43 protein-coding genes, 2 pseudogenes and 1 riboswitch (1 of these 46 running past the window's edge) are annotated in these 46,216 nt (G+C 66.5%); of the genes and pseudogenes, 25 read left to right on the top strand and 20 right to left on the bottom strand.

Annotated elements, in window-relative coordinates; translation table 11 throughout:
• Positions 1 to 100: 100 nt before the first annotated feature.
• The gene (locus ACNQQL_RS21890; protein ID WP_347065624.1) at positions 101 to 850 is read right to left on the bottom strand and encodes a hypothetical protein; all 750 of its coding nucleotides are present in this window, start codon (positions 848 to 850) and stop codon (positions 101 to 103) included.
• A 750-nt stretch (positions 851 to 1,600) separates the two neighbouring features.
• Between ACNQQL_RS21890 and ACNQQL_RS21885 the strand changes: the two genes are divergently transcribed.
• Both ACNQQL_RS21885 and ACNQQL_RS21880 read left to right on the top strand, forming a co-directional pair.
• Positions 1,601 to 1,897, top strand: coding sequence for a hypothetical protein (locus tag ACNQQL_RS21885; protein WP_034182176.1), 297 nt, complete (start codon positions 1,601 to 1,603; stop codon positions 1,895 to 1,897).
• Positions 1,898 to 2,235: 338 nt separating this feature from the next.
• Positions 2,236 to 2,646, top strand: coding sequence for a TIGR02594 family protein (locus ACNQQL_RS21880; protein ID WP_347065633.1), 411 nt, complete (start codon positions 2,236 to 2,238; stop codon positions 2,644 to 2,646).
• Between the two features lie 25 nt (positions 2,647 to 2,671).
• On the opposite strand, the gene ACNQQL_RS21875 is transcribed toward ACNQQL_RS21880, so the two are convergent.
• The 5 genes from ACNQQL_RS21875 to ACNQQL_RS21855 all read right to left on the bottom strand — a co-directional run bounded on the left by ACNQQL_RS21875 (position 2,672) and on the right by ACNQQL_RS21855 (position 8,328).
• The gene (locus tag ACNQQL_RS21875) at positions 2,672 to 4,102 is read right to left on the bottom strand and encodes an efflux transporter outer membrane subunit (RefSeq protein ID WP_347065621.1); all 1,431 of its coding nucleotides are present in this window, start codon (positions 4,100 to 4,102) and stop codon (positions 2,672 to 2,674) included.
• Positions 4,103 to 4,118: 16 nt separating this feature from the next.
• Positions 4,119 to 5,693, bottom strand: a complete 1,575-nt coding sequence (locus tag ACNQQL_RS21870; RefSeq protein ID WP_347065619.1) for a DHA2 family efflux MFS transporter permease subunit — start codon at positions 5,691 to 5,693, stop codon at positions 4,119 to 4,121.
• A 13-nt stretch (positions 5,694 to 5,706) separates the two neighbouring features.
• Positions 5,707 to 6,801 (bottom strand): HlyD family secretion protein, encoded by a 1,095-nt coding sequence (locus tag ACNQQL_RS21865; RefSeq protein ID WP_347065617.1) that lies wholly within the window; start codon positions 6,799 to 6,801, stop codon positions 5,707 to 5,709.
• A 67-nt stretch (positions 6,802 to 6,868) separates the two neighbouring features.
• Positions 6,869 to 7,300, bottom strand: a complete 432-nt coding sequence (locus ACNQQL_RS21860; RefSeq protein WP_347065615.1) for a MarR family winged helix-turn-helix transcriptional regulator — start codon at positions 7,298 to 7,300, stop codon at positions 6,869 to 6,871.
• A 107-nt stretch (positions 7,301 to 7,407) separates the two neighbouring features.
• Positions 7,408 to 8,328 carry a LysR family transcriptional regulator gene (locus tag ACNQQL_RS21855; RefSeq protein ID WP_072439220.1) on the bottom strand — a complete coding sequence of 307 codons (921 nt, stop codon included), beginning with the start codon at positions 8,326 to 8,328 and terminating at the stop codon, positions 7,408 to 7,410.
• Positions 8,329 to 8,433: 105 nt separating this feature from the next.
• On the opposite strand from ACNQQL_RS21855, the gene ACNQQL_RS21850 reads away from it, so the two are divergent.
• From ACNQQL_RS21850 to ACNQQL_RS21840, 3 genes are all read left to right on the top strand, one after another.
• Positions 8,434 to 8,862 (top strand): MarR family winged helix-turn-helix transcriptional regulator, encoded by a 429-nt coding sequence (locus ACNQQL_RS21850; protein ID WP_347065613.1) that lies wholly within the window; start codon positions 8,434 to 8,436, stop codon positions 8,860 to 8,862.
• A gap of 224 nt (positions 8,863 to 9,086) precedes the next feature.
• Entirely contained in the window at positions 9,087 to 10,334 is a 1,248-nt protein-coding gene (locus ACNQQL_RS21845) for an aconitase X (RefSeq protein WP_347065611.1), read from the top strand.
• Positions 10,327 to 10,806, top strand: coding sequence for an aconitase X swivel domain-containing protein (locus ACNQQL_RS21840; RefSeq protein ID WP_347065608.1), 480 nt, complete (start codon positions 10,327 to 10,329; stop codon positions 10,804 to 10,806). The genes ACNQQL_RS21845 and ACNQQL_RS21840 overlap by 8 nt, the downstream gene beginning before the upstream one ends.
• A gap of 102 nt (positions 10,807 to 10,908) precedes the next feature.
• Here the strand turns inward: ACNQQL_RS21840 and ACNQQL_RS21835 are convergent, their stop codons facing one another.
• The 3 genes from ACNQQL_RS21835 to ACNQQL_RS21825 form a co-directional block, all read right to left on the bottom strand.
• Positions 10,909 to 11,511, bottom strand: coding sequence for a hypothetical protein (locus tag ACNQQL_RS21835; RefSeq protein ID WP_347065606.1), 603 nt, complete (start codon positions 11,509 to 11,511; stop codon positions 10,909 to 10,911).
• Entirely contained in the window at positions 11,508 to 12,053 is a 546-nt protein-coding gene (locus ACNQQL_RS21830) for a hypothetical protein (RefSeq protein WP_347065604.1), read from the bottom strand. The genes ACNQQL_RS21835 and ACNQQL_RS21830 overlap by 4 nt, the downstream gene beginning before the upstream one ends.
• 162 nt (positions 12,054 to 12,215) lie before the next feature.
• Positions 12,216 to 13,325 (bottom strand): AraC family transcriptional regulator, encoded by a 1,110-nt coding sequence (locus tag ACNQQL_RS21825; RefSeq protein ID WP_347065602.1) that lies wholly within the window; start codon positions 13,323 to 13,325, stop codon positions 12,216 to 12,218.
• A gap of 75 nt (positions 13,326 to 13,400) precedes the next feature.
• On the opposite strand from ACNQQL_RS21825, the gene ACNQQL_RS21820 reads away from it, so the two are divergent.
• Positions 13,401 to 15,434 carry an NADPH-dependent 2,4-dienoyl-CoA reductase gene (locus tag ACNQQL_RS21820; RefSeq protein ID WP_347065600.1) on the top strand — a complete coding sequence of 678 codons (2,034 nt, stop codon included), beginning with the start codon at positions 13,401 to 13,403 and terminating at the stop codon, positions 15,432 to 15,434.
• 63 nt (positions 15,435 to 15,497) lie between these two features.
• Here ACNQQL_RS21820 and ACNQQL_RS21815 read toward each other — a convergent pair whose 3' ends face one another.
• Positions 15,498 to 15,908, bottom strand: coding sequence for a DUF2471 family protein (locus ACNQQL_RS21815; RefSeq protein ID WP_072439232.1), 411 nt, complete (start codon positions 15,906 to 15,908; stop codon positions 15,498 to 15,500).
• Positions 15,909 to 16,124: 216 nt separating this feature from the next.
• Positions 16,125 to 17,018, bottom strand: a complete 894-nt coding sequence (locus tag ACNQQL_RS21810; RefSeq protein ID WP_347065598.1) for a LysR family transcriptional regulator — start codon at positions 17,016 to 17,018, stop codon at positions 16,125 to 16,127.
• Between the two features lie 86 nt (positions 17,019 to 17,104).
• On the opposite strand from ACNQQL_RS21810, the gene ACNQQL_RS21805 reads away from it, so the two are divergent.
• Positions 17,105 to 17,890, top strand: coding sequence for an NAD(P)H-dependent oxidoreductase (locus ACNQQL_RS21805; RefSeq protein WP_347065596.1), 786 nt, complete (start codon positions 17,105 to 17,107; stop codon positions 17,888 to 17,890).
• 10 nt (positions 17,891 to 17,900) lie between these two features.
• Here ACNQQL_RS21805 and ACNQQL_RS21800 read toward each other — a convergent pair.
• Positions 17,901 to 18,164 (bottom strand): annotated as a pseudogene (locus ACNQQL_RS21800) (GPW/gp25 family protein); the annotation flags it as partial.
• Between ACNQQL_RS21800 and tssJ the strand changes: the two are divergent.
• A pseudogene (gene tssJ, locus ACNQQL_RS21795) lies at positions 18,163 to 18,489 on the top strand (type VI secretion system lipoprotein TssJ); the annotation flags it as partial. The pseudogenes ACNQQL_RS21800 and tssJ overlap by 2 nt on opposite strands.
• A gap of 96 nt (positions 18,490 to 18,585) precedes the next feature.
• Here the strand turns inward: tssJ and catC are convergent.
• From catC to ACNQQL_RS21780, 3 genes are read right to left on the bottom strand one after another with little or no spacing between them, the layout of a single operon-like run.
• Entirely contained in the window at positions 18,586 to 18,876 is a 291-nt protein-coding gene (gene catC / locus ACNQQL_RS21790) for a muconolactone Delta-isomerase (protein WP_347065594.1), read from the bottom strand.
• A gap of 43 nt (positions 18,877 to 18,919) precedes the next feature.
• Positions 18,920 to 19,822, bottom strand: coding sequence for a catechol 1,2-dioxygenase (catA, locus tag ACNQQL_RS21785; RefSeq protein ID WP_347065592.1), 903 nt, complete (start codon positions 19,820 to 19,822; stop codon positions 18,920 to 18,922).
• A 32-nt stretch (positions 19,823 to 19,854) separates the two neighbouring features.
• Entirely contained in the window at positions 19,855 to 20,988 is a 1,134-nt protein-coding gene (locus ACNQQL_RS21780) for a muconate/chloromuconate family cycloisomerase (RefSeq protein ID WP_347065590.1), read from the bottom strand.
• A gap of 91 nt (positions 20,989 to 21,079) precedes the next feature.
• Here ACNQQL_RS21780 and ACNQQL_RS21775 point away from each other — a divergent pair, with 91 nt between their 5' ends.
• Positions 21,080 to 21,970, top strand: a complete 891-nt coding sequence (locus ACNQQL_RS21775; RefSeq protein WP_175958600.1) for a LysR family transcriptional regulator — start codon at positions 21,080 to 21,082, stop codon at positions 21,968 to 21,970.
• Between the two features lie 144 nt (positions 21,971 to 22,114).
• Here the strand turns inward: ACNQQL_RS21775 and andR are convergent, their stop codons facing one another.
• Complete coding sequence (gene andR / locus ACNQQL_RS21770) at positions 22,115 to 23,074, bottom strand: anthranilate 1,2-dioxygenase regulatory protein AndR (protein WP_347065588.1); 960 nt, start codon at positions 23,072 to 23,074, stop codon at positions 22,115 to 22,117.
• 211 nt (positions 23,075 to 23,285) lie between these two features.
• Here andR and andAc point away from each other — a divergent pair, with 211 nt between their 5' ends.
• From andAc to ACNQQL_RS21745, 5 genes are all read left to right on the top strand, one after another.
• Positions 23,286 to 24,557, top strand: a complete 1,272-nt coding sequence (andAc, locus tag ACNQQL_RS21765) for an anthranilate 1,2-dioxygenase large subunit AndAc (RefSeq protein ID WP_204422508.1) — start codon at positions 23,286 to 23,288, stop codon at positions 24,555 to 24,557.
• A gap of 14 nt (positions 24,558 to 24,571) precedes the next feature.
• Entirely contained in the window at positions 24,572 to 25,048 is a 477-nt protein-coding gene (gene andAd / locus ACNQQL_RS21760) for an anthranilate 1,2-dioxygenase small subunit AndAd (protein ID WP_175958604.1), read from the top strand.
• Positions 25,049 to 25,065: 17 nt separating this feature from the next.
• Positions 25,066 to 25,392, top strand: a complete 327-nt coding sequence (gene andAb, locus ACNQQL_RS21755; protein WP_006479527.1) for an anthranilate 1,2-dioxygenase ferredoxin subunit AndAb — start codon at positions 25,066 to 25,068, stop codon at positions 25,390 to 25,392.
• On the top strand, positions 25,382 to 26,602 hold the full coding sequence (gene andAa, locus ACNQQL_RS21750; protein WP_347065584.1) for an anthranilate 1,2-dioxygenase system ferredoxin--NAD(+) reductase: 1,221 nt from the start codon (positions 25,382 to 25,384) through the stop codon (positions 26,600 to 26,602). Before andAb ends, andAa begins: the two co-directional genes overlap by 11 nt.
• Positions 26,603 to 26,693: 91 nt before the next feature.
• A complete protein-coding gene (locus ACNQQL_RS21745) occupies positions 26,694 to 27,980 on the top strand; it encodes a DUF445 domain-containing protein (RefSeq protein ID WP_347065582.1) in 1,287 nt (428 codons plus the stop codon).
• 48 nt (positions 27,981 to 28,028) lie between these two features.
• Here ACNQQL_RS21745 and ACNQQL_RS21740 read toward each other — a convergent pair whose 3' ends face one another.
• Together ACNQQL_RS21740 and ACNQQL_RS21735 are read right to left on the bottom strand one after the other, a co-directional pair.
• Positions 28,029 to 28,328 (bottom strand): addiction module antidote protein, encoded by a 300-nt coding sequence (locus ACNQQL_RS21740; protein ID WP_072439284.1) that lies wholly within the window; start codon positions 28,326 to 28,328, stop codon positions 28,029 to 28,031.
• A 3-nt stretch (positions 28,329 to 28,331) separates the two neighbouring features.
• Positions 28,332 to 28,649 (bottom strand): type II toxin-antitoxin system RelE/ParE family toxin, encoded by a 318-nt coding sequence (locus ACNQQL_RS21735; RefSeq protein ID WP_096474909.1) that lies wholly within the window; start codon positions 28,647 to 28,649, stop codon positions 28,332 to 28,334.
• A 349-nt stretch (positions 28,650 to 28,998) separates the two neighbouring features.
• On the opposite strand from ACNQQL_RS21735, the gene ACNQQL_RS21730 reads away from it, so the two are divergent.
• The 11 genes from ACNQQL_RS21730 to ACNQQL_RS21680 all read left to right on the top strand — a co-directional run bounded on the left by ACNQQL_RS21730 (position 28,999) and on the right by ACNQQL_RS21680 (position 44,772).
• Complete coding sequence (locus ACNQQL_RS21730) at positions 28,999 to 30,639, top strand: acetolactate synthase large subunit (RefSeq protein ID WP_204422511.1); 1,641 nt, start codon at positions 28,999 to 29,001, stop codon at positions 30,637 to 30,639.
• Between the two features lie 29 nt (positions 30,640 to 30,668).
• Positions 30,669 to 32,102 carry an aldehyde dehydrogenase family protein gene (locus tag ACNQQL_RS21725; protein ID WP_347065579.1) on the top strand — a complete coding sequence of 478 codons (1,434 nt, stop codon included), beginning with the start codon at positions 30,669 to 30,671 and terminating at the stop codon, positions 32,100 to 32,102.
• A gap of 229 nt (positions 32,103 to 32,331) precedes the next feature.
• A complete protein-coding gene (locus ACNQQL_RS21720; RefSeq protein ID WP_347065577.1) occupies positions 32,332 to 33,915 on the top strand; it encodes a Na+/H+ antiporter in 1,584 nt (527 codons plus the stop codon).
• A 477-nt stretch (positions 33,916 to 34,392) separates the two neighbouring features.
• On the top strand, positions 34,393 to 35,526 hold the full coding sequence (locus ACNQQL_RS21715; protein WP_347065575.1) for a hybrid sensor histidine kinase/response regulator: 1,134 nt from the start codon (positions 34,393 to 34,395) through the stop codon (positions 35,524 to 35,526).
• A gap of 126 nt (positions 35,527 to 35,652) precedes the next feature.
• Positions 35,653 to 37,329, top strand: a complete 1,677-nt coding sequence (locus ACNQQL_RS21710; RefSeq protein WP_347065573.1) for a methyl-accepting chemotaxis protein — start codon at positions 35,653 to 35,655, stop codon at positions 37,327 to 37,329.
• On the top strand, positions 37,326 to 37,838 hold the full coding sequence (locus tag ACNQQL_RS21705; protein WP_347065569.1) for a chemotaxis protein CheW: 513 nt from the start codon (positions 37,326 to 37,328) through the stop codon (positions 37,836 to 37,838). The genes ACNQQL_RS21710 and ACNQQL_RS21705 overlap by 4 nt, the downstream gene beginning before the upstream one ends.
• Positions 37,835 to 39,205 carry a CheR family methyltransferase gene (locus ACNQQL_RS21700; protein ID WP_347065567.1) on the top strand — a complete coding sequence of 457 codons (1,371 nt, stop codon included), beginning with the start codon at positions 37,835 to 37,837 and terminating at the stop codon, positions 39,203 to 39,205. The genes ACNQQL_RS21705 and ACNQQL_RS21700 overlap by 4 nt, the downstream gene beginning before the upstream one ends.
• Before the next feature lie 46 nt (positions 39,206 to 39,251).
• Positions 39,252 to 39,959: a chemotaxis protein CheW gene (locus ACNQQL_RS21695; RefSeq protein ID WP_347065565.1), complete on the top strand. Its 708-nt coding sequence runs from the start codon at positions 39,252 to 39,254 to the stop codon at positions 39,957 to 39,959.
• Positions 39,956 to 42,250, top strand: a complete 2,295-nt coding sequence (locus ACNQQL_RS21690) for a hybrid sensor histidine kinase/response regulator (RefSeq protein WP_347065563.1) — start codon at positions 39,956 to 39,958, stop codon at positions 42,248 to 42,250. The genes ACNQQL_RS21695 and ACNQQL_RS21690 overlap by 4 nt, the downstream gene beginning before the upstream one ends.
• Complete coding sequence (locus ACNQQL_RS21685) at positions 42,247 to 43,266, top strand: chemotaxis response regulator protein-glutamate methylesterase (RefSeq protein WP_204422517.1); 1,020 nt, start codon at positions 42,247 to 42,249, stop codon at positions 43,264 to 43,266. The genes ACNQQL_RS21690 and ACNQQL_RS21685 overlap by 4 nt, the downstream gene beginning before the upstream one ends.
• An 82-nt stretch (positions 43,267 to 43,348) precedes the next feature.
• A riboswitch (Fluoride riboswitch) is annotated at positions 43,349 to 43,451 on the top strand.
• A 79-nt stretch (positions 43,452 to 43,530) separates the two neighbouring features.
• Positions 43,531 to 44,772: a voltage-gated chloride channel family protein gene (locus ACNQQL_RS21680; protein ID WP_347065561.1), complete on the top strand. Its 1,242-nt coding sequence runs from the start codon at positions 43,531 to 43,533 to the stop codon at positions 44,770 to 44,772.
• Between the two features lie 81 nt (positions 44,773 to 44,853).
• Here the strand turns inward: ACNQQL_RS21680 and ACNQQL_RS21675 are convergent, their stop codons facing one another.
• Positions 44,854 to 45,567 carry a riboflavin synthase subunit alpha gene (locus ACNQQL_RS21675; protein ID WP_347065559.1) on the bottom strand — a complete coding sequence of 238 codons (714 nt, stop codon included), beginning with the start codon at positions 45,565 to 45,567 and terminating at the stop codon, positions 44,854 to 44,856.
• A 214-nt stretch (positions 45,568 to 45,781) separates the two neighbouring features.
• Positions 45,782 to 46,216, bottom strand: the 3' portion of a protein-coding gene (locus ACNQQL_RS21670) for an ABC transporter ATP-binding protein (protein ID WP_347065557.1). Its footprint extends 1,428 nt past the window's final position; the window shows 435 of its 1,863 coding nt (coding positions 1,429-1,863); the start codon falls outside the window, past its right edge; its stop codon occupies positions 45,782 to 45,784.

Here is a 46,216-nt window from a genome sequence, read left to right as displayed (position 1 = left end):
TGCATCTCGTCCATTCCACGCATCGGCTCATCTGCTCAAGATCATGAACACGATATCTCTAACGCACCGCCCTTCGAGCCCGTTTACACCGTTCCCAATTTCAACAGCCTGCTAGGCGATCAGATATATCGCCAAGCCCGAATTGTATGTCTGCTGAATACAACCCCGTGCGAGTGACGCCAAGGCGCGACAAAACACTCTTCTTTCTTTCGCCGCGGCGCACGTCCGGACCGGGCAGAGATAATTCAATCCGCCGATAAGTCGGCAAATAAACGATCTCGAAGTCTTTTAGAGCCGACGCCAGCTGATCGCGGAGCTGATTAATTCTGAAGTTCTGCTCGGACAATTCTTTGGCCAAACGTTCGCATTGACTCTTTGCAACTGCGTAGTCGTAACCCATCTTTGCGTAAATGGCGGAGAACGTCGGGTCATCGAGAAGTTCCGGGTAACCCAGGGTCCTAATCGAGCCCTCTACTAGCGTTAGGAGCGCCATCGGTTGCACATCCCACGCTTTGGCACGCGCTGCGATCTCGCCTCTGAGAGCAAAGTCAGAAAGCTGTTCTATGTCACTCCGGTAGACTTCGAATTCGAACAACTGGCCTCTTAGTCGGCATGTGATTTTTTCGAAAGTAAGACCGATGAACCGACTGAATTGCCCGCGAAGAAACGCGTCTAAAGCAGCGATCAATGTCGTCTTTCCCGAGCCGTTCCGTGCAATCAAGACAGTCGCAGCGTACTTTGACGACAAGCCAACCGAACGATATCCGTAGAGTCCATCGATAGAAAAATGCTCAACGATTGAAGGTTGCATGGCCGACTGCACCGATCCACCCTGACTGTGGTTTTCCATTTCTATAATTCCTTGTAGGGAATCCCGAGCATACATCACCCCAGAGTTTCGGGAGGCTTCTTCAACGAGTGTCGCTCTCTCCGGCGGTTGCTCTTTGGAGAGTCTTTCGAGGCAATTGCGGTCCGGAGAAGCAACGACGAGTAGCTCTCCCTTCTGCCGATATCGGCAGGGTCGTTGAAAACATGAGAGGGCGATGGGTGAGCACGGATCGACTCGAACGACTCCTTCCCACTAACCTGGTCGTCCCTTGTGGGTCGACTACCGACGTTTGCACTTAAAGCAGCAGCACCCGACCGGCACTCGTGCGTCGTATTTCCGGGTTCGACCGCTATCGCTCGATCTACGTCAGCGCGTAGAACGTTAGCGGTCGTGTGCCGTAGGGCTTGAGAAGGGCGGCGGTCGAGGCTGTTTCCGACGATTGAAATGGCGCCAAGCCGGCCAGCCTTAGCGATTCGAAGGGCACAAAGGATGCCTCCATCCCGCCCATCCCTCTACCTAACGGCCAATCCCCCCCAACTCCCCATTTCTGAGATGCCAGCGCGACTACACTGGTCATGAAGCCTTGCTTCTCGCCCATCGGAGGTTGAACGCAGCACCCTTCGCACCGATGGTCGAAAAATCCGTCTTGCCCAACAAGACGCAGCGAAGGGGGAGAGAGAAGGGAAATTCACGGCAACAAAAAGCGCGGGCCGCATGGGCGGCAACCCATACGACCCGCTGACCACCACCAACTCAACACAGGAGTCGGAAATGGCTGACGCCAATAGTAAGACACGTCGCAGGAAGAACAAACCGGTCGATATGAAAAAGACGTTTGAGCTGGTCCTCCGCAACTACCCGGACCTTCCCAAGCGCGGCTGGCCTTACCTGCCGTGGATGAAGGCAATCGATCTGGATTTCAAGATCTTTGGATTCAAACCGGGCGACCGCGTCTACCTCGACGTCAACTACGTCACCCGGAAAATCACGATCTCGCCGGACTACAGCCAGCTAGCGCTGCGAGAGCAGCCTTACCACGACCCAGAACCGGAAGACACGCCGGCATAACAAGCAGGGGCCGCTTTATGCGGCTCTTGCGGGTGGACTGCTGGTTTTGAACGAACGGGACTGACCGCCGGGGCGATATCGCCCTGGCCATCGCCGCGCATGTCGCGATGTGCGCCCACAGCCAACTTCAACAACTGTCACGACCGAAACGGCCGTGAGTCGTCACTGCGCGTGCCGAAACAATCGGATGGATTCGATTAACTTGTGAGTCCAGTCGCTGAAGGCGCGCTGTTGAATTTCCGCATTCATGCGAAGATTGTCCATCTCAAAAATCCGAGACTGACGTGACCCGATCGACCCCCGAGGGCAATCGAGAATCGACCGCCCACCCGCTTTGGATGCCCCTCGCGCTGGCCGAACTCGGCATCCGCCGCCACCCGCCCGGCAGCATCAACCCGCGCATCGTCGAGTACAACAACCACACGAACCTTGTCGGCTACGACGACAAGATTTCCTGGTGTTCGTCGTTCGTCAACTGGTGCATGACGCACGCCGGCATTCGCGGCACGGGCTCCGCGCTCGCGCGCTCGTGGCTCGAATGGGGCCGCCCGCTGGAGCGACCGGTCTACGGCTGCATCGCAATCCTGACGCGCGACGATCCCGCGAGCTGGAAAGGGCACGTCGGTTTCTACTTGCGTCACGATGACGAATACGTGCATCTGTTCGGCGGCAACCAACTGGAAGAAGTGCGCGAACTCGCGTATCCGCTGAACGAAGTGATCGGATACCGCTGGCCCGACGTCGGATGACCGCACCGCCGCGCAGGCCCCGGGCTCAATTCCTCGCCACAGCCTCCGCCTCACCCGCCGCCTCATTCCTGCTCCACCCACCCCCAAGCGACCGATAAAGCGCGACCGCCGCCAGCGCATGCTCGCGCTTGACCTGATTGAGCGAATCCGAGTCCCTTAGATAAACCTCCTGCGCCGACAGCACGTCCAGAAAATCCGTCGCACCGCCCTTATAAAGCTGATTCGCCAACCCAAGCGCCTTGTCCGACGCAGAAAGCGCGCTATCGAGCCGCCGTGTCGCCTCATCAGAACTGACGAGATTCGCACGCGCATCCTCGACTTCCCTCAACGCCTGCAGCATCGTCTGCCTTAACCCGAGTTCGGACTCGCGCATCCGGCTTTCGCTCTGCGTGATATCGGCAGTAATACGCCCCGCATTGAAGATCGGGCTCGTCGCGCTCAACGCCGCGCTGAACAGGTTGTCGGTCAACGTAGGCAACCCGAGATACGACGCCGCCAGAATCCCGTCCGTCAAATTCAGCGAAAACTTCGGATACCGTTCGGCCTTGGCAACACCCACTTGCGCCGCTCTCCGCTCGACCTGCGCATAAGCAGTCAGCACATCGGGCCGCCGCAACAACGCCTGCGAAGGCAACGTCCCCGGCGCGCCGACCGGCGGCGCGGGAATCTCCCCCGCCTGCGCCAACACGAGCCGATCGACCGATTCCGGCGTCCGCCCCGAATACACGGCAATCAGATTGAGTTGATGCGATATCTGCGCCTGCGTCGGCGGAATCCGCGCTTCGAGCGCATCGAGCTGGTTCTGCGCGCGCGTGACGTCGAGTTCCGTCGACAGCCCGAACGCCTGCCGCTTGCGCGTGAGTTCGAGCGCGTGCTGCCGGATCTTCGCGTTGTCCTGCAGGATCTTCAGTTCCTGCTGCGCCCAGCGCAGGTCGACATACGCGGATGCCGCATCGGCCGCGAGCGCGAGCCGCATCGCATCTTCCGCGTGCTTCTGCCCGACAAGTTCGGCCTGCGCGGCGAGCAGATCGAGCCGTTCGCCGCCGAATACATCGGGCGACCAACTCAGCGCGAGCCCCGCGCCGGCCTGCCGCACATAGCCGAGCGGCGGCGGCGTGTTCTGCCGCGCGTCGGCCGCATGCGCGGTCGCGTCGAGTTCGGGCAGCAGCACCGCGCGCTTCTGTACGGTCAGCGCCTGCGCCTGCTTCACGCGTTCGGCGGCGGCCTGCAGATCGAGGTTGCCGTCGAGCACGGTCGCGATGAGCCGGTCGAGCACGGGATCGTGGAATTGCGCCCACCATGCGGCGGCGTCGATGTCCGCGCGCGGCACGTCGGTATCCCATGCGGTGGGCGCGAGCGTCTGCACGGATTCGGGCAGCGCCGGATGCTGCGCGGGCTGCACCGCGCAGCCTGCGGCGAATGCGCTGACAGCCAGCGCGACGAGTAGCTTTTTCATGATGATGGCCTCAGCCTCAGTGCGCGTCCGGCGGCGGCGCGTTCAACGTAATGGGTTTGGAAAACACGACGGCAAGCAGCGCGACGACGAAACACAGCGACAGCGCGTAGTACGCATCCGCATAGGTGAGCGTCAGCGCTTCGCGATAAATCAGCCGATGCAGGTTCGCGAGCCCTGCCTGCGCGGTATTCAGCGTATTGCCCGCAACAGCCGTCCAGTACGCGGCCTGATGATCGAGCAGCGACGCGATCTGCGGCTCGCCTGCGCTCACGTGCTCGTTCAGGCGCAGGTAGTGGAAGTTCAGCCGGTCGTTGAGCATCGTCGCGCTCACCGCGATGCCGATCGCACCGCCGAGATTGCGCATCAGGTTGAACAGCCCGCTCGCGGATTTCAGCCGCGACTGCGGCAGCGAACCGAGCGCCATCGTCACGATCGGCGGCACGCTGAACTGCTGGCCGATGCCGCGCAGCGCCTGCGGTAGCAGCAGTTCCCGCCAGCCCCAGTCGTGCGTGATCGGCGTGTACAGGTAGCAGCCGAGGCCGAAGCAGATCAGCCCGAACACGAGCAGCGCGCGCATGCTGAAGTAGCGCGCCGCGAACGCATACACGCAAAGCGCGACCAACTGGAACGCGCCGACCGACAGCAGCGCCAGGCCGATCTGCAGCGAGCTGAACGCGCGCACCTGCGCAAGAAACAGCGGCGTCAGGAACACGGTCACGAAGATCCCGATGCCGGTCACGAACGACAGCAGGCTGCCGATCCCGAAGTTGCGCACGGCGAGCGCGCGCAGGTCGACGATCGGATCGTCGGCGGTCAGCGCATGCACGATGAACAGGAAGCCGCAGATGCCGGAGATCCACGCGCAGATGACGATCGCATCGTCGCCGAACCAGTTCTTGCGCGGGCCTTCTTCCAGCACGTATTCGAGGCAACCGAGGAAGCCCGACATCAACACGATGCCGAGATAGTCGCCGCGCTTGACGAGGCTCAGGTCGGGTTCGTCGATATGCACGTAGCGCGGCACGAGTGCGGCCACGGCGATACCCGGCACGAGGTTCAGATAGAACAGCCAGTGCCACGACCATTGGTCGGTGATCCAGCCGCCGATCACGGGGCCGATCGCCGGCGCGAGCGACGCGAGCGCGCCGATGGTCGTCGATGCGATCAGCCGCTGCTTGCCCGGGAACAGCACGAACGCGGTGGTGAACACGGTCGGGATCATCGCGGCGCCGAGCGCGCCCTGCAGCCCGCGAAACAGGATCATCGAGTTGATGTCCCACGCGAGCCCGCACAGCATGCTGGTGATCGTGAAGCCGACCGCCGACGCGACGAACAGCCAGCGCGTCGACATCACCTTCGACAGCCAGCCCGACATCGGGATCACGATGATCTCGGCGATCAGGTAGGCCGTCTGCACCCACGACAGCTCGTCCTGGCTCGCGGACAAGCCGCCGCCGATGTCGCGCAGCGACGACGCGACGATCTGGATGTCGAGCGTCGCCATGAAGAAGCCGACGCACATCAGCGCGAACGCGAATACGCGCTGCTTCGTCGGTTGCGACGCGGGGTCGCCGGAAAACGCGGTGGTCATGGTCGGCTCCCGCTCAGTTCGCGTGGTCGGTATGCACGGTCACGACCGCGGACAGGCCGGGGCGCAGCACGTGCTCGAGGCCCGGCTGCGGATCGAGATGCACGCGTACGGGCACGCGCTGGACGATCTTCGTGAAGTTGCCGGTCGCGTTCTCGGGCGGCAGCACGCTGAAGGTCGCGCCGGTCGCGGGCGCGACGCTGTCGACACGGCCGTGCAGGCGCGTGCTCGACGCATCGAGCGACACGTCGACGCGATCGCCCGCGCGCATCTTGCGAAGCTGGTCTTCCTTGAAGTTCGCGTCGATCCACAGCCCGGAAGCCGGCACGACCGTCAGCAGCGGCACGCCGACGTTCGCGAGCATGCCGACGCGGCCTGTGCGGTTGCCGACGTAACCGTCGACCGGCGAGCGGATCGTCGTGTATTCGACGTTGAGCGCCGCGACGCGCTGCGCGGCGAGCGCGGTGTTCACGCGGGCGCGCGCATCGGCGAGTTGCGCGCCGAGCACGTCGAGCTGCCGCTTCGAGGCGAGCAGCGCGGCGTCGCTGCGGTCGACGGCCGCGCCTGCCTTCGAATAGTCGGCGTCCGCGCGCTCGACGATCTGGTTCGACACGGCGTCGGATTTCACGAGCTCGCGGTAGCGCACGCGGTCGGATGCGGCGCGCGTCAGCTCGGCCGACGACGCGTTCTTGTCTGCCGCGTGCTGGCCGATCACCGCGAATTGCAGTTGCTGCTTTGCTTCGAGTTCGGTCACGGCGGAGCGCGCGCTGTCGACTTCGGCGCTGGCCTGCGCGAGCTTCGCATCGTAGTCGCGCGCATCGAGCTGCACGAGCACGTCGCCGGCCTTCACGCGCTGGTTGTCGGTCACGAGAATCCGGTCGACGAAGCCGTTGACCTTCGGCGCGAGCACCGTTACGTCGCCGCCGACATACGCATCGTCGGTGCTCTCCTGGAAGCGCAGCACGAACAGCCAGTCGAGCACGGCCGCGGCCACGACGACGACGACGGCGCCCACCGCGATGCGCATCCACGGCACGCGGCGTCGCTGCTTCGCGGGCGGGTCGATTGTGGCTGCCTCGCGGGAAGCAGCGGCTTCTTGGGTCGTTTCCATCGATTCACCTATGTATATGCACTTATTGAAACGATCGACGACAAACGCGTCGATCGGGGAAGGGGGGTTAGCGCTCCGGCAGGTTGTGCGTGATCCGGAACAATTCGTCTCTCAGCCGGGCTGCCTGCGCCGGCCCGAATCGCCGTTCGAACGCTTCCTGTGCGGCGAGCCAGTGCACGTGTGCATCGGCGATCTTCGTTTCGCCGTGCGCGGTCAGCGCGAACGTCTGGCGGCGGTGCGGCGGCTCGATCCGGCCCGTCACCAGCGCCGCGCCGACGAGCGGCTTGAGCGCGCGCAGCAGCGCGGTGCGCTCGATCACCAGCACGGCCGACAGCGTTGCCATCGTCAGGCCCGGCCGGTCGCGCAGCAACGCGAGAATGCTGTACTGCGACGGCGTGACGCCCGCCCGCGACAGGTAACGCTCGTAGAACTGCGAGATCCGGCGGGCGGCTTGCCGGACCGCGAAGCAATCGTCATCGATAAGCGTGGTCTTGTGCATGTGCACATGTTAGGGCGCGGGGCGCCACGAAGCGATGGGTGGAGCAGGATCAGATTGGTGTCGTGGCTGTACCAATCGGCGTCACGCCGGCGCGTTCGCGCGCCGGATCAGGCCGCCGCAGGAACAATCCCGCCTACGCGGTCGCAATAGGCGGCCGTGTAGTCGATGAATGCCTTCACCTTCGCGGGCAGCAGCGCGCGGTTCGCGTACGCGAGCTTGATCTCGACGAACGCGTCGACGAGATCGGCGCCCTCCAGCAACTGCACGAGCGCACCCGACGCGAGTTCGGCTTCGACGAGCGTTCTCGGCACGACGCCGATGCCGAAGTCGTGCATCACCATTTCGCGGTTGAAGACGGGGCTGTTCGACGAGATGTCGAAGCGGTACGGCACGGTCAGCGTGTCGCCGTCGACGCGGAACGACAGCGCGGGCCGGCGCAGCGACGGCGATATCGGCACGAACGGATGATCGGCCAGGTCCGCCGGCGTTTCGGGGCGCGAATGCGCGCCCAGATACGCGGGCGTCGCGACGATCACGACCGGAATGCGCTCGACCAGCCGCACGACGGTCGTCTCGCTCGTCAGCATGTAAGGCACGACGATGCCGATGTCGTAGCCTTCGCCGACGAGATCGACGGGGCGCTCGGTCAGCGTGACATCGAGGCGCACCTTCGGATGCGCGCGCTTGAAGCCGGCGATCAGCGGCACGAGCCGGTTCAGCGCGGCCGTCGTGTGCGCGACGAGACGCAGCAGGCCCTCGGGCTCGCGCGTCTGCGTCTGCGCTTCCGCTTCGAGCGCGTCGAGTTCGTCGAGCACGGCCGCGCAGCGCTCGTAGATGCGTTCGGCGGTTTCGGTCAGCGACACCTGGCGCGTGGTCCGGTGCAGCAGCCGGCTGCCGAAGCGCGCTTCCAGATCCGCGACCGCACGCGACACGACCGGCCGCGCGAGACCGTGGATGTCGGCGGCGCGCGTGAAGCTGCGCATCTCGACCACCGACCGGAAGATCCGCAGCTTGTCGATGTAGTCCATGTCCGTCTCCTTGACGCGATGGCGGGGCGCCGGACGCGCCCGGCCGGCCTCGTTACGGCGGAGTGTACATTGACTTTATGCATATGCACATATAAATTGCGGAGCATGAACGACAACCGGATTGCCCAAGCGTGCAACTGCCTCGCGCTGCGTCAGGCGGCGCGCTTCGTCACGCAACTGTACGAACGCCATCTGGCCCCGGTGGGCGTCACGCCCGCGCAGTTTTCGATCATGGCGAATTTGACGCGTCGCCCCGGCCTGCTGATGAGCGAACTGGCCGATGCGCTCGTAATGGATCGCACGACGCTGCTGCGCGCGCTGAAACCGTTGCAGCGCGACGGTTTGGTCGCGACGGCCGCGTCCGAGCACGATGCGCGCGCGCATGCGCTGAGCCTCACGAAGCTCGGCGAGCGCACGTTCGCGCGGGCGTTGGTCGCATGGCAGGCCGCGCAGGACGAATTCGAGACGCAGTTCGGCCAGGGACGCGCGAAGGCACTGCGCGATGAGCTGTTCAGCCTGACCGCGGAACGCTAGGCGGGCGGCAGGTGGCTCGCGCGTTGCGACGAACTGGAGCGGAATTCGAGCCATCGGTCGCTTCAGCGGAGTTCGAAGCGCGGAGTTATGTCATCCATGACCGAAAATTGGTTTTTAAATTGTCCGGATTGGCGATGATCTGGACAGTTTTTATTTCCAGTTGTAGAGTCCTCTGACGGATTTCACGGGCCGGCACCGTCGGCACGAGTCACGAGGAGCAACCGATGCTGCAGTTGAGCGACCGCGACGACGCGATGTTGCGCGGGGATTTCGGCGACGGCGTCGCGCGCGCGATGCGGATCGTCGCACGCACGGCGGAAGTGATGTCCGCGCCGCACCTGATCGACATCACGTCCGCGCATATCGACGGCTGTCTTTATCACGGCCAGACCAGTCTCGATTTCGTCGAGTATTTCGTCGATACGGGCGCGAAGGTCGCGGTGCCGACCACCTTGAACGTCGGGTCGCTCGACCTGATTCATCCCGAGCTGTATCACGGCGACCGCACGATCCAGCGCGATGCGCAGCGCCTGATGGACGCGCATCTGCAGCTCGGCTGCGAATCGAGTTTCACGTGCGCGCCGTATCAGTTGAAGAACCGTCCCGCGAAAGGCGAGCAGATCGCGTGGGCCGAATCGAATGCGATCGTGTTCGCGAACTCGGTGCTCGGCGCGCGCACGAGCCGGTACGGCGATTTTCTCGATCTGGCCGCCGCGATTACCGGGCGCGCGCCGTATGCGGGTTTGCATGTCGAAGCGAACCGCGCCGCGCGGATCGTGTTCAACGCGCCGGACTTCAGCCGCCTGCCATCGCGCGATATCTTTTTCGCCGCGCTCGGCTTGGCTGTCGGCAAAATCGCGGGCGCAATCGTGCCGGCGATCGTCGGGCTGCCGGCGGACACTACCGAAGACGAACTCAAGGCGCTCGGCGCGGCTGCCGCATCGAGCGGGGCCGTCGCGCTGTTCCATGCGGTGGGCGTGACGCCCGAGGCGCCGACGCTCGATGCCGCCTTGCACGGCCGCGCGGCGCAACGCACGGTCGACGTCGCGATGGCCGATCTCGACGAGATTCGCCGCACGCTGAACCACGGCGCGGCCGGCGACGCGCTCGTCGCGGTGGCGCTCGGCACGCCGCATTTCTCGCTGGCCGAATTCCGCACGCTCGATGCGTTGCTCGAAGCGTTCGACGGCAAGCCGGCATGCGATTTCTACGTGAACACGAGCCGCTTCATTTTGTGGGAACTGGGCGAAGCCGGCCTCGCGGACAAGTTCGCCGCGCGCGGCATCCAGATCGTCGTCGATACCTGCACGTACATCACACCGGTGATGAAGCAACTGTCGGGGTTGGTAATGACCAACTCGGGGAAATGGGCGTCGTATGCGCCCGCGAATATCGGCGTGACGGTCGCATACGGCAGCATGCGCGAATGCGTGCGTTCGGCGTACGAAGGAAAGGTGCGATTCGATGATTGAAGCGACGGGCAAAGGTCTGACGGGCGACACGCTCGTGCCGGGCAGCGCATGCGCGAGCGCGTTCGTGCTCGACAAGCCGCTCAGCTTCTGGGGCGGCTACGATTCGGGCGCGGGCAAGATCGTCGATCGCGGGCATCCACAGGCTGGCGCGAGTCTCGCCGGCAAGGTGATGGTGATGCCGCACGCGAAGGGTTCGAGCTCGAGCAGCAGCGTGCTCGCCGAAGCCGTGCGCAACGGCACGGGGCCCGTCGCGATCGTGCTGAAGGAGCGCGACCTGATCATCTCGATCGGCGCGATCGTGGCCGCCGAGCTGTATGCGATCGCGGTGCCGGTGGTGTGCGTGACCGATGACGTGTATGACGCGATCGTCGCCGCAACGGGCGAGGTGCGGATCGACGCGGGCGACGGGGACGGCGGCGCGCGGATTTATCTGGGCGACGATGCGCGTTCGGGCGGATCCGGTTTGACCTGAACGAGCGGCGCTTGCCGCCGGCAAGTCAGGCGGTGACCACGGCGATGCGATCCGTGGCGTGTGCAGCCTCGTTCGCCCGCGCAGTGGCCGCGCGCGGCCCGGTCAGATGAAGCGTACGTGCCGGGTTTCTTCCCGCGTGAGCGAGAGCGCTTGCGTTGCCGCATTCATTTCGCGTTTGCCGCCCGGTTGCGCCAGCCTTCTGATTTCGGGCCACACGATCACGCCGAACAGGATGCGCAGGATCGCACTCAGCACGCACAAACCGATCGTACTCGCGCTGATCAGCGCAAACACGTCGAACATCGATTCCGTGCTGAGCGTCACCGCGGATACGATCCCGCTGACCACGGCGGCGGCGACCACGCAAACGAGCATGACGACGAGGTCGGTCCGGGCGCCGGCGACTTTGGCGGGGCGCAGCAGATAAGCCGAGCCGTCGGTCATGTTGCGGATGCCGTAGACGATCTGGCGATCCTGGCCGTCGGCATAGGCAACATTCAATCGATCGCCGTCGGCGAGGAACAGGCGCGTCGTCCGGTTGGTCCTGAACACGAGAGGGGAAGCGAGCGAATCGAGCTGGAGCGTGATTTCCTCGATGCTTTGCGTGGTCGCGCCCAGATTGTTGCTCCAGACCTTCGTCTCGATCGATTGCTGGCCGATCGCCGTCACGCGGCCGGATGCTGTCTGCATCGCGTGGTTCGTCATGGGCTGCTCCGCTCCACGTCGAAACCGGACGGTTCGCATCGCCAGCTATCCTGGGCTTCGCGTCGCTGCGGCTGGAAGATCAGGTCGGACAAGCCGCCGATGGCGAGCAGGCTGCCCACCAGACTGACGATGGCCACGACGGTGGCCAGTGCCGAGACGAACGCCCAACCCGAATGAAGTGCCGCGGCAGCGATACCCAGGCTCAGCACGAGCAGGCACGACGCCCACGCAAGCAGCGACAGGTTCCGCTGCTTTTGCGCAAGCACGTCGTACGGCGCGATGGCAAGGTTGCCGCTCCTGATCCAGGCGATCCGGCGACGGCCGCGATGCTCGAACGTGCAGGCGCGCACCGACATGCCGGGCTTCAGTTTCCCGATCTGCTTGAACGCTTCCGCGTCGACGTCGCTGGCCGTGACGAAGTAGCAGACGCTCTGCATCGTCAAACGGTATGGCGGGGCCTTCCTGACATCGGACTTGAATCGGATGAGGTTGGTATCGACGCGGTCGATCGTGGCCTCGATCAGGGTGGTGCGATTGGGCATGGGTCGGAGAGGGCGCCGGTTCGCTCGGCATCGTTTTGATGTGGCGCCCATCATACGCCAACGCTTTCGGCCGACCGTCCGGTATTGCCGGGCGACGGGTTGCCCTTTGCGTGACGCTGAAATGCTCGGGCACGCACGAACCGTGCCGCCGATATCCCGGCGTCATTCGCGTACCGGTGCGCCGGTCGCCGCCGGTGGCATCGAACCGGTCGCCGCTTCCCGATACGCGCTCGGCGTTTGCCCGGCCCAGCGCCGGAACGCGCGCGTGAAATTCGCCGGATCGGTGAATTGCAGCCGCTCGGCGATCGTCTTCAGGTCGAGATCCGATGCGGCGAGCAACTGCTTCGCGTCGCGAAACCGCGCTTCGTCGAGCAATTGCCGATAGCTCGAACCGGCTTCCTCCAGGCGGCGCCGCAGCGTGCGCGTCGACACGAGCAGCGCGTCGGCGAGCGATTCCGGGCCGGGATAGACGCCGGTTGCTCTCGCCAACTCCGCGCGCACGCGCTCGACGAGATCGCCTTCCTCCTGCCGCACCTGCGCATACTCGCGCTCGACTTGCACGAGCGCTTGCCGGTGCGCGACTTCGTCGGCGAGCGGCAGCGGCCAGTCGAGCACGTCGTGAGCAATCCACAGCGCGTTTGCCGCACAGCCGAATTCGACCGGCGGCAACTGGTCGCGATAGCGCGCGAAATACGCGGGCTCCGGCCACGCGAATTGCAGCTTGATCGGCGGCGACGCGCGTCCGGCCCATTGCGAGATGTTCTGCGCGAGCCCGGTCAGCACGAATTCGAACATCACGTGATGCTGCAGCACCGGGCTGGCCTGCACGCCGTGCAGTTCGAGCGTCGCGCCGCGTTCGTCTTCCGCATAGGTCAGCCGGTATTGGCGGTTGCGCATCCGGAAGTAGCGTTGCGTGACGGACAGCGCTTCGCGGATGTCCCGCGCGGTCAGCGTCGCATAGCCGAGAAAGCCGTGCACGGTCGGCTTCAGCAGCAGCCCGAACGCGAGCCCGATGCCCGGATCGCCGCCGATCTCGATCGCATTGAGCACGAGCCGCCCCCATTGCGACGGCGCGACGCGCGCGTCCGGTTCGGCCAGCACCGCGTCACGCAGGCCCGTGCCGGCACGCACGGCGGCCAGGTCGACGCCGCGCGCGGCCAGCGCCTGCAGTAGCAGGCGCGTATAGGCGACCGGAATCGTCGGCCGGCGCAGCCCGAGGCGGTCCTTGGCGAGTGGGGAGGTCATGTCATTTTGGCCGGAAATGACAAGCATTATGGCTGTTTGCCCCCTCACGTTCAAGGCGGCGCGCGCCTACGATGGCAGGCATCGCTTACCGGCAGGATCACCATGACGACCACCTTTCCCCATCTGCTCGCGCCGCTCGATCTCGGCTTCACGACGCTGAAGAACCGCGTGCTGATGGGCTCGATGCACACGGGCCTCGAGGACAGCCGCAAGACGCTGCCGCGGCTCGCCGAATATTTCGCCGAACGCGCGCGCGGCGGCGTCGGCCTGATCGTGACGGGCGGCTTCGCGCCGAACGTGGCCGGCTGGACCAAGCCGTTCGGCGGCACGCTGATGACGTCGGCCGCCGCGCGGCGGCATCGCGAGATCACCGGCGCCGTGCATGCGGAGGACGGCAAGATCGCACTGCAGATCCTGCATACGGGCCGCTACGGTTACCACCCGTTCGCGGTCGCGCCGTCGAAGATCAAGTCGCCGATTTCACCGTTCGCGCCGCACGAACTGAGCGCGGGCGGCGTCGAGCGGCAGATTCGCGCATTCGTCCGCTGTGCGAAGCTCGCGCGCGAAGCCGGCTACGACGGCGTCGAGATCATGGGCTCCGAGGGCTACCTGATCAACCAGTTCATCTCGATGCATACGAACAAGCGCACCGACCAGTGGGGCGGGTCGTACGAGAACCGCATCCGCTTGCCGATCGAGATCATCGAGCGCACGCGCGAAGCGGTCGGCCGCGATTTCATCCTGATCTACCGGCTGTCGATGCTCGACCTGATTCCGGACGGCAGCGACTGGAGCGAAACCGTGCAGCTCGCGAAGGCCGTCGAGCGCGCGGGTGCGACGATCATCAACACGGGGATCGGCTGGCACGAGGCGCGTGTGCCGACCATCGCGACGTCGGTGCCGCGCGGCGCGTTCGCGTGGGTGACGAAGAAAATGAAGGGCGAGGTCGGCATTCCGCTCGTGACGACCAACCGGATCAACCGGCCGGAAGTGGCCGAGCAGATCCTGGCAGATGGCTGCGCGGACATGGTGTCGATGGCGCGCCCGCTGCTCGCGGATGCCGAGTTCGTCGTCAAGGCCGCGCAGGGCCGCGCCGACGAGATCAACACCTGCATCGGCTGCAACCAGGCGTGCCTCGACCACGCGTTCAAGAACAAGATCGCGTCGTGCCTGCTGAATCCGCGTGCGTGCCACGAGACGGAGCTGAAATACACGCCCGCGCAGCAGCCGAAGCGCATCGCGGTGGTCGGCGCGGGGCCGGCCGGGCTCGCGTGCTCGACCGTGCTCGCGCAGCGCGGCCATCAGGTCGACCTGTTCGACGGCGCAGCCGAGATCGGCGGCCAGTTCAACATGGCGAAGCAGGTTCCGGGCAAGGAAGAGTTTCATGAAGCGTTGCGCTACTTCGGCCGGCAGGTCGAGCTGACCGGCGTGAACCTGCACCTGAATCGCCGCGTCGACGCGAGCGACCTGATCGCGGGCGGTTACGACGAGATCGTGCTTGCAACGGGCGTCGCGCCGCGCGACCCGAAGATTCCTGGGCAGGATGGGCCGAACGTGCTCAGCTATATCGATGTGCTTGCCGGCAGGCAGCCGGTCGGCCGGCGCGTCGCGGTGGTCGGCGCGGGCGGGATCGGCTTCGATGTCGCCGAGTATCTGGTGCAGGCGGGCGAGTCGCCGGCGCTCGATCTGGAAGAGTGGAAGGCCGAGTGGGGCGTGACCGACCCGGCCGTGACGCGCGGCGGCGTGACGCGTGCGCAGGTTGCGGCGCCCGCGCGTGAAGTGACGCTGCTGCAGCGCAAGGCCGCGCCGCTCGGCAAGGGGCTCGGCAAGACGACCGGCTGGATTCACCGCGCGACGCTGAAGATGAAGCAGGTGAAGATGATCGGCGGCGTGAACTACGAGCTGATCGATGCGCGCGGGCTGCACGTGTCGTACGGCGAGCAGCGCACCGATCACGAAGTAATCGAAGCCGACACGATCGTGCTCTGCACGGGGCAGGAGCCGCAGCGCGCGTTGCTCGCGCCGCTGCAGGCGGCCGGGCGCTCGGTGCACCTGATCGGCGGCGCGGAACTGGCCGCCGAACTCGATGCGAAGCGCGCGATCGATCAGGGCGCGCGGCTCGCGGCGCGGCTCTGATTGCTCGGCGGCGCGTGGCCGCGATGGCGTGCGCTGCCCCGGGATTCGTCGCTTGCGCCGGCGTCAGTCCATCTCGACGCGCTGCGTCTCTGCCTCTTCCGCTTCGAGCATCGCCTTGACGATCAGATAGACGGCGGGTAGATCGTCGTCGTCGCGCTTCCAGTCGACGGCTTCCTCGATGTCCGCCGCGATCATTCGGCTGTCGCGCAGCCGGATGAACGCATCGATGACGGTCGGATCGTTGCGGTTCAGGAAGCCTGCGTTCGAGAACGCAAGCTCCTCGACATTCAACAGCGCCTGCCAGCTCATCGTGCGAACCGCTGCCGGATGGCTGCGCCGCCGCAGGCCGAGCGCCCGCTGCGCGGGGGCGCCGACGACGCGTTGAAGATCGACGACCGCCTGCCGCGCGGCGCGCTCGAAGTGGATCGGGTTGAAACCGGGTTGCTCGGGATCGAATGCGGATGACTGGAACATGGTCGCCTCACAAAAGTCCGTCCGTCTGTGGATGACGGAATTCGGGTCAAATGGTGCAAAAGCACTGTAAATACATACAGTGTTCGAGGCGGTTTCAAGTCCCGGATGAAGAATCTTGCCGGCGCGGGCAGGGGGCGGATGACGGGAAGCCGATAGAGGCCGGTGTGCGAGCGCTGCCCGCTCGTTGTCGCGCCGATTCCGTGGGCCGCATTCGGCTTACACCGATTCCGCGATGGTTTCCCGCAGCCACCGATGCGCGGGATCGCGATGCACGCGCTCGTGCCACAGCATCGACATTTCATAGCCGGGCACCTCGACCGGCGCTTGCACGACGCGCAGCGCGGGCACGTCGCGCACCAGCCGCTCGGGCAGCATCGCGACGAGATCGGTGCTGGCGACGGCCGACATCACGAACAGGAAATGCGGCACGGACAGCACGACGCGCCGCGTGGCACCGAGCTTCGCGAGCGCTTCGTCCGTCACGCCGAAGAAGCCGCCGCCGTCGGGCGACACGATCACGTGTTCGAGCGTGCCGAACTGCGCGAGCGTGGGGCGCCGCTTCAGCTTCGGATGCCCGGCTCGGCCGATGAGCACGTAACGCTCGACGAACAGCGGCAGGCGCCGCATGCCTGGCGGCGACCCCTCGGTCGTATGAAAGGCCAGGTCGATGCCGTTTCGCTCGGCATCCTGCTCGATGCGCGGCGGCACGAGCTCGACGACGGCGAGCCGTGTACCGGGCGCGGCCGCCCGCAGCGTGTTCAGCGCGGGCAGCACGATCGTCGATTCGCCGTAGTCGGTCGCGGCCACGCGCCACGTGCTCGTCGCGGTCGCGGGATCGAATGGCGCGGCCGGAACCACCGCGCGTTCGACGGCTTCGAGCGCATCCCGCAGCGGCTCGCGCAGCGCTTCCGCGCGCGCGGTCGGCCGCATCCCGCGCGGCCCCGGCAGCAGCAGCGGATCGCCGAACAGGTCGCGCAGTTTCTGCAACTGCACGCTCACTGACGGTTGCGACATGTTCAGCCTTTCGGCCGCGCGCGTGACGTTGTGCTCGGCGAGCAGCACGTCCAGCGTGACCAGCAGGTTCAGATCGAGTCGCCTGAGATTATTCATGGCTATACCTGGAATATCAGGAATTCATTTCAAATATACCTTCGGCGGGGGCATCCTGCAGTCATTCAATCAACGGAGTGACGAACATGAATGTGCTGATCGTTTATGCCCATCCCGAACCGCGTTCGCTGAACGGCGCGCTGCGCGACTTTGCCGTCGAGCATCTCGAAGCGGCCGGCCACACCGTGCAGGTGACCGACCTGTATGCGATGAACTGGAAGGCGGCGTTCGATGCGAGCGACGTGACCGATCGCGCGCCCGATGCGCGCTTCGATCCTGCGCTCGACTCGAAGCATGCATTCGAGACGGGCACGCAACGCGACGATATCGCGCGCGAACAGGACAAGCTGAAGTGGGCCGATGCCGTGATCCTGCAGTTTCCGCTGTGGTGGTTCTCGATGCCGGCGATCATGAAGGGCTGGGTCGAGCGCGTGTATGCGTACGGTTTCGCATACGGCGTCGGCGAGCATTCCGACAAGCACTGGGGCGACCGTTACGGCGAGGGCTCACTGGCGGGCAAGCGTGCGATGGTGATCGTGACGACCGGCGGCTGGGAATCGCACTACAGCCCGCGCGGCATCAACGGGCCGATCGACGACGTGCTGTTCCCGATTCATCACGGGATTCTGTATTACCCGGGTTTCGATGTGCTGCCGCCGTTCGTGATCTACCGGACGGGAAAGATGAACGACGCGCGTTTCGAGGAAACGCGCGCGGCGCTCGGCAGGCGTTTCGACGATCTGTGGACTGCGCAGCCGATTCCGTTCCGGCGGCAGAATGCAGGCGATTATGAGATTCCGGCGTTGACGCTGAAGGAGGAGATCGCGCAGGGGAAGGCGGGGTTTGCGGCGCATCTCGCGCACGGGCATTGATTGGGCGTGGTCATGACCGATCGATGCGTCGTTCGACGCGCAGGCGGCCCGGCGGCTCGAAGTAGGTGCCGAAGCGCACGAGCCCGGCGTTCTTCAGGTGGCACGTCATCTCGAAGCTGACCAGGATGCCGGGATCGCGGTTGTCGACGATCCCGACGTCGATCGAGCGAATGCGCGGCTCGTACTTCAGCAGCGTCGCTTCCATCTGCTGCTTGAGCAAGTGCGCGGATGCGGGCAGTGCCTTGTAGATGTTCGTGAGATCGGGCAGCCCGTACCAACTGAAGGACCGCAAGATGTTCGATACAGCATCGTATGACGATCTGTTGAAGCACGACCGGCCGGTGCTCGCCTAGGATTTGCAGGCAGATATGTCGACGGTCGTGAGCTCCGGGGCATCGGCAAGCCTGTCTCAGCCGATGAAGGCCGATACGCGATACGTTGCAGTCGTCGCGTTCTATCGCGCTCCGGGAAACAGGGATGGTTGGAAACGCGTTGTCGAAAAGAAGAAGCTCGACGCCGACAAGCCGCTCAAGCTCGAATTGTCGATGACCGAATTGGCGGGCGGTCGAGATTCCGGGGAGTACGGGACCAGCCGATAGCCGCCGGCGCTCTTCACGACGAGCTGAATCTGCGCGGCAAGCAAGGAGCGGAACGAATTAGTGAAGGATGCCGCCGCCGACATCCTTCACGCTCGTTTACCGATCGTCTTCCCGAACCGAAGACGGATGCCGGCACAGCGCCCGCACTTCCATCTCCATATACGGAAACAGCGGCAACTGGCTGAGAAGATCATGCAGCTGCTGAACGCTCTCGACATCGAAAATGCTGACGTTCGCATAGCGCCCCGCGATCCGCCACAGATGCCGCCAGATCCCTTCGTTCATCAGCCGCTGGCACATCGCCTTTTCTTCCGCCTTCAGCGTCGCCGCCTTGACCGGATCTATGTCCGCCGGCAGACGGACCGTCATTTCCACATGAAACAGCATCCTGCACTCCTTGCGTTATCGATTCGTCGAACGGAACGGCCGCTCAGGCCTGCGCGCGTGCCCGCTCGACTTCGCTCGCCGGCACGTCCTGCTTTTCCTTGAGCAGCGAGAAATCGAAGTCGATCAGCGCGAACTGCCCGTCGACACCGTACGGCTTGCCTTCCGCGCCTTCGGCCTGCTTGATCTTCGGGATCAGCCCTTCGCGGGTCGCGAATGCGAAGTCGTCCCAGATGTGCGGATCGCCTTCGATGTTGATCTGCGTCGTCAGCTTACGATAACCGTCCGCCGAAACGAAGAAGTGAATGTGCGCCGGGCGATGGCCGTGGCGACCGAGCTGGTCAAGCAGCTGCTCGGTCTTGCTGCCCGGCGGCACGCTGTAGCCGACCGGCAGCACGCTGCGGAAGCTGTAGCGGCCTTCGGCATCGGTGCGGATCGAGCGGCGCAGGTTGAATGCGGGCTGCGATTGATCGAAGTACGAATAGTTGCCGAGATGGTTTGCGTGCCATACCTCGACCAGCGCATTCGCGATCGGCGCGCCATCGTTGCCGAGCACCTGGCCGCGCATGATGAGCGTCTGGCCCGGGTCGGTGCCGTCGTCGAGGCGTGCATGGCCGACCGATTCCGGCGCACCGGCGACATACAGCGGCCCTTCGATCGTGCGTGGCGTGCCGCCCTGGATGCCGGCCTTTTCCTCGGCCTCGTCCATCCGCACGTCGAGGAAGCGCTCGAGGCCGAGGCCCGCGGCGATCAGCCCGAATTCGCGGCCCGCTTCGTTCAGGTAGTCGAGGGCCGTCCAGAACTCGCTCGGCTGCACGTCGAAGTCCTCGATCGTGTAGCAGATGTCCTTCACGATCCGGTTGACGATCGCGCGCACGCGCGGGTTGCCGGGCTTCTCGGCGGCGTCGTCGAAGGTCTTCAGCAGGGCGTCGATGGCTTGCTTGTTCATCTGTGTCTCCGGTTGCGGTTGTCGTGTGGGGATCAGCGGGCGTCGCGTCGCATCCGTTCGATGCGGGCCCAGTCGAAGGTGATGCCGAGGCCGGGCGTCGCCGGCAGGTGCAGCTTGAAATCCTGGTAGCGCAGCGGCTCGACGAGGATTTCCTCGGTGAGCAGCAGCGGGCCGAACAGCTCGGTGCCCCATTTCAGCGAGTCGAACGTGCTGAACAATTGCGCGGACGCCATCGTGCCGGCCGCGCCCTCGAGCATCGTGCCGCCGTACAGTTCGATGCCGGCGGCCGCCGCGATCGACGCGACGCTCGCCGCGCCCTGCAGGCCGCCCGATTGCGCGATCTTCACCGCGAACACGTCGGCCGCGCGATCCTGCGCGAGCGCGAACGCATCGACGGGGCCGTGCAGCGCCTCGTCGGCCATGATCGGAACCTGCGCGAGCTGCGTGAGACGTTTCAGCCCTGCGCGGTTGGTCGCGGCGATCGGCTGCTCGACCAGGCTCACGCCGGCTTCCGCGAGCCGCGCGCCGGCCCGGATCGCGTCGGTTTCGCTCCACGCCTGGTTCACGTCGACCCGCACGTCGCCGCGCTCGCCGAGCGCGCGTTTGATCGCGACCACGTGCGCGACGTCGTCATCGACCGCGTTCGAACCGATCTTCAGCTTGAATGCACGATGGCGGCGCGCTTCGAGCATTGCTTCGGCTTCCGCGATGTCGCGCTGTGTGTCGCCGCTCGCGAGCGTCCATGCGACGTCCACCGCATCGGTCCTGCGGCCGCCGAACAGTTCGGACAGCGGCACGCCGAGACGCCGCGCCTGCGCGTCGAACAGCGCGGTTTCGATCGCGCACTTCGCGAAGCGGTTGCCCTGGAACAGCTTGCGCGCCCGTGCCATCGCGGCGCCCGGGCGCGTCGCGTCCATGCCCTGCAGCAGCGGCGCGAAGTAGGTGTCGATGTTGACCTTGATGCTTTCGGGGCTCTCCTCGCCGTACGCGAGGCCGCCGATGGTCGTCGCCTCGCCGACGCCTTCGATACCGTCCGTGCATCGAACTCGGACCAGTACGAGGGTTTGGCAATTCATCGTGGCGACCGATAGTTTGTGGGGCCTGATCGTTGGCACGTCGACGAGCAGCGTCTCGATGCGTTCGATGGTGGCGGCAGTTGCTATCATGCGATTCCTCCTGTTGGTGCACATGGTAGGAATTCCCGCCCCGCGTCGTCCAACACTCTTTCCGACTACTTCCATACCTTTGAGGCATGAAATGGAATTGCGCCAGCTCCGCTACTTCATCGCCGTCGCGGAGGAAATGAACATCACGCGGGCTGCCGAGCGGCTGCACATGACGCAGCCGCCGCTGAGCCGCCAGCTCCAGGCGATCGAGGACGAGATCGGGTTGCCGTTGTTCGAGCGCGGCGCGCGGCCGCTGAAGCTGACGGACGCCGGGCGCGTGTTCTATACGCAGGCGAAGCGCCTCGTCGACCAGGCCGACGAGCTCGGCCCGCTGACGCGGCGGCTCGCGCAGCTGTCGGAGCGGATCGTGATCGGCTTCGTGCCGTCGACGCTGTACGGCGCACTGCCGGACGTGATCCGTGCGTTTCGCGAGGCGCAGCCGGACGTCGAGCTGTCGCTGATCGAAATGTTCACGCTGGAGCAGCTTGGTGCGCTGAAGGGCGGGCGGATCGACGTGGGGTTCGGCCGACTGCGTTTCGACGACGACCAGCTCGTGCGCGAGGCGCTGATCGAGGAAAAGCTGATCGCGGCGCTGCCGGCCGGGCATCCGCTTGCCGACCCCGACCGGCCGCTCGCGCTCGCTGATATCGCGAACGAGACGCTGATCGTCTATCCGAGCACGCCGCGCCCGAGCTTCGCCGATCAGCAGTTGTCCGCATTGCGCGACGGCGGGCTGGTGCCGGCGGCCGTCCATGAGGTGCGCGAATTGCAGACGGCGCTCGGGCTCGTCGCCGCGCAGGTCGGCGTGTCGCTGGTGCCGGAGAGCGTGGAAGGTGTGCGCGTGAGAGGTGTCGTCTACCGGCGGCTGCCGGAGCCGGCGGCGACGTCGCCGATCATCATGAGCCGCCGGCTGCACGGCGAAAGCGCGGCGACGGCCGCGTTCTGCGCGATCGCGCGGGAGATGTTCGCGCCGGCGGGGTAACGGTCGTCGCTGGTTTTATAAACCGCAACTAACGGTCTGTTTCGGCGTACGCAGGCAAATGCGGAGAGGGCATCGCGGTGTCGCGCCGTCCCGTGTGAAGCCGTTGCCGGTTGCAAGCTGCCGGGTGCGGCGGCGGATACGTCGTCACCGTTTCCCGTCGAGCGTCTCCGACGGCGATTCTCCGAACTTCTCCCGGTACGCGATCGCGAACCGCCCGAGGTGGGTAAACCCGCAATCGAGCGCGACATCGGCAATCCGCCGGCCGGACGCCGCACCGCGCAGCAGCTCGCGCGCATGGCCGAGCCGCGTCGCGCGCAGGTATTGCATCGGGCTCATCCCGCGGAACTGCAGGAACGCGTCGCGCAGCGTCCGTTCCGGCACGTTGGCGGCGCGGACGATATCGGCGAGCTGCAGCGGCTGCGCGTAATGCGCGTTCACGAAGTCCTGCGCGCGCCGCACGAAGCCCGGCGCCGGATCGCGGTGCGACGCGTGCAACACGGACGGCGGGTGGCCTTCGATCAGCAGGTCGATCAGCAGGTGCTCGAGCTGCGACGCGACGCGCGGGCTCGCGTTCGCGCGTTCGAGCAGTTCGGGCGAACGCGCGACGAGCATCAGTTGCTGGCGCCACGCGGCGAGCGCGGCGTCGCTGATGTGCAGCACGGGGTCGAGCGTTGCGCGCGGGTCGCCGGTCAGCGAGCCGACGGTCGCCGCGTCGATGCGCAGCACGAACTGCTCGCAATCGGCGGACAGCACCGCGTCGAAGCGCTCGCCGGGCGCGCACAGTACGCCGGTCTGGCCGTCGACGCCAAGCTGCCGCCCCATCGCGCGCACCTCGGCCTGGCCGGACAGGCAGAACATCAGCAGGTAATAGCCGTCGACCGCGTCCACCTGCACGCGCATCGCGTCGCCGAACGCGATCGTGCCGATCCCGAGCCCGCCGAGCTTGACGAAATCCATGTGCGACGCACCGTGCACGCGGCCGTTCGGCAGCAGCGCGTGCGGCTGCATCACGCGCGAGATCCGCTCGCGCGTCTCGTCGAGATCGCGGGATTCGAACAGCCGGTGCGCGCGCAGCGCGAGCGGCTCGAACGACGTTGGGGACATGGGCATCAGCCTGATTGTGGACGGCGCGCTTCGATCCGACGAATGGGTCTCGATCAAGTGCCGCATCGTGTGTGCCGCCATGCTAGCTCAGAAATCCGCCGAAAGTGGATATTGCATCGCCGCAATCGCACTTTCCGGATAGACGGCGAATATTAGCTTTTCAAAAATGGGCTCCATCTTATTAATGAAACGGAACGACCAGGAGTCCGACATGGAGCAGACAGAATCGCCCGTCGTGTTCGCCGCGCGCGACGACGCATCCGACGTGAGCTTTCCGCACGACGACGGCTCGCGCGTGCCGTACAAGGTGTTCAGTTCGCGTGCCGTCTACGACCGCGAGCAGGAACGCATCTTCCGCGGGCCGACGTGGAACTTCGTCGCGCTGGAAGCGGAAATCCCGAACGCCGGCGACTTCAAGAGCACGTTCGTCGGCGACACGCCGGTGGTCGTCACGCGCGCCGAGGACGGCACGCTCGCCGCATGGGTGAACCGTTGCGCGCACCGCGGCGCGCAGGTGTGCCGCAAGTCGCGCGGCAATGCGACCTCGCACACGTGCGTGTATCACCAGTGGAGCTTCGACAACACGGGCAACCTGCTCGGCGTGCCGTTCCGGCGCGGCCAGAAGGGGATGACCGGGATGCCCGCGGATTTCGATCCGAAGCAGCACGGGCTGCGCAAGCTGCGCGTCGACAGCTATCGCGGGCTGGTGTTCGCGACCTTCAGCGATGACGTGATGCCGCTGCCCGACTACCTCGGCGAGCAGATGCGCCCGTGGATCGACCGGATCTTCCACAAGCCGATCGAGTATCTCGGCTGCACGCGCCAGTATTCGAAGTCGAACTGGAAGCTGTACATGGAGAACGTGAAGGACCCGTATCACGCGAGCATGCTGCACCTGTTCCATACGACCTTCAACATCTTCCGCGTCGGGATGAAGGCGCGTTCGATTCCGGACGCGAACCACGGGCTGCACAGCATCATCACGGTGACGAAGACGAACGACGATACGTCGGCCGCGTACAAGCAGCAGAACATCCGTTCGTTCGACGAGGGCTTCCACCTCGAAGACGAATCGATTCTCGATCTCGTATCGGAATTCGACGAGGACTGCACGAACCATATCCAGCCGATCTTCCCGCAGCTCGTGATCCAGCAGATCCACAACACGCTGGTCGCGCGACAGATCCTGCCGAAGGGCCCCGACAACTTCGAGCTGATCTTCCATTTCTTCGGCTATGCGGACGATACGCCCGAGCTGCGCGCGCTGCGCATCAAGCAGGCGAACCTCGTCGGGCCGGCCGGCTATATCTCGATGGAAGACACCGAAGCGACCGAGCTCGTGCAGCGCGGCACGGTGCGCGATGGCGATGCGACGTCGGTGATCGAGATGTCGCGCGGCAATCCGGACCAGCAGGACACGGTGATCACCGAAAGCCTGATCCGCAAGTTCTGGGTCGGCTACCAGAAGCTGATGGGCTATTGAAGCGGGAGCGAGAAATGACGGAAGACATGAAGACGTGGTTCGAGATTTACATGCTCCAGAACCGCTACATCGGGCACCTCGACAACGACCGGCTCGAACACTGGCCGGACATGTTCACCGAGGACTGCACATACGAAATCGTGCCGAAGGAGAACGCGGATCTCGGGCTGCCGGTCGGGATCGTCCACTGCACGAACCAGCGGATGCTGCGCGACCGCGTGGTGTCGCTGCGGCACGCGAACATCTTTGAAGAGCACACGTACCGGCACATGACGTCGGGCCTGACGATCGTCGCCGAACGCGACGGCGAGATCGACACCGAGAGCAACTACGTCGTCGTGCAGACGCGCAGCAATGGCGAGTCGAACGTGTATCAGGCCGGCAAGTACTACGACACGGTCGTGCGCACGCCCGACGGGCTGCGCTACAAGACCAAGCGCGTGATCTACGACACGTCGCGCGTGCAGACGCTGCTCGCAACCCCGATCTGACGAAGCAAGGAACCGACATGACCGAAGCAACGCTCGCCGAGTGGCATCCGCTCGGCGCTTTCGACGAATTCTCCGAAGACGAGCCGGCTGCGCGTGTCGCCGGCCAGAAGCCGATCGCCGTGTTCCGGATCGGCGACGAACTGTTCGCGATGCACGACCTCTGCACGCACGGCCATGCGCGGCTGTCCGAAGGTTATGTGGAGGACGGTTGCGTCGAATGCCCGCTGCACCAGGGGCTGATCGACATCCGCACCGGCGCGCCGAAATGCGCGCCGATCACGGAGCCGGTGCGGACCTATCCGATCCGGATCGTCGACGGGCAGGTGGAAGTCAATGTCGGCTGATCCGTTCGTGATCGTCGGCGCGGGCCACGCGGCCCGGCGCACGGCCGAAGCGCTGCGCGAACGCGATGCCGCCGCGCGCATCGTGATGATCGGCGCGGAGCGTGAGCTGCCGTACGACCGGCCCGCGCTGTCGAAGGATGCGCTGATGAGCGACGGCGGCGAGCAGCGCGCGTTCGTGCGCGATGCTGCGTGGTACGACACGCAGCGTATCGAGCTGCGGCTCGGCACGCGCGTCGATGCGATCGAGCGCGACGCGCAGCGCGTGCGGCTCGACGACGGCACGACGTTGCCGTACGCGCGGCTCGTGCTCGCGACGGGCTCGCGGGTACGCACGTTCGGCGGCGCGATCGACGCAGGCGTCGCGCCGCATTACGTCCGCACCGTTGACGATGCGCGTGCGTTGCGCGCGAAGCTTGCGCCGGGCCGCCGCGTCGCGGTGCTCGGCGGCGGGTTCATCGGCCTCGAGGTCGCGGCCGCGGCGCGCCAGCTCGGGTGCGACGTGACGGTGATCGATCCGGCTCCCCGATTGCTGCAGCGTGCGTTGCCGGAAGTCGTCGGTGCGTATGCGCGTCAGTTGCACGACGCGCGCGGCGTGGTGTTTCAGATGGCGACGCTGCCGCGTGCGATTCGTCGTGCGCCGTCCGGCGGTGCGATCGTCGAGACCGATCGCGGCGACGTGCAGGCCGATATCGTCGTGGTCGGCATCGGTGTCGTACCCAATGTCGAACTTGCACAGGCGGCCGGGCTCGATGTCGACAACGGGATACGCGTCGACGCGGGCTGCCGCACCGCCGATCCCGCGATTTTCGCGACGGGCGAGGTGACGATGCACTTCAATCCGCTGCTCGGGCGTCACGTGCGGATCGAATCGTGGCAGGTCGCCGAAAACCAGCCGGCCGTCGCGGCCGCGAACCTGCTCGGTGCCGACGAGACCTATGCCGAGCTGCCGTGGTTATGGTCCGATCAGTACGACTGCAATCTGCAGATGCTCGGGCTGTTCGGCAGCGAACGCACGACCGTCGTGCGCGGCGATCCGGCGAGCGGGCCGTTCACGGTGTTCGGGCTGGGCGACGACGGCAGAATCGTCGCGGTGGCCGCGGCGAACCTGGGGCGCGACATCGGCGCATCGCGCCGGCTGATCGCGGCGGGGGCGGTGCCCGATCCGGTGAAACTCGCCGATCCGGCGGTGAACCTGAAGACGTTCCTGTAACGGCTGGGCGCGCGGGCCGGCTCGGCCCGCGCGTTTGTCGGTTGACGCGAAATCGGGGATATTAGCGGCATCGCCGATCCGCCCGTCCTCCATGCCGCCAGACAAAGCCCTCGAACTGAAACGAAGCAAGCGCCGCGCGCTGTGGCTGCTGCTGGCCGCGGTTGCGGTGTTCGTCACGACGATCCTGCTGCCGCGCGGCCCGTGGGTGGACGGCGTCAAGGCCGTGGCCGAGGCTGCGATGGTCGGCGCGCTCGCCGACTGGTTTGCGGTCGTCGCGCTGTTCCGCCGCGTGCCGATCCCGTTCGTGTCGCGCCACACCGAGATCATCCCGAAGAACAAGGACAAGATCGCCGACAACCTCGCGGTGTTCGTGCGCGAGAAGTTCCTCGGCCCCGATGCGCTTGCCGCGCAGATCCGCCAGCACGATCCCGCGCAGAAACTCGGCGCGTGGCTCGGCGAGCCCGCGAACACCGACGCGCTCGGCGGTTATGTGACGAAACTGATGAGCTTCGCACTCGACATGACCGACGACGCGCGGATCCAGTCGTTCGTCCACGACGCGTTTCGCGCGGTGATCGACCGGGTCGACCTGTCGCAATCGGCCGGCGTGATCCTCGATACGCTGACGAAGGACGGCCGCCACCAGGCGCTGCTCGACGATGCGATCGAACAGGTGGTCGACGTGCTCGACAAGGAGGAGAACCGCGAGGTGATCGCGGGCTTCATCGTCGAATGGCTGAAGACGCAGTACCCGAAGGTCGAGAAGATCATGCCGACGCAGTGGTTCGGCGAAAACGGCGCGCGGATGCTCGCGAGCGCGGTGAGCCGCGTGCTCGAAGGCGTGGCGGCGGACCCCGAGCACGAGTTGCGGCAGCGCTTCGACCGGACGGTCGCGCGGCTGACCGAGCGGCTGAAGCACGATCCCGCGTTCATCGAAAAGGGCGAGGAGATCAAGCGCTATATCCGCGACGGCGATGCGTTCAACGAGTATGCGCGCGACTTGTGGGACCAGTTGCGCGCATGGCTGAAGGCCGATCTCGCACGCCCCGATTCGACGCTGCACCGGCAGGCCGCGACGCTCGGCGGCTGGCTCGGCGCACGGCTCGCCGAGAGCCCGGCACTGCGCGCGTCGCTGAACGAGCATATCGAGAAGGCCGTGCACGAGATGGCGCCGGATTTCGCCGATTTCCTGATGCGTCACATTCGCGACACGGTGCGCAACTGGGATGCGCGCGAGATGTCTCGGCAGATCGAGCTGAACATCGGCAAGGATCTGCAGTACATTCGCATCAACGGCACGCTGGTCGGCGGGCTGATCGGGCTCGGGTTGTATCTGGTGTCGCTGGTGCCGCGCTGGGCGGCCGGGTGGCTGCACTGACGCGGCGACGGGCATCGCGGAAAGGGCGCGATGGCGCGCGCCCGCGCATCACGCGTGCGCTTTCGAGCCGTGCAGTTGCAGGCCGAGTGCCTTGATGACCTTCAGGATCGTGCCGAAGCTCGGATTGCCGTCGTGCGACAGCGCCTTGTACAGCCCTTCGCGCGACAGGCCCGCATCGCGCGCGACCTGCGACATGCCGCGTGCGCGTGCGATCACGCCGAGCGCGTGCGCGATGAAGGCCGGATCGTCGCCGGCCTCTTGCAGGCAGGCTTCGAAGTAGTCGGCCATGTCGTCTTCGGTTTGCAGATGGTCGGCCGAATCCCACGGGCGGGTGCTGATCTTGTCCATCGATCACTCCATGTCGAGATGCGCGAGCATCGCGTGCGCGGCGCGTATGTCGGCCTGTTGCGTCGATTTATCGCCGCCGCAGAGCAGGATGACCCAGATCGTTCCGCGCCGGACGTAGTAGACGCGATAGCCGGGGCCATGGTCGATACGCATTTCGACGACCGGCGAGCCGGCGGATTTCCAGTCGCCCGGATTGCCCATCGACAGGCGGTCGATGCGTGCCTGGATGCGGCGCTTCGCGACGCGATCCTGCAGGCCGGCAAACCATGCGTCGAAGACGTCGGTGGTCCGGATGCTGAACGTAGGCGCACTGTAGGGCATTGATTGCAGTATGTCAACCATGGTTCACAGGTATATCGGGCTATTCCGTAGTCGCTACATTAGGGCCGCCCGCTCCGTTTGCGCGCCGAATGGCCATTCGGCCGAAGTCGAAATCCGCCGAATCCGTCTACAATCAAAAACGTCTTTTCCGCCCGTGCGCGCCCGCCGCGCGCGGGCGGGTCCGTTCGTCCTCCGGTATCCGGAGGCGCCGCCGCGCATCGCTCGTTGCGCGGCGGGCAGTGCCGTGGCTTGTGTCCAGTAGGTAAAGCGTCCGCGTGCCGTAGGCCGGCGCGCGTCATGTACGCCGCGTGTCCGTAGGCCGGGCAGGCGGCATCAACCGAGAGTCCCCATGAAAGCATCGGATCTGTTCGTGAAGGCGCTGGAAGCCGAAGGCGTCGAGTACGTATTCGGCATTCCCGGCGAGGAAAACCTCGATCTGCTCGAATCGCTGCGGCGGTCGAAAATCAAGCTCGTGCTGACCCGGCACGAACAGGCGGCCGGGTTCATGGCCGCCACCTACGGCCGCCTGACGGGCCGCACCGGCGTGTGTCTCGCGACGCTCGGGCCCGGCGCCACGAACTTCGTGACGGCCGCCGCGTATGCGCAGCTCGGCGGGATGCCGATGCTGATGATCACCGGGCAGAAGCCGATCAAATCCAGCAAGCAGGGCCACTTCCAGATCGTCGACGTGGTCGACATGATGCAGCCGCTCACGAAGCTCACGCGGCAGATCGTGTCGATCGGCCACATCCCGTCGGCCGTGCGCGAGGCGTTCCGGCGCGCGGAGGAAGAGCGGCCCGGCGCGACCCACCTCGAACTGCCGGAGGACATCGCGCACGAGGAAGGGGACGGCAAGCCGATTCCCGCGAGCTACAGCCGGCGGCCCGTGGCCGAGGAGAAAGCGGTCGCGCACGCGGTCGACGCGATCCAGTCCGCGCGCCATCCGCTGCTGATGATCGGCGCGGGCGGCAACCGCAAGACCAGCTGCAAGATGCTGCTCGAATTCGTCGACAAGACGGGCATCCCGTTCTTCACGACGCAGATGGGCAAGGGCGTGATCGACGAGACGCATCCGCTGTGGCTCGGCAACGCGACGCTGTCCGACGGCGACTTCGTGCACCGCGCGATCGAGCATGCGGACTGCATCATCAACGTCGGCCACGACGTGATCGAGAAGCCGCCGTTCTTCATGCACGCGGACGACAAAACAGTCATCCACGTGAACTTCCTCGGCGCGCAGGTCGACCCGGTCTATTTTCCGCAGATCGAGGTGGTGGGCGACATCGCGAACGCGGTATGGCAGATGAAGGAGGCGCTCACGCCGCAGCCGCACTGGGATTTCGTGCGCTTCGCGATGATCAAGGAGCATTTCGACGCGCACCTGCAGAAGGGCCAGCACGACCCGCGCTTCCCGATGTACCCGGTGCGCATCGTCAACGACCTGTACAGCGCGCTGCCGGCCGACGGGATCGTCTGTCTCGACAACGGGATGTACAAGATCTGGTTCGCGCGCTACTGGCGTGCGCACGAACCGAACTCGCTGTTGCTCGACAACGCGCTCGCATCGATGGGCGCGGGCCTGCCGTCGGCGATTGCGACGAAGATCGTGCATCCGCAGCGCAAGGTGATCGCCGTGTGCGGCGACGGCGGCTTCATGATGAATTCGCAGGAGCTCGAAACGGCCGTGCGGCTGAAGCTCGACATCGTCGTGATGATCCTGCGCGATGACGCATTCGGGATGATCCGCTGGAAGCAGGAGAACATGAATTTCCCCGATTTCGCGATGACACTGCAGAACCCCGATTTCGTATCGTATGCGCAAAGCTACGGCGCGCACGGGCATCGCGTCGAATCGGCCGACGATCTCGAACCGCTGCTGCGCGAGTGCTTTTCGTCGCCGGGCGTGCACGTGATCGACGTGCCGATCGACTACTCGGACAACGAGCGCGTGCTGAACCGCGAGATCAAGCGGCTGTCGGCGCAACTCTGAATTCCCCGTTCACAGGAAGGAGTCGTTCCATGTTGAAGGAAACCTATCCGTACTACCTCGCCAACGAGGCTGTCTACGCGAACACCGATCTGGAAGTGACGGACAAGTTCAGCGGCGAGGTCGCGACGCGCGTCGCGCTGGCCGACGCGAAGGCGATCGATGCGGCGATCGGCGCGGCGGTCGACGCCGCGAAGCCGATGCGCGAGCTGCCGGCCTTCAAGCGGCAGGCCGTGCTCGACCATTGCGTCGCGCGCTTTCGCGAGCGCTTCGACGAGCTGGCCGAAGCGCTGTGCATCGAGGCCGGCAAGCCGATCAACGATTCGAAGGGCGAGGTGACGCGGCTGATCGACACGTTCCGCGTCGCGTCCGAGGAATCGGTGCGTATCGACGGCGAGATCATCAACCTCGAGATCTCCGCGCGTGCGCAGGGCTATACGGGCTACACGAAGCGCGTGCCGGTCGGCCCGTGCTCGTTCATCTCGCCGTTCAACTTCCCGCTGAACCTCGCCGCGCACAAGGTCGCGCCCGCGCTCGCAGCCGGTTGTCCGTTCGTGCTGAAGCCCGCGAGCCGCACGCCGATCGGCGCGCTGATCATCGGCGAGGTGCTCGCGGAAACCGACCTGCCGAAGGGCGCGTTCTCGGTGCTGCCCGCGCATCGCGACGGCGCCGATCTGTTCACGACCGACGAGCGCTTCAAGCTGCTGTCGTTCACGGGCTCGCCGGCCGTCGGCTGGGCGCTGAAGGAGAAAGCCGGCAAGAAGAAAGTCGTGCTGGAACTCGGCGGCAACGCGGCCGCGATCGTCGATGCGGACCAGCGCGACCGGCTCGACTACGTGGTCGAGCGTCTCGCGTTCGGCGCGTACTACCAGTCGGGCCAGAGCTGCATCGGCGTGCAGCGGATCCTCGTGCATGCCGATCTTTACGATGCGCTGCGCGAGAAGCTGATCGCGAAGACGCGTTCGCTGAAGATGGGCGATCCGAAGGATCCGTCGACGTTCGTCGGCCCGATGATTTCCGAATCCGAATCGCGCCGGCTGTCGGGCTGGATGGACGCGGCCGTCGCGGCGGGCGCGAATATCGTCGCGGGCGGCAGGGTCGACGGCGCGATGTTCGAGGCGACGCTGCTGGAAAACGTCGGGCACGAGCAGGACCTGTACCGGAAGGAGGCGTTCGGCCCCGTCGCGATCCTCGAGAAATTCGACCGGTTCGACGACGCGCTCGCGCGCGTGAACGACAGCGATTTCGGGCTGCAGGCCGGCGTGTTCACCGATTCGCTCACGCATGCGCAGCGCGCGTGGGACGAGCTGGAGGTCGGCGGTGTCGTGATCAACGACGTGCCGTCGTTCCGTGTCGACAACATGCCGTACGGCGGCGTGAAGGATTCGGGCCTTGGCCGCGAAGGGATCCGCTACGCGATCGAAGACATGACCGAGCCGCGGCTGATGGTCGTGCGGCGCCGGTAACGCGGGGCGGGCAGCGCGGTGCCGCGACGGCACGCGGGCGGGCGATCGTGCCGGCCCGCGTGCCGTTTTTCATCGCGGCACGCGTACCGGGCCGCGTCGGGCCCGTGCCGCGTGGCGGGCCTCCCGAACACGCTCGACTGCGGGCATCGCATCGTGATGTAATCGCGCCAAACTGCCGACCGGGGTACGACGCCGGAAAGCGCGAATTCATTCTTCACGAGGTCGATTCATGTCTCCCGTCTCGGCATTCAAGCTGGTTCTGTTGTCATTCCTGGCGATCGTCGCGCTCGAATGCATCGCCAAGCGGCTGCGGCTGCCGCCCGCGGCCGCGCTGCTGATCGGCGGCATCGGCATCGCGTTCATCCCCGGCCTGCCGCCGATCAACCTCGATCCCGAACTGGTGCTGCTGGTGTTCCTGCCGCCGCTGCTGATGGACGGCGCGTACTTCTCCGTGTGGGAGGAGTTCAAGCGCAACGTCGGCGGTATCCTGCTGCTCGCGATCGGCGCGGTCGTGTTCACGACGTTCTCGGTCGGCTTTGCCGTGCACTGGGTCGCGCCGGCGCTGCCGTGGGCCGCCTGCTTCGCACTCGGCGCGATCGTGTCGCCGCCCGACGCGGTCGCCGCGAAGGCCGTGCTCGAACGTGTCGCGCTGCCGCGCCGGCTGATGGTGCTGCTCGAAGGCGAGAGCCTGCTGAACGACGCGGCCGGCCTCGTGCTGTTCCGCTTTGCGGTCGCTGCCGCGCTGACCGGCGCGTTCAGCCTCGAGCACGCGGTCGTGCGCTTCGCGGAGCTCGGGCTCGGCGGCGTGGTGGTCGGCTTCGTGGTCGGCAGGCTCGTCGTGTGGTTCCTGAAGCTGCTTGACGACGACTATCTCGTGATCACCGTCGCGGTGATCGCCGGCTGGATCGCGTACATCGCGGGCGAAATGGTCGAGGTATCGGGCGTGATCGCGACCGTCACGGCCGGCATGATCATCGGCTGGCATCAGCACGAGGTGTTCTCGGCAGCCGTGCGCACGCGCGGCACTGCGTTCTGGCAGGTCATCGTGTTCCTGCTCGAGGCGATGGTGTTCGTGCTGATCGGGCTGTCGCTGCGCGGCGCGATGCACCGGCTCGGCGGCTTCGAGCAGGTGCTCGCCACGATGGTGCCGCCCGTGCTCGCGGTACTGGCGGTGGTGATCGTGTCGCGCTTCGTGTGGATCTACGCGGTCGAGGCGCTGAAGTGGCCGGTGCGCGGCATCGCGCGGCGCGGCGACGCGCCCGACTGGAAGGCCGCGACGATCATGAGCTGGGCCGGGATGCGCGGTGTCGTCACGCTGGCGATCGCGCTGTCGCTGCCTGAGGCGATGCCCGGCCGCGACGTGATCCTTGTCGCGTCGTTCGCGGTGATCCTCGTCACCGTGCTGCTGCAGGGTACGACGATCGGGCCGCTGATCCGGCTGCTGCGCCTGCCGCAACGCGAAGAGCGCGCCGCGCATCACCTGACCGAGCCGCAGACGTGGGCGTACGTCGAGGCCGCGCAACTCGCGGCGATCCAGCCGCTCGTACGCGACGAGAACGGCGCGGTGATCCATCCGCGCCTGCTCGAGCAATACACGTATCGCGCGGAACTGACCGAGCGGACGAAGAACGAACCCGCGTATCCGGCGGAAGTGCGCACCGCGCACTACGACGTGGTGCTGGCCGCGATCAAGGCCGGGCGCGCGGAACTGTTGCGCCTGCATCGTTCGGGCCGCATCCACGACGAGATGCTGCACATGCTCGAACGCGATCTCGACCTGCAGGAAGTGTCCGCGCAGCACGCGCGCGGGTAGGCGGGCCGCACCGCCATCACGCGGGCCGGCTCCCTGCCGGCCCGATGCGCGTACGGGACGATCCCCGCCCGGCGCGCCGCTTTTTTTCTCCCTTCCTCAAGCCGATGCGATGCATTTGCATCAGGCCCCAATACGTGCCGCGATCGAGCCTTGCAGCGCATGCAAACCTCGCTTCTTCGGGCTCGCAAACGTTATCGTCTTTCGAATCCGGAAATGATCAGATTTATCTGATTGCGGCTCTTTCCGCATATTTGGCAAAACTAAACCGGAAGGAGATAGATGCTGTGTTCTAATTTCATTTAGAATCAGCCGGTTATGTTTATTGAGAGAAAGAATGCGGAGGTAATGCGGTCGTCGACGGGGAAAAATCGATGCCCGAAGCCCCGCAAGGCAGTGCCGACAGGCCAAATCGGCAGAATCAGGCGGATTTATCAACCGCCAATATAAGATAGTGTCCAAGTCGGATAAACAACTCCTATGAATGAATCGATTGGAGATTCGGCGTTTGAAACTGTATTTATGAAAGAATCGAGCAGCGATAATGCCCCGGATTGTCTTGAATCGGGGCTTTCGGTCCTTCTGGTCGACGATCAACCGTTCGTCGGCGAGGTGATCCGCCGCGCGCTGCGCAGCGAACACGACATCGACCTGCACGTGTGCACCGACGCGCACCGGGCGCTGTCGGTCGCGCGAGACGTGAAGCCGACCGTCATCCTGCAGGATCTCGTGATGCCGGAGATCGACGGCCTCGATCTCGTTCGCGCGTGGCGCGCGGACGCCGGCACCGCACGGGTGCCGATCATCGTGCTGTCCGCGAAGGAGGAGCCGATCGTCAAGCGCGAGGCGTTCATCGCCGGCGCGAACGACTATCTGGTGAAGCTCCCCGACGCGATGGAGCTGACCGCGCGCATCCGCTATCACTCGAATTCGTATCTGATGTCGCGGCAGCGCGACGAGGCGCTCGATTTCCTGTCGCACGACATGCGTTCGCCGCAGACGTCGATCCTCGCGCTGCTCGACGTCTACCGGACCGAACACGGCGACATGCCGGCGATCATGGAGCGCATCGCCGGCCATGCGCGGCGCGCGCTCGCGCTCGCCGACGGTTTCATCCACCTGACCCGCGCACAGTCCGAGCGCCGCGCGCACGAGGTCGTGAGTCTCAACGAGATCGTGCTCGATGCCGTCGACCAGCTTTGGGAGAAGGCGGCCGGGTGCGGCAGCCGGGTCGTCGCGCACGTGCCAGATACCGAGTGCGTGACGATGGGCGACCGCATGATGCTCACGCGCGCGGTCGCGAACCTGATCGACAACGGGCTGAAGTACGGCCCGGCCGGCACGGACGTGCACTGCACGCTGAGCGGCGAGGACGGCGCCTGGCTGATCGGCGTCGAGGATACCGGCGCCGGCATCGCACCGGAGCAGCGCACGGCTGCGACCGAGTCGTTCGTGCAGCTCGAATCCGCGCATGGCGCGGCGCGCGGCGGCTTCGGCCTCGGGCTCGCGTTCGTCCGCGCGACGGCGGCGCGGCATCGCGGCCAGATTTTGATGCGCAATACGGTGCGCGGCTTCATGGTCGCGCTTCGACTGCCGGCGCAAGCGGAGCGGTGATTTCGCGGCGCGGCCCGCCGGCGCCGCGTCGTCCGCCTCCGACCACGAGGCGCTCGTGGCGCGCCGTCCGGCGCGCAGGCGGGCGTGGATTTTTTCAACGCTGATTTTAGAAAGCCCATAACGAACATGGCCACCGTGACGCCCCGCGCGACCAATGAAAGCCTGCATCCGACGATCGGCGCTGCCCGGCTGACGCTCGGCAATCGCATCCTGCTCAGCTTCGGCGTGCTGTTCGTGCTGATGCTGGTGACAGCCGGCGTGTCGTACGAGCGCCTGCGCGCGATCAACAGCGAAGCCGTCAGCATCGAGCGCGACTCGCTGCCCGGCGTCTACCTCGCGTCGTCGCTGCGCGGCTCGGTGAACGAATCGTTCATGCTGCTGCAGCAGGCAACGTTCGTCGACACCGATCCCGAAGCCGTGCAGCGCGATCTCGCGAAAATTTCCGACGCGCAGAAGGAAGTCGAGTCGCTGTCGGTCGAATACCAGAACACGACGTTCCGCGACGACGACCGTCAGCGCTTCGCGACGTTTCGCGGCTCCTACGACCGCTACCTGCCGCTGCTGAACGAAGCCGTGCAGAAACACCGCATGTCGCGCGACGAGGCCGTTGCCGCGTACGCGAAGGTGCAGCCCGTGTGGGGCGAGGTCGTGCGCAATGCGAACGTCCTGGTACAGGAGAACCGCAAGTTCGCCGACCAGTCTGCGAAGCTGATCCGCGAATCCGTGCAGGATACCGAGGTCGTGCTCGCGACCGCGCTGGCGATCATGCTGCTGTCCGCGCTCGGGCTCGGCTACGTGCTGTACCGTTCGGTCACCGTGCCGATGGCGCGGCTCGTCGAGGTGCACGACGTGATGCGCACCGGCAACCTGACGCGCCGCCTCGACCTGCGCCGCCGCGACGAATTCGGCACGCTCGAGACGGGCTTCAACCGGATGGCCGACGAGCTGACCGAGCTCGTCTCGCGCGCGCAGCAGTCGTCGCTGCAGGTGACGACGTCGGTCGCCGAGATCGCGGCGACGTCGCGCGAGCAGCAGGCGACCGCGAACGAAACCGCGGCGACGACGACCGAGATCGGCGCGACCTCGCGCGAAATCTTCGCGACGTCGCGCGACCTGCTGCGCACGATGAACGAGGTGGCCGGCGTGGCCGAGCAGTCGGCGACGCTTGCGGGCGTGAGCCAGAGCGGGCTCACGCGGATGGGCGAGACGATGCGCAGCGTGATGGACGCGGCCGGTTCGGTGAACGCGAAGCTCGCGATCCTCAACGAGAAGGCGCTGAACATCAACCAGGTGGTCGCGACGATCACCAAGGTGGCCGACCAGACCAACCTGCTGTCGCTGAACGCGGCGATCGAGGCCGAGAAGGCCGGCGAATACGGCCGCGGCTTCGCGGTCGTCGCGACCGAGATCCGCCGCCTCGCCGACCAGACGGCCGTCGCGACCTACGACATCGAGCAGACGGTGAAGGAAATCCAGTCGGCCGTGTCGGCGGGCGTGATGGGGATGGACAAGTTCTCCGAGGAAGTGCGCCGCGGGATGCTCGACGTGCAGCAGGTCGGCGGGCAGCTGTCGCAGATCATCGCCGAGGTGCAGACGCTCGCGCCGCGCTTCCAGATGGTCAACGAAGGGATGCAGACGCAGGCGAACGGCGCCGAGCAGATCACGCAGGCGCTGTCGCAGCTGTCGGAAGCCGCGCAGCAGACCGCCGAGTCGCTGCGCCAGTCGTCGCAGGCGATCGACGACCTGACGCTCGTCGCGAACCAGTTGCGCACCAGCGTGTCGCGCTTCAAGGTCGACGCGTGACGCGCGCCGACCTGCAGAACGGCGCACACGCGCTGTTCCTGATGTTCGAGCTCGACGGCGAGCGCTATGCGCTCGACGCGGCCGGCATCGAAGAGGTGCTGCCGCTCGCGATCACGAATGCCGTGCCCGGCGCACCCGAATGGATCGCCGGGCTGCTGATGCGCGGCGGCCAGCCGGTGCCGGTGATCGACGTGCCGATGCTCGCGCTCGGGCGGCGTGCGCATGCGCTGCGCTCGACGCGGCTCGTGATGGTGCGCTATCGCGCGGGCCACGCGGACGGCGAGCGCGTGATCGGCCTGATCGTCGAGCGCGCGACGCAGACGATGCGGATCGATCGCGCGGCGTTCCGCGCGAGCGGCATCTCGACCGCGCGCACGCGCTGGCTCGGGCTCGTCGCGAACACGCCCGACGGCGTCGTGCAGCAGGTGTCGGTATCCGACCTGATCGACGACGTAGCACGCCTGTATCTGTTCGACGGCCTGCCGGGCCACGGGAAGGAGTCCGCATGAAAGAGTCCGAATCGCGATTTCGCGGCTGGCTGCTGCGCGAGACCGGCATCGACCCCGATTCGCTCGGCAACGATTTTCTGATCCGTGCGCTGACGGAGCGCGTGCACGCGTTGCAGGCGGACGGCGAGCGCCTGCCGTCGGCGGCGCGGCCGCCCGTGACGCAGGACGCGCTCGATGCGTACTGGCAGCAGCTCAACGCATCGGCCGACGAGCGTCGTGCGCTGATCGAGTTGTTCGTCGTGCCCGAGACGTGGTTCTTCCGCGACCGCGAGGCCTTCGCGACGCTTGCGCGGCTCGCGGCCGAACGGCGCGCCGCGACGCCCGGGCGCGTGATCCGCGTGCTCAGCGCGCCGTGCTCGACGGGCGAGGAGCCGTATTCGGCGGCGATGGCGCTGCTCGACGCGGGGCTCGAACCGGCCAGCTTCACGATCGATGCGATCGACCTCAGCGCGCGCGCGATCGAGCAGGCGCGGCATGGCTGTTACGGGCGCAACGCGTTTCGCGGTACCGCGACCGAATTTCGCGCGCGCTACTTCACGCCGGCCGCCGACGGCTGGTTGCTCGACGAGCGCGTGCGCGCGTGCGTGCAGTTCCGTCACGCGAACCTCGTCGAACCGATCGCCGATACGGGCTTTCGCTACGATTTCGTGTTCTGCCGCAACGTGCTGATCTACTTCGACCGCGACGCGCAGGATCGCGTGATCCGCTCGCTCGACGCGTGCCTCGCCGACGACGGCATGCTGTTCGTCGGGCCGGCCGAAACGGGCGTCGTGATGCGGCACGGGATGCGCTCGGCGCGCGTGCCGCTCGCGTTCGCATTTCATCGCGAGTCTGCCGGTGCAGCGCCGCTGTCCGCGGTGGCGGCGGTCCGGCGCACGGAGCGCTTTACCGTTGCGCCGCTCGTGGCGACGCGCCCGGTGCTGGCCGTCGCGCCGCCGGCCTGGCTCGGCAGCAGGCTGCAGCCGTTCGCGGCGCCGGCGCCCGCCGTGCGCACGGTCGCGCTCGATGCACGGGCCGACCGGCGGGTAGCGACGGCCGAAGCGGCCGCGCCGGTCGCCGAAGACGTCGCGCCGACGCTCGAGGAGGCGCAGGCGCTCGCGAACGCCGGCGCGTTCGACGAGGCCGAACGCGTGCTCGCGCGGTTCTCGGCGCGCGTCGGGCCGCATGCCGACGCGTTCTACCTGAACGGGCTGATCGCGGATGCGCGCGGGCGCGCGGCGGAAGCCGGCGACTTCTACCGGAAGGCGCTGTACCTGCGGCCCACGCACCACGAGGCGCTGACCCATCTCGCGACGCTGCTCGACGTCGGCGGCGATCGCGCGGGCGCGCAATGGCTGCTCGAGCGCGCACGGCGCTCGGCCGGCTGACACGAATACGGGATCGGGACCGACACCGCGATGACCAGAGGAATCCATGAACCGCGACGCCGCTGCCACTGACGACACGACGATCGACGTCGACGATTGCTGGAACCGGATCGGCACGCACGGCGACCGCTCGTGCGAGCGGCTGGCCGACTGCCAGCGCTGCCTGAACTGCCCGGTCTACGCGTATCACGCGGCGAAGCTGCTCGAGCGTCCGCTCGGCGACGTCGAGATGGCCGACGCGACACGCCGGATGAGCGCGTTCCGCGCGACGAGCGTGCGCGACGACGACGGTGATACGCGCCACGCGGCGCTGGCGTTTCGCGTGGCCGACGAATGGCTCGCGCTGCCGATCGGCGTGCTGCGCGAGATCGCCGGCACGCGCCCGATCCATTCGCTGCCGCATCGCCGCAATTCGGCCGTGCGCGGCGTGGTCAACATCCGCGGCACGCTGCGCATCGCGATCTCGATCGGCGCGCTGCTCGGCCTCGACGCAGGCAAGGGCGGCAACGGCAGTGGCGACGGCCGTTTCACGCGGCTGCTGGTGGCCGCGCACCAGGGCGAACCGGTCGTGTTTCCGGTGGACGAAGTCGAAGGCGTGCTGCGCTTCGGCGCATCCGACTGGGTGCCCGTGCCGGCAACGGTCGGGCGCGCGAGCGCCGGCCTGTCGCGCGGCGTGCTGTCGTGGCGCGGCAAGTCGGTGGGCCTGCTCGACGACGATCGCCTGTTCGACGCCGTGACACGGAGCATGCGATGAGCGGCGACGACGACCTGAGCCACCTGTCGCTCCTCGAGCTGTATCGCGAGGAGACGCGTACGCAGACCCAGGCGCTGTCCGAGCGGCTGCTCGCGCTCGAATCGGGCGAACCCGATTCCGTCGCACTCGAGGCGTGCATGCGTGCCGCGCATTCGCTGAAGGGTGCCGCGCGCATCGTCGGCGTGCCGCTCGGCGTCGACATCGCGGGGCGGATGGAAGAATGCTTCGTCGCCGCGCAGGCCGGCACGATCGCGCTGACGGCCACGCATGTCGACGTGCTGCTCGCCGGCGTCGACCTGCTGGTGCGCGTCGGCGATCCGCAGGGGCCGCCCGTGTCGCCGACCGAGATCGACGTGTTCGCGGCGGCGCTGACGGGCGCCGATGCCGCGCAGACGATACAGGCGGCCGTCGTGCCGCCGTCGGCCGTGCCGTATCGCGAGCACGACGGCGCCGCGAACGAGTCCGTCGGGGCCGGCGCCACGGTGCCGCCGCTCGCGGTGTCGGGCACGGTGCCCGATCCGGTCCAGGCCGGCCGCGTGGCCGGCGCCGGCGCGATGCGCCGCGTGCGCGCCGATACGCTGAACCGGCTGCTGAGCCTGTCCGGTGAATCGCTGGTCGAATCGCGCTGGCTCAAGCCGTTCGCCGAATCGATGCTGCGCGTGAAGCGTGCGCAGCGCGACGCCGCCCGTTCGCTCGATTTGATGTACGAACAGTTCGCCGACGATCTCGACTCGGGCATGCTCGCGTCGATGAACGAAGTGCGGCACATGCTCAATGACCTGCAGCGTTCGCTCGCCGAGCGCATGGACGAATTCGACCGCTTCGAGCGGCGCAGCACGCATATCGCCGAGCAGCTCTACGACGAGGCGCTGCAATGCCGGATGCGGCCGTTCGGCGATGCGACGCGCGCGTATCCGCGCATCGTCCGCGATCTCGCGCGCTCGCTCGGCAAGCAGGTGCGCTTCTCGATCGTCGGCGAGGGCACGCAGGTCGACCGCGATATCCTCGACCTGCTCGACGCGCCGCTCGGCCACCTGCTGCGCAACGCGATCGACCATGGCGTCGAGTCGCCCGACGCGCGGCTCGCGCGCGGCAAGCCGGCCGAGGCGAGCGTGACGCTGGAGGCGCGCCACAGCGCCGGCTCGCTGCTCGTCAGCGTGATCGACGACGGGCCGGGCGTCGACATGGACGCGCTGCGCGCGGCCGTCGTGCGCCAGCGCCTGACCGACGACGAGACGGCCGCGCGGCTGTCCGATCCCGAACTGCTCGAATTCCTGCTGCTGCCGGGCTTCTCGATGCGCGATGCGGTGACCGACGTATCGGGTCGCGGCGTCGGCCTCGACGCGGTGCAGGAGATGGTGCGCGGCGTGCGCGGCGCGGTGCGGATCTTCAACGAGCCGGGCGCGGGCATGCGCTTCGTGCTGCAGTTGCCGCTCACGCTGTCGGTGATCCGCAGCCTGCTCGTCGAAGTCGGCGGCGAACCGTATGCATTCCCGCTTGCGCACGTGCGTCGCACGCTCGAACTCGCGCACGACGACATCGACGTGCTCGAAGGGCAGCCGCATTTCCCGTTCGACGGCCGGCGCGCGGGCCTCGTCGCCGCGCACCAGTTGCTCGATGCGGGCGAACCCGACGGGGCGCGCGGGAGCACGGCGGTCGTGGTCGTCGGTGGCGAGCCCGAGCTGTACGGCGTCGCCGTCGACCGTTTCCTCGGCGAACGGATGCTCGTCGTGCAGCCGCTCGACAGCCGCCTGCACAAGATCCAGAACATCGCGGCCGGCGCGCTGCTCGAGAACGGCGACCCCGTGCTGATCGTCGACGTCGAGGACCTGATCCGCTCGGTCGACAAGCTCGTGCGCGGCGGGCAGCTCGCGCGGCTCAAGCGCGGCCCGCAGTTCGCGCTCGTCGACCGGCGCCGCCGCGTGCTCGTCGTCGACGATTCGCTGACGGTGCGCGAGCTCGAACGCAAGCTGCTGGAAAAGCGCGGCTACGACGTGACCGTTGCGGTCGACGGGATGGACGGCTGGAACGCGGTGCGCAGCGATGCATTCGATCTCGTCGTCACGGATGTCGACATGCCGCGCATGGACGGCATCGAGCTCGTCACGCTGATCAAGGGCGATCCGATGCTCAAGCGCGTGCCGGTGATGATCGTGTCGTACAAGGATCGCGACGAGGATCGCCGCCGCGGGCTCGATGCCGGCGCCGACTACTACCTCGCGAAGAGCAGCTTCCACGACGAGGCGCTGCTCGATGCCGTGCACGACCTGATCGGGGGCGCGCGCGGATGAACATCGGCATCGTCAACGACCTTCCGCTGGCCGTGGAGGCGCTGCGCCGCGTGCTCGCGCTGCGGCCGGACCACCGCGTGCTGTGGGTGGCGACCGACGGCGACGAGGCCGTGGATTTCTGCATCGCCCATCCGCCCGATCTCGTGCTGATGGATCTCGTGATGCCGAAGGTCGACGGCGTGGCGGCGACGCGGCAGATCATGGCGCGCGCGCCGTGCGCGATCCTGATCGTGACGGTCAGCGTCAGCGCGAACACGTCGTCGGTCTACGAGGCGATGGGCGCGGGCGCGCTCGACGCGGTCGACACGCCGACGCTTGCGCTGGGGCTGTCGACCGACGCATCGCCGCAGGCGCTGCTCGGGAAGATCGACCAGATCGGCCGGCTGCTCGAAAGCCGCACCGCGGCGCTCGTGCCGCCGGGGCCGACGCCCGCGCGCGGCCAGCCGACGCTCGTCGCGATCGGCGCGTCGGCGGGCGGGCCGACCGCGCTCACCGCGCTGCTGCGCGCGCTGCCGGCCGATTTCCCGGCTGCGATCGTGATCGTCCAGCACGTCGACCAGGCGTTCGCGCTCGGGATGGCCGAATGGCTCGACGGCTATACGCGGCTGCCCGTGCGGGTCGCGCGGCAGGGCAGCGTGCCGCAGGCGGGCGAGGTGCTGCTCGCGGCGACCGACGATCACCTGACCCTGTCGCCGCGCGGGGTGCTCGGCTATACGCGGCATCCGGTGGAGACGCCGTACCGGCCATCGATCGACGTGTTCTTCAACAGCGTTGCCGACGGCTGGCAGGGAGAGGCGCTCGGCGTGCTGCTGACGGGCATGGGGCGCGATGGCGCGCTCGGCCTGAAGGCGATGCGCGCGAAAGGCTGCTACACGATCGCGCAGGACGAGGCGACCAGCGCCGTCTACGGAATGCCGAAGGCGGCCGCGGCGATCGGCGCGGCATCGGCGATCCTGCCGCTCGAGCGGATCGCGCCGCAACTGATCTCGCGCATCGCGCGCGCGCCGCGCGACTGACGGCGCGCCGGGGAGCGCGACGCCGTTCCGGCCCGGTGCGCCGGCGCTGCATTGCGTGCGATGCGCGGCGTCGCGTACAATTGCGGCCTGCGGAGATGGCATGCCTCCCTGCGGTCGTTGCGGCGCGTTGCGCGCGGCGCGGCCCTCAACCGCCGGTTTGCCCGGCTGATGATGCCTGCGTGTTCCTGGGTTGTCAGGAGGTCGCAGGCCGTCCATGCGGTATTCTGCCGCCCAGGTTTTGATGTTCTGTCGAATCTGGAAATCATGTTTTTCACGACTTCTGCCGACCTGCTCGCGACTGTGCGCTACGTGTGCCGCTGGCTCGCGCTTTCGGCCCTGCTCGGCGCGCTGGCCGGCACGGCTTCCGCGCTGTTCCTGATCGCGCTCGATTGGGCGACCGGTACGCGCATGACACATCCGTGGCTGCTGTGGGGGCTGCCGGCCGCCGGTTTCGCGACCGGGTGGATCTATCATCGTTTCGGCCAGTCCGTCGCGCGCGGCAACAACCTGCTGATCGACGAGATTCACGACCCGAAGGCGCTCGTGCCGAAGCGGATGGCGCCGCTGGTGCTCGTCGCGACCGTCGTTACTCACCTGTTCGGCGGCTCGGCCGGCCGCGAGGGCACGGCCGTGCAGATGGGCGGCGCGCTCGCCGATCGCGTCACGCACATGTTCCGCCTCGACCGCGAGCATCGCCGCGTGCTGCTGATGGGCGGCATCGCGGCCGGTTTCGCGTCGGTGTTCGGCACGCCGCTCGCGGGCGCCGTGTTCGGGCTCGAGGTGCTCGCGATCGGGCGCGTGCGGTACGACGCGCTGCTGACCTGCGTTGCGTCGGCGATCGTCGCGGACGTCGTGTGCCGTGCGTGGGGCGTGCATCACACGGCCTATGCGATTCCGTTCGTGCCGGCCGTGTCGGCGACGGGGCTGGCCGTGACGGTCGTCGCGGGCATCGCGTTCGGCGTCGTCGGGCGGCTGTTCGCGTTTGCGACGCATGCGCTGACCGCGTGGTTCCGGCGCGTTGTCCGCTATGCGCCGCTGCAGCCGGTGCTCGGCGGCTTGCTGGTCGCGGCGGCGGCCACCGTGCTGAACGTGCCGCAGTATCTCGGCCTCGGCATTCCGACGATCGAGGCCGCGTTTCACGGGCCGCTGCCGCTCTACGATTTCGCGGGCAAGTTCGCGTTCACCGTCGTCACGCTGGCGTCGGGGTTCAAGGGCGGCGAGGTGACGCCGCTGTTCTACATCGGCGCGACGCTCGGCAACGCGCTCGGCCAGGTGCTGGCGCTGCCGGTGCCCGTGCTCGCGGGGCTCGGCTTCGTCGCGGTGTTCGCGGGTGCGGCCAACACGCCGATCGCGTCGACGATCATGGCGATCGAACTGTTCGGCGCGGATATCGGCGTGTATGCGATCGTCGCGTGCGTCGTCGCGTATCTGTTTTCGGGGCACGCGGGGATTTATCGCGCGCAGCGCGTGGCGGTGGGGAAGGGGGCGCAGGCCGAGGCGGAGTGAGGCGGAACCGTGGATCGAGGCGTTCACCGACGGAAGCCGGTACTCGGTGATCCAGCGGATCACCTGGCACGCTGGATTACGTTACTTCTTCGGCAGCTTCGCGACATTGCGGGCCAGCAACTCCTCGATATCGACGCCTTTTTCCGCCAGCAGCGTCGTGACGATGCCGGTCAATTCGCCGAGCGTTTCCTTGACCGATTCGCGGATCGTATCGACGACGACCTGCGTGCTTCGCTCGATCTCGATGTTGACCTTGTCGTTGACGCTCTTCGCATCGAAGGTCGTTGCGCGTCGCGTTTCCGGAATCAGCCAGATTTCAAACCAGCCTTCGTCTCGATTGACGTCCGAAACCGTGAGGCTGCAGCCGTTGATCGCGATATAGCCCTTCGCGAAAACATATCGTTTGAATTCGGCAGGCACGCCGATGCGAATCATCCGGTTGTGCTCGGACGACGCGATGTGCAGGATGGTCCCCGGGAAGTCGACATGGCCGGACAGCGGATGCCCGCCGATTTCCGCGCCGTCCTTCGCGGCCCGCTCCACGTTGATCCGCGCGCCGGTCGCCAGATCGGCCAGCGTGGTGATCTTCAGGCTCGGCAGCATCACGTCGAAGTCGATCAACTCCGGCGAATGGATGGTTGTCACCGTCAGGCACACGCCGTCGACGGACACGCTGGCGCCGATCTCGATGTCGTCGGTAAACCGCTCGGGGAATTCGATGCTGAAGGTTCTCAGCTCTCCGTGATCCTTGATGGCCTTGATGACGCCAACGCCCTGGACAATTCCTGTAAACATGATCGATCCCTCGTCGCAAATTTCCTGGTCGACATGATAAGTGATCCCGGAAAAAGCGACGCGGCGGCGCGCGGCTCAGGGCCGGCCGGCGATATTCGCGGACGCGATGCAAAAAAGGCCGTGCACGTGGCACGGCCTCGATCCGCTTCCGGTCGGGTCAACACGGCCCGGCGGTGATCATCCCGCCGCCGGGCCGTATCGCGACACGCTTGCGTCAAGCCTCCGCCGGCTCGCCCAGCGGCCCGGCATTATCGTCCGCCATGCGCCGCGGCGAATCGGCAAGCCCCTTCGCGAGCTCCAGCGCCTGCCGCTCGAACAGCCGGCGGTAGATGCCGCCGTCGATGCGGATCAGCGCGTCGTGGCTGCCTTCCTCGATCACCTTGCCGCGATCGAGCACGAGCAGCCGGTCGAGCGCGCGCACGGTCGACAGCCGGTGCGCGACGACGAGCGTCGTGCGGCCGACCATCAGCCGCTCCATCGCCTGCTGGATCAGCAGCTCGCTTTCGCTGTCGAGGCTCGACGTCGCTTCGTCGAGGATCAGGATCGGCGCATCGGCGAGGAACGCGCGCGCGATCGCGACGCGCTGGCGCTCGCCGCCCGACAGCTTGATCCCGCGTTCGCCGACGAGCGTGTCATAGCCGTCCGGCAG

This window comes from Burkholderia sp. LFS061, from assembly GCF_047978125.1.
In the GTDB taxonomy this organism is placed as follows: domain Bacteria; phylum Pseudomonadota; class Gammaproteobacteria; order Burkholderiales; family Burkholderiaceae; genus Burkholderia; species Burkholderia pyrrocinia_C.
Note: the sequence above shows the minus strand (reverse complement) of the source record. Positions and strands in the feature narration are given on the sequence as shown.

What these genes read in the sequence shown, in the direction of transcription:
- ACNQQL_RS21735 (WP_096474909.1), bottom strand. Translation starts at nt 28,649, where the DNA reads ATGCCCTACAGTGCGCCTACGTTCAGCATCCGGACCACCGACGTCTTC.
- ACNQQL_RS21675 (WP_347065559.1), bottom strand. Translation starts at nt 45,567, where the DNA reads ATGTTTACAGGAATTGTCCAGGGCGTTGGCGTCATCAAGGCCATCAAG.
- ACNQQL_RS21885 (WP_034182176.1), top strand. Translation starts at nt 1,601, where the DNA reads ATGGCTGACGCCAATAGTAAGACACGTCGCAGGAAGAACAAACCGGTC.
- ACNQQL_RS21680 (WP_347065561.1), top strand. Translation starts at nt 43,531, where the DNA reads ATGTTTTTCACGACTTCTGCCGACCTGCTCGCGACTGTGCGCTACGTG.
- ACNQQL_RS21740 (WP_072439284.1), bottom strand. Translation starts at nt 28,328, where the DNA reads ATGGACAAGATCAGCACCCGCCCGTGGGATTCGGCCGACCATCTGCAA.
- catA (WP_347065592.1), bottom strand. Translation starts at nt 19,822, where the DNA reads ATGAACAAGCAAGCCATCGACGCCCTGCTGAAGACCTTCGACGACGCC.
- ACNQQL_RS21710 (WP_347065573.1), top strand. Translation starts at nt 35,653, where the DNA reads ATGGCCACCGTGACGCCCCGCGCGACCAATGAAAGCCTGCATCCGACG.
- ACNQQL_RS21890 (WP_347065624.1), bottom strand. Translation starts at nt 850, where the DNA reads ATGGAAAACCACAGTCAGGGTGGATCGGTGCAGTCGGCCATGCAACCT.
- ACNQQL_RS21780 (WP_347065590.1), bottom strand. Translation starts at nt 20,988, where the DNA reads ATGATAGCAACTGCCGCCACCATCGAACGCATCGAGACGCTGCTCGTC.
- ACNQQL_RS21730 (WP_204422511.1), top strand. Translation starts at nt 28,999, where the DNA reads ATGAAAGCATCGGATCTGTTCGTGAAGGCGCTGGAAGCCGAAGGCGTC.
- andR (WP_347065588.1), bottom strand. Translation starts at nt 23,074, where the DNA reads ATGTCCCCAACGTCGTTCGAGCCGCTCGCGCTGCGCGCGCACCGGCTG.
- ACNQQL_RS21830 (WP_347065604.1), bottom strand. Translation starts at nt 12,053, where the DNA reads ATGCCCAATCGCACCACCCTGATCGAGGCCACGATCGACCGCGTCGAT.
- ACNQQL_RS21685 (WP_204422517.1), top strand. Translation starts at nt 42,247, where the DNA reads ATGAACATCGGCATCGTCAACGACCTTCCGCTGGCCGTGGAGGCGCTG.
- ACNQQL_RS21880 (WP_347065633.1), top strand. Translation starts at nt 2,236, where the DNA reads ATGCCCCTCGCGCTGGCCGAACTCGGCATCCGCCGCCACCCGCCCGGC.
- ACNQQL_RS21700 (WP_347065567.1), top strand. Translation starts at nt 37,835, where the DNA reads ATGAAAGAGTCCGAATCGCGATTTCGCGGCTGGCTGCTGCGCGAGACC.
- catC (WP_347065594.1), bottom strand. Translation starts at nt 18,876, where the DNA reads ATGCTGTTTCATGTGGAAATGACGGTCCGTCTGCCGGCGGACATAGAT.
- andAd (WP_175958604.1), top strand. Translation starts at nt 24,572, where the DNA reads ATGACGGAAGACATGAAGACGTGGTTCGAGATTTACATGCTCCAGAAC.
- ACNQQL_RS21725 (WP_347065579.1), top strand. Translation starts at nt 30,669, where the DNA reads ATGTTGAAGGAAACCTATCCGTACTACCTCGCCAACGAGGCTGTCTAC.
- ACNQQL_RS21855 (WP_072439220.1), bottom strand. Translation starts at nt 8,328, where the DNA reads ATGGACTACATCGACAAGCTGCGGATCTTCCGGTCGGTGGTCGAGATG.
- ACNQQL_RS21850 (WP_347065613.1), top strand. Translation starts at nt 8,434, where the DNA reads ATGAACGACAACCGGATTGCCCAAGCGTGCAACTGCCTCGCGCTGCGT.
- ACNQQL_RS21810 (WP_347065598.1), bottom strand. Translation starts at nt 17,018, where the DNA reads ATGAATAATCTCAGGCGACTCGATCTGAACCTGCTGGTCACGCTGGAC.
- ACNQQL_RS21825 (WP_347065602.1), bottom strand. Translation starts at nt 13,325, where the DNA reads ATGCTTGTCATTTCCGGCCAAAATGACATGACCTCCCCACTCGCCAAG.
- ACNQQL_RS21805 (WP_347065596.1), top strand. Translation starts at nt 17,105, where the DNA reads ATGAATGTGCTGATCGTTTATGCCCATCCCGAACCGCGTTCGCTGAAC.
- ACNQQL_RS21695 (WP_347065565.1), top strand. Translation starts at nt 39,252, where the DNA reads ATGAACCGCGACGCCGCTGCCACTGACGACACGACGATCGACGTCGAC.
- ACNQQL_RS21835 (WP_347065606.1), bottom strand. Translation starts at nt 11,511, where the DNA reads ATGACGAACCACGCGATGCAGACAGCATCCGGCCGCGTGACGGCGATC.
- ACNQQL_RS21870 (WP_347065619.1), bottom strand. Translation starts at nt 5,693, where the DNA reads ATGACCACCGCGTTTTCCGGCGACCCCGCGTCGCAACCGACGAAGCAG.
- ACNQQL_RS21845 (WP_347065611.1), top strand. Translation starts at nt 9,087, where the DNA reads ATGCTGCAGTTGAGCGACCGCGACGACGCGATGTTGCGCGGGGATTTC.
- andAa (WP_347065584.1), top strand. Translation starts at nt 25,382, where the DNA reads ATGTCGGCTGATCCGTTCGTGATCGTCGGCGCGGGCCACGCGGCCCGG.
- ACNQQL_RS21775 (WP_175958600.1), top strand. Translation starts at nt 21,080, where the DNA reads ATGGAATTGCGCCAGCTCCGCTACTTCATCGCCGTCGCGGAGGAAATG.
- ACNQQL_RS21815 (WP_072439232.1), bottom strand. Translation starts at nt 15,908, where the DNA reads ATGTTCCAGTCATCCGCATTCGATCCCGAGCAACCCGGTTTCAACCCG.
- ACNQQL_RS21865 (WP_347065617.1), bottom strand. Translation starts at nt 6,801, where the DNA reads ATGGAAACGACCCAAGAAGCCGCTGCTTCCCGCGAGGCAGCCACAATC.
- ACNQQL_RS21715 (WP_347065575.1), top strand. Translation starts at nt 34,393, where the DNA reads ATGAATGAATCGATTGGAGATTCGGCGTTTGAAACTGTATTTATGAAA.
- ACNQQL_RS21840 (WP_347065608.1), top strand. Translation starts at nt 10,327, where the DNA reads ATGATTGAAGCGACGGGCAAAGGTCTGACGGGCGACACGCTCGTGCCG.
- ACNQQL_RS21720 (WP_347065577.1), top strand. Translation starts at nt 32,332, where the DNA reads ATGTCTCCCGTCTCGGCATTCAAGCTGGTTCTGTTGTCATTCCTGGCG.
- ACNQQL_RS21875 (WP_347065621.1), bottom strand. Translation starts at nt 4,102, where the DNA reads ATGAAAAAGCTACTCGTCGCGCTGGCTGTCAGCGCATTCGCCGCAGGC.
- ACNQQL_RS21690 (WP_347065563.1), top strand. Translation starts at nt 39,956, where the DNA reads ATGAGCGGCGACGACGACCTGAGCCACCTGTCGCTCCTCGAGCTGTAT.
- andAc (WP_204422508.1), top strand. Translation starts at nt 23,286, where the DNA reads ATGGAGCAGACAGAATCGCCCGTCGTGTTCGCCGCGCGCGACGACGCA.
- ACNQQL_RS21745 (WP_347065582.1), top strand. Translation starts at nt 26,694, where the DNA reads ATGCCGCCAGACAAAGCCCTCGAACTGAAACGAAGCAAGCGCCGCGCG.
- ACNQQL_RS21860 (WP_347065615.1), bottom strand. Translation starts at nt 7,300, where the DNA reads ATGCACAAGACCACGCTTATCGATGACGATTGCTTCGCGGTCCGGCAA.
- andAb (WP_006479527.1), top strand. Translation starts at nt 25,066, where the DNA reads ATGACCGAAGCAACGCTCGCCGAGTGGCATCCGCTCGGCGCTTTCGAC.
- ACNQQL_RS21820 (WP_347065600.1), top strand. Translation starts at nt 13,401, where the DNA reads ATGACGACCACCTTTCCCCATCTGCTCGCGCCGCTCGATCTCGGCTTC.